53 protein-coding genes, 2 pseudogenes and 1 riboswitch (1 of these 56 running past the window's edge) are annotated in these 57,671 nt (G+C 39.9%); of the genes and pseudogenes, 16 read left to right on the forward strand and 39 right to left on the reverse strand.

Annotated features, from left to right (window positions below; all coding sequences use genetic code 11):
* The first annotated feature begins 209 nt into the window (after positions 1–209).
* Both H7U01_RS03435 and H7U01_RS03440 read left to right on the forward strand, forming a co-directional pair.
* A complete protein-coding gene (locus H7U01_RS03435) occupies positions 210–1,760 on the forward strand; it encodes a BCCT family transporter (protein WP_201041111.1) in 1,551 nt (516 codons plus the stop codon).
* A gap of 251 nt (positions 1,761–2,011) precedes the next feature.
* Positions 2,012–2,335, forward strand: coding sequence for a potassium channel family protein (locus H7U01_RS03440; RefSeq protein WP_003096828.1), 324 nt, complete (start codon positions 2,012–2,014; stop codon positions 2,333–2,335).
* Here H7U01_RS03440 and H7U01_RS03445 read toward each other — a convergent pair.
* The 3 genes and pseudogenes from H7U01_RS03445 to H7U01_RS03455 all read right to left on the reverse strand — a co-directional run bounded on the left by H7U01_RS03445 (position 2,306) and on the right by H7U01_RS03455 (position 5,439).
* Positions 2,306–2,587 (reverse strand): protein rep, encoded by a 282-nt coding sequence (locus H7U01_RS03445; protein WP_002891204.1) that lies wholly within the window; start codon positions 2,585–2,587, stop codon positions 2,306–2,308. The genes H7U01_RS03440 and H7U01_RS03445 overlap by 30 nt on opposite strands.
* Positions 2,588–2,899: 312 nt before the next feature.
* A complete protein-coding gene (gene uvrC / locus H7U01_RS03450) occupies positions 2,900–4,684 on the reverse strand; it encodes an excinuclease ABC subunit UvrC (protein WP_002891205.1) in 1,785 nt (594 codons plus the stop codon).
* A gap of 59 nt (positions 4,685–4,743) precedes the next feature.
* Positions 4,744–5,439, reverse strand: a pseudogene (locus H7U01_RS03455) (YjjG family noncanonical pyrimidine nucleotidase).
* Positions 5,440–5,714: 275 nt separating this feature from the next.
* On the opposite strand from H7U01_RS03455, the gene sdaAB reads away from it, so the two are divergent.
* Positions 5,715–6,386 (forward strand): L-serine ammonia-lyase, iron-sulfur-dependent subunit beta, encoded by a 672-nt coding sequence (sdaAB, locus tag H7U01_RS03460; RefSeq protein ID WP_195435312.1) that lies wholly within the window; start codon positions 5,715–5,717, stop codon positions 6,384–6,386.
* A 12-nt stretch (positions 6,387–6,398) separates the two neighbouring features.
* The gene (sdaAA, locus tag H7U01_RS03465) at positions 6,399–7,268 is read left to right on the forward strand and encodes an L-serine ammonia-lyase, iron-sulfur-dependent, subunit alpha (protein WP_064525118.1); all 870 of its coding nucleotides are present in this window, start codon (positions 6,399–6,401) and stop codon (positions 7,266–7,268) included.
* A gap of 83 nt (positions 7,269–7,351) precedes the next feature.
* Here the strand turns inward: sdaAA and H7U01_RS03470 are convergent, their stop codons facing one another.
* From H7U01_RS03470 to H7U01_RS03480, 3 genes are all read right to left on the reverse strand, one after another.
* A complete protein-coding gene (locus H7U01_RS03470; RefSeq protein ID WP_201041112.1) occupies positions 7,352–11,263 on the reverse strand; it encodes a GH32 C-terminal domain-containing protein in 3,912 nt (1,303 codons plus the stop codon).
* Positions 11,264–11,518: 255 nt separating this feature from the next.
* Positions 11,519–12,439, reverse strand: coding sequence for a multidrug resistance efflux transporter family protein (locus tag H7U01_RS03475; protein WP_070838938.1), 921 nt, complete (start codon positions 12,437–12,439; stop codon positions 11,519–11,521).
* A 125-nt stretch (positions 12,440–12,564) separates the two neighbouring features.
* On the reverse strand, positions 12,565–13,083 hold the full coding sequence (locus tag H7U01_RS03480; protein ID WP_141760007.1) for an RDD family protein: 519 nt from the start codon (positions 13,081–13,083) through the stop codon (positions 12,565–12,567).
* Between the two features lie 220 nt (positions 13,084–13,303).
* Between H7U01_RS03480 and H7U01_RS03485 the strand changes: the two are divergent.
* From H7U01_RS03485 to H7U01_RS03500, 4 genes and pseudogenes are all read left to right on the forward strand, one after another.
* Positions 13,304–14,215 (forward strand): annotated as a pseudogene (locus H7U01_RS03485) (XRE family transcriptional regulator).
* Positions 14,216–14,300: 85 nt separating this feature from the next.
* On the forward strand, positions 14,301–15,137 hold the full coding sequence (locus tag H7U01_RS03490; RefSeq protein ID WP_201041113.1) for an ABC transporter ATP-binding protein: 837 nt from the start codon (positions 14,301–14,303) through the stop codon (positions 15,135–15,137).
* Positions 15,130–15,849 (forward strand): ABC transporter permease, encoded by a 720-nt coding sequence (locus H7U01_RS03495; RefSeq protein WP_201041114.1) that lies wholly within the window; start codon positions 15,130–15,132, stop codon positions 15,847–15,849. Before H7U01_RS03490 ends, H7U01_RS03495 begins: the two co-directional genes overlap by 8 nt.
* A 157-nt stretch (positions 15,850–16,006) precedes the next feature.
* Positions 16,007–16,918 carry a helix-turn-helix domain-containing protein gene (locus H7U01_RS03500; RefSeq protein ID WP_201041115.1) on the forward strand — a complete coding sequence of 304 codons (912 nt, stop codon included), beginning with the start codon at positions 16,007–16,009 and terminating at the stop codon, positions 16,916–16,918.
* Positions 16,919–17,023: 105 nt separating this feature from the next.
* On the opposite strand, the gene H7U01_RS03505 is transcribed toward H7U01_RS03500, so the two are convergent.
* The 16 genes from H7U01_RS03505 to H7U01_RS03580 form a co-directional block, all read right to left on the reverse strand.
* A complete protein-coding gene (locus tag H7U01_RS03505; protein WP_311631364.1) occupies positions 17,024–17,956 on the reverse strand; it encodes a hypothetical protein in 933 nt (310 codons plus the stop codon).
* 332 nt (positions 17,957–18,288) lie between these two features.
* Positions 18,289–18,750, reverse strand: a complete 462-nt coding sequence (locus tag H7U01_RS03510) for a GNAT family N-acetyltransferase (RefSeq protein ID WP_201041161.1) — start codon at positions 18,748–18,750, stop codon at positions 18,289–18,291.
* Positions 18,751–18,788: 38 nt separating this feature from the next.
* Positions 18,789–19,574, reverse strand: a complete 786-nt coding sequence (locus H7U01_RS03515) for an ABC transporter permease (RefSeq protein ID WP_002891220.1) — start codon at positions 19,572–19,574, stop codon at positions 18,789–18,791.
* Position 19,575: 1 nt separating this feature from the next.
* On the reverse strand, positions 19,576–20,394 hold the full coding sequence (locus H7U01_RS03520) for an ABC transporter permease (RefSeq protein ID WP_201041116.1): 819 nt from the start codon (positions 20,392–20,394) through the stop codon (positions 19,576–19,578).
* 1 nt (position 20,395) lies between these two features.
* Positions 20,396–21,388, reverse strand: a complete 993-nt coding sequence (locus H7U01_RS03525; protein WP_201041117.1) for an ATP-binding cassette domain-containing protein — start codon at positions 21,386–21,388, stop codon at positions 20,396–20,398.
* 382 nt (positions 21,389–21,770) lie between these two features.
* Positions 21,771–22,373 (reverse strand): response regulator transcription factor, encoded by a 603-nt coding sequence (locus H7U01_RS03530; protein ID WP_201041118.1) that lies wholly within the window; start codon positions 22,371–22,373, stop codon positions 21,771–21,773.
* Positions 22,370–23,464 (reverse strand): sensor histidine kinase, encoded by a 1,095-nt coding sequence (locus H7U01_RS03535; protein WP_201041119.1) that lies wholly within the window; start codon positions 23,462–23,464, stop codon positions 22,370–22,372. The genes H7U01_RS03530 and H7U01_RS03535 overlap by 4 nt, the downstream gene beginning before the upstream one ends.
* Positions 23,457–24,194, reverse strand: a complete 738-nt coding sequence (locus tag H7U01_RS03540; protein ID WP_201041120.1) for an ABC transporter permease — start codon at positions 24,192–24,194, stop codon at positions 23,457–23,459. The genes H7U01_RS03535 and H7U01_RS03540 overlap by 8 nt, the downstream gene beginning before the upstream one ends.
* Positions 24,194–25,072, reverse strand: coding sequence for an ABC transporter ATP-binding protein (locus tag H7U01_RS03545; RefSeq protein WP_201041121.1), 879 nt, complete (start codon positions 25,070–25,072; stop codon positions 24,194–24,196). Before H7U01_RS03545 ends, H7U01_RS03540 begins: the two co-directional genes overlap by 1 nt.
* Positions 25,065–25,244, reverse strand: coding sequence for a hypothetical protein (locus H7U01_RS03550; RefSeq protein ID WP_037610444.1), 180 nt, complete (start codon positions 25,242–25,244; stop codon positions 25,065–25,067). The genes H7U01_RS03545 and H7U01_RS03550 overlap by 8 nt, the downstream gene beginning before the upstream one ends.
* A gap of 10 nt (positions 25,245–25,254) precedes the next feature.
* Positions 25,255–25,464 carry a hypothetical protein gene (locus tag H7U01_RS03555; RefSeq protein WP_004182317.1) on the reverse strand — a complete coding sequence of 70 codons (210 nt, stop codon included), beginning with the start codon at positions 25,462–25,464 and terminating at the stop codon, positions 25,255–25,257.
* A gap of 216 nt (positions 25,465–25,680) precedes the next feature.
* Positions 25,681–26,625, reverse strand: coding sequence for a 3-oxoacyl-[acyl-carrier-protein] synthase III C-terminal domain-containing protein (locus H7U01_RS03560; protein ID WP_041826685.1), 945 nt, complete (start codon positions 26,623–26,625; stop codon positions 25,681–25,683).
* A 14-nt stretch (positions 26,626–26,639) separates the two neighbouring features.
* Positions 26,640–27,902, reverse strand: a complete 1,263-nt coding sequence (locus tag H7U01_RS03565; protein ID WP_201041122.1) for a F390 synthetase-related protein — start codon at positions 27,900–27,902, stop codon at positions 26,640–26,642.
* Positions 27,880–28,695, reverse strand: a complete 816-nt coding sequence (locus H7U01_RS03570; protein WP_064525169.1) for an MBL fold metallo-hydrolase — start codon at positions 28,693–28,695, stop codon at positions 27,880–27,882. Before H7U01_RS03570 ends, H7U01_RS03565 begins: the two co-directional genes overlap by 23 nt.
* The gene (locus tag H7U01_RS03575) at positions 28,670–29,650 is read right to left on the reverse strand and encodes an NAD-dependent epimerase/dehydratase family protein (protein ID WP_201041123.1); all 981 of its coding nucleotides are present in this window, start codon (positions 29,648–29,650) and stop codon (positions 28,670–28,672) included. The genes H7U01_RS03570 and H7U01_RS03575 overlap by 26 nt, the downstream gene beginning before the upstream one ends.
* A complete protein-coding gene (locus tag H7U01_RS03580; RefSeq protein WP_201041124.1) occupies positions 29,647–30,921 on the reverse strand; it encodes a glycosyltransferase in 1,275 nt (424 codons plus the stop codon). Before H7U01_RS03580 ends, H7U01_RS03575 begins: the two co-directional genes overlap by 4 nt.
* A gap of 261 nt (positions 30,922–31,182) precedes the next feature.
* Between H7U01_RS03580 and H7U01_RS03585 the strand changes: the two genes are divergently transcribed.
* From H7U01_RS03585 to H7U01_RS03600, 4 genes are read left to right on the forward strand one after another with little or no spacing between them, the layout of a single operon-like run.
* The gene (locus H7U01_RS03585) at positions 31,183–31,959 is read left to right on the forward strand and encodes an SDR family NAD(P)-dependent oxidoreductase (RefSeq protein WP_201041125.1); all 777 of its coding nucleotides are present in this window, start codon (positions 31,183–31,185) and stop codon (positions 31,957–31,959) included.
* A complete protein-coding gene (locus tag H7U01_RS03590; protein WP_201041126.1) occupies positions 31,956–33,098 on the forward strand; it encodes a glycosyltransferase in 1,143 nt (380 codons plus the stop codon). The genes H7U01_RS03585 and H7U01_RS03590 overlap by 4 nt, the downstream gene beginning before the upstream one ends.
* Positions 33,091–33,759: a hypothetical protein gene (locus H7U01_RS03595; protein ID WP_201041127.1), complete on the forward strand. Its 669-nt coding sequence runs from the start codon at positions 33,091–33,093 to the stop codon at positions 33,757–33,759. The genes H7U01_RS03590 and H7U01_RS03595 overlap by 8 nt, the downstream gene beginning before the upstream one ends.
* Positions 33,707–34,990 (forward strand): glycosyltransferase, encoded by a 1,284-nt coding sequence (locus tag H7U01_RS03600; protein ID WP_201041128.1) that lies wholly within the window; start codon positions 33,707–33,709, stop codon positions 34,988–34,990. Before H7U01_RS03595 ends, H7U01_RS03600 begins: the two co-directional genes overlap by 53 nt.
* 90 nt (positions 34,991–35,080) lie before the next feature.
* Here H7U01_RS03600 and H7U01_RS03605 read toward each other — a convergent pair whose 3' ends face one another.
* The 14 genes from H7U01_RS03605 to H7U01_RS03670 form a co-directional block, all read right to left on the reverse strand.
* Positions 35,081–35,566, reverse strand: a complete 486-nt coding sequence (locus H7U01_RS03605; RefSeq protein ID WP_201041129.1) for a hypothetical protein — start codon at positions 35,564–35,566, stop codon at positions 35,081–35,083.
* A 4-nt stretch (positions 35,567–35,570) separates the two neighbouring features.
* Positions 35,571–36,929 (reverse strand): J domain-containing protein, encoded by a 1,359-nt coding sequence (locus H7U01_RS03610; protein ID WP_201041130.1) that lies wholly within the window; start codon positions 36,927–36,929, stop codon positions 35,571–35,573.
* Positions 36,930–36,939: 10 nt separating this feature from the next.
* Complete coding sequence (locus H7U01_RS03615) at positions 36,940–38,709, reverse strand: Hsp70 family protein (protein ID WP_201041131.1); 1,770 nt, start codon at positions 38,707–38,709, stop codon at positions 36,940–36,942.
* Between the two features lie 351 nt (positions 38,710–39,060).
* Positions 39,061–39,996, reverse strand: coding sequence for a bile acid:sodium symporter family protein (locus H7U01_RS03620; RefSeq protein WP_201041132.1), 936 nt, complete (start codon positions 39,994–39,996; stop codon positions 39,061–39,063).
* 143 nt (positions 39,997–40,139) lie between these two features.
* Complete coding sequence (locus tag H7U01_RS03625; protein WP_201041133.1) at positions 40,140–40,589, reverse strand: cytidine deaminase family protein; 450 nt, start codon at positions 40,587–40,589, stop codon at positions 40,140–40,142.
* 10 nt (positions 40,590–40,599) lie between these two features.
* A complete protein-coding gene (locus H7U01_RS03630; protein ID WP_201041134.1) occupies positions 40,600–41,337 on the reverse strand; it encodes an ABC transporter permease in 738 nt (245 codons plus the stop codon).
* Positions 41,334–42,215, reverse strand: a complete 882-nt coding sequence (locus H7U01_RS03635; protein ID WP_201041135.1) for an ABC transporter ATP-binding protein — start codon at positions 42,213–42,215, stop codon at positions 41,334–41,336. The genes H7U01_RS03630 and H7U01_RS03635 overlap by 4 nt, the downstream gene beginning before the upstream one ends.
* Positions 42,216–42,285: 70 nt before the next feature.
* Positions 42,286–42,963 (reverse strand): hypothetical protein, encoded by a 678-nt coding sequence (locus H7U01_RS03640; RefSeq protein WP_201041136.1) that lies wholly within the window; start codon positions 42,961–42,963, stop codon positions 42,286–42,288.
* 137 nt (positions 42,964–43,100) lie between these two features.
* Positions 43,101–43,766: a hypothetical protein gene (locus tag H7U01_RS03645; protein ID WP_037602160.1), complete on the reverse strand. Its 666-nt coding sequence runs from the start codon at positions 43,764–43,766 to the stop codon at positions 43,101–43,103.
* A 12-nt stretch (positions 43,767–43,778) separates the two neighbouring features.
* On the reverse strand, positions 43,779–44,273 hold the full coding sequence (locus H7U01_RS03650) for a YkgJ family cysteine cluster protein (RefSeq protein ID WP_004182309.1): 495 nt from the start codon (positions 44,271–44,273) through the stop codon (positions 43,779–43,781).
* Between the two features lie 84 nt (positions 44,274–44,357).
* On the reverse strand, positions 44,358–46,358 hold the full coding sequence (locus H7U01_RS03655) for an ABC transporter permease (protein WP_037602162.1): 2,001 nt from the start codon (positions 46,356–46,358) through the stop codon (positions 44,358–44,360).
* Position 46,359: 1 nt separating this feature from the next.
* Complete coding sequence (locus H7U01_RS03660; RefSeq protein WP_037602164.1) at positions 46,360–47,118, reverse strand: ABC transporter ATP-binding protein; 759 nt, start codon at positions 47,116–47,118, stop codon at positions 46,360–46,362.
* Between the two features lie 142 nt (positions 47,119–47,260).
* Positions 47,261–48,235 carry a sensor histidine kinase gene (locus H7U01_RS03665; RefSeq protein ID WP_201041137.1) on the reverse strand — a complete coding sequence of 325 codons (975 nt, stop codon included), beginning with the start codon at positions 48,233–48,235 and terminating at the stop codon, positions 47,261–47,263.
* On the reverse strand, positions 48,225–48,905 hold the full coding sequence (locus tag H7U01_RS03670) for a response regulator transcription factor (protein ID WP_004182305.1): 681 nt from the start codon (positions 48,903–48,905) through the stop codon (positions 48,225–48,227). The genes H7U01_RS03665 and H7U01_RS03670 overlap by 11 nt, the downstream gene beginning before the upstream one ends.
* Before the next feature lie 205 nt (positions 48,906–49,110).
* A riboswitch (purine riboswitch) is annotated at positions 49,111–49,206 on the forward strand.
* 148 nt (positions 49,207–49,354) lie between these two features.
* Between H7U01_RS03670 and H7U01_RS03675 the strand changes: the two genes are divergently transcribed.
* Both H7U01_RS03675 and H7U01_RS03680 read left to right on the forward strand, forming a co-directional pair.
* Positions 49,355–49,936, forward strand: coding sequence for a xanthine phosphoribosyltransferase (locus tag H7U01_RS03675; protein ID WP_084914395.1), 582 nt, complete (start codon positions 49,355–49,357; stop codon positions 49,934–49,936).
* Entirely contained in the window at positions 49,936–51,204 is a 1,269-nt protein-coding gene (locus H7U01_RS03680; protein WP_201041138.1) for a nucleobase:cation symporter-2 family protein, read from the forward strand. Before H7U01_RS03675 ends, H7U01_RS03680 begins: the two co-directional genes overlap by 1 nt.
* Before the next feature lie 120 nt (positions 51,205–51,324).
* Here H7U01_RS03680 and H7U01_RS03685 read toward each other — a convergent pair whose 3' ends face one another.
* Positions 51,325–52,893 carry an ABC transporter ATP-binding protein gene (locus tag H7U01_RS03685; protein WP_070438161.1) on the reverse strand — a complete coding sequence of 523 codons (1,569 nt, stop codon included), beginning with the start codon at positions 52,891–52,893 and terminating at the stop codon, positions 51,325–51,327.
* Positions 52,894–53,021: 128 nt separating this feature from the next.
* Between H7U01_RS03685 and H7U01_RS03690 the strand changes: the two genes are divergently transcribed.
* Together H7U01_RS03690 and H7U01_RS03695 are read left to right on the forward strand one after the other, a co-directional pair.
* Complete coding sequence (locus H7U01_RS03690) at positions 53,022–53,855, forward strand: helix-turn-helix domain-containing protein (RefSeq protein ID WP_073685800.1); 834 nt, start codon at positions 53,022–53,024, stop codon at positions 53,853–53,855.
* 63 nt (positions 53,856–53,918) lie between these two features.
* Positions 53,919–55,268, forward strand: coding sequence for an MATE family efflux transporter (locus tag H7U01_RS03695; protein ID WP_201041139.1), 1,350 nt, complete (start codon positions 53,919–53,921; stop codon positions 55,266–55,268).
* 885 nt (positions 55,269–56,153) lie between these two features.
* Here H7U01_RS03695 and msrB read toward each other — a convergent pair.
* Together msrB and brnQ are read right to left on the reverse strand one after the other, a co-directional pair.
* Complete coding sequence (gene msrB, locus H7U01_RS03700; protein WP_201041140.1) at positions 56,154–57,104, reverse strand: peptide-methionine (R)-S-oxide reductase MsrB; 951 nt, start codon at positions 57,102–57,104, stop codon at positions 56,154–56,156.
* Positions 57,105–57,232: 128 nt separating this feature from the next.
* Positions 57,233–57,671, reverse strand: partial view of a branched-chain amino acid transport system II carrier protein gene (brnQ, locus tag H7U01_RS03705; protein WP_201041141.1) — the 3' portion only. Its footprint extends 890 nt past the window's final position; the window shows 439 of its 1,329 coding nt (coding positions 891–1,329); its start codon lies off the right edge, out of view; its stop codon occupies positions 57,233–57,235.

The raw sequence follows: 57,671 nt of genomic DNA on the forward strand, positions 1-57,671 counted from the left end.
AGAATTCCTAGGAAATCATTGAATTATCAATCACCCTACCAAGTTTTTCTGAGTTACTTGAAAAGTCTAACTTAATTTGACAATTTAGGTTCTTAAACGTCTCTAGTTAATCAACTAAAAATTATAACTAGCTGGGTGTTATCTAATCTCCCCTCATTTTTAAGTTTTTATCATTTTTGATATAATGGTAGAGAATGAAAGGAGACTTTATGTCAACTAAAAATTTAACGCCGGTCTTAAAAACCTCTTTTGTGCTACTGGCTATCCTCGTCCTTCTTGGTATTGTTATGCCTGACGGCTACCAAGTTTGGTCAGAACAACTAAGGGAAGTTATTTCAGATAAACTTGGCTGGTTTTACTTATTACTGGTCACGTCAATCGTTCTACTTTGTGGCTTTTTCCTGGTTAGTCCCGTTGGGCAAATCAAACTGGGGGAACCCAATTCGGTGCCTGAACACTCTACTATCTCTTGGATTGCCATGATATTTTCTGCTGGAATGGGAATCGGCCTTGTCTTCTACGGTGCCGCAGAGCCCTTATCCCATTATGCCATTTCAACGGTACGAGCTACCCCAGGGTCGCAGGAAGCCTTAGCCGATGCTTTCCGTTACACTTTCTTTCACTGGGGCATCCATTCCTGGGCAATATATGCTTTAATCGCCCTGGCCCTCGCCTACTTTGGTTTCCGAAAAAAAGAGAAATATCTTTTATCGGTTACCTTAAAGCCCTTGTTTGGTAAAAAAACAAACGGTATCCTTGGTAAGATCGTAGATACGATTACAGTGGTCGCTACTGTTATCGGGGTGGCAACCACTCTTGGTTTTGGGGCAGCCCAAATCAATGGGGGACTCAACTACCTCTTTGGTATTCCAAACAATGCCCTTGTGCAAGTTATTATCATCATTATCACAACCATCCTCTTTACCATTTCAGCCCTTTCTGGTCTTGGAAAAGGGGTAAAAATCTTATCAAACACCAATCTTATTTTAGCGATTGGACTACTCGCCATCACCATAATCATCGGTCCCACAGTCCAGATTTTTAATACCTTGACCGATAGTATCGGACTGTATATTTCCAATTTCTTCCGTATGAGTTTCAGTGCTGGTTCCTTTGGTCAATACAATCGTGACTGGATCAATACTTGGACGATTTTCTATTGGGCTTGGTGGATTTCTTGGTCACCATTCGTGGGAGTTTTTATTGCCAGAATTTCTAAAGGACGTAGTATCAGACAATTTCTATCCATCGTCTTATTAGCACCGACTGTATTAAGCTTTTTATGGTTTTCTACCTTTGGAACACTTTCAACGCATGTTCAATCACTTGGAAATGTAGATTTAACACAGTTTCCAAGTGAGCAGACCTTGTTTGCAACCTTCAGTCAACTGCCATTTGGTTTTATTGCCTCCGTTGTTGCCATCATCTTGATCATTACCTTCTTTATCACGTCAGCAGACTCTGCGACCTATGTGCTAGCTATGCTCTCTGATGATGGGAATCTCAAACCAAAGAATAACCTTAAAATCTTCTGGGGCGTACTACTTGCGACTATTGCCATCGTCTTACTTCTTTCAGGGGGCTTAGTAGCCTTGCAAAATACGCTGATTATCGTAGCCTTTCCATTTTCACTCATCATGGTACTGATCATGGTTTCCCTAGTCATTGAATTGCTACACGAAAAAGACAAGATGGGACTGTCAATCACACCGACACGATACCCTAAAAAAGATCAACCCTTCAAATCTTATGAAGAATAAATAACCCAATTTGTAAAACGAAGCTAGACAGAAAAAGCCATCTATGTTAGGCTCAGATAAACACCACATTTGTCTGAAAGGAACTAAGATAAATGACCTATACTCATCTTACCACAAACGAGCTTGTAACGATAGAGGCTTACTATCAAGAAAACATAATAAAAATTTAATATAAAAAGTGTCTAAAATACATATTTAGACACTTTTTGTATGCTATAATTTTCATTAACACTATAACAAAGGAGAACCAAATGAAACGTTTAAATACTCTATTTCATATTATAAAAGTTACAGGTTTTAATCAATTTTTGATAAGTTTTGTAAGTTTTATTTTTATTTCAGGAGGAATACTTTTATTAGTTGAACCTCAAATAAGTAATTACTGGGATGGACTATGGTATGCTTTTGTCACATCAACAACAGTAGGTTACGGAGATATACTAGCTACTACTCTAATCGGACGTATTACTAGCGTCTTTTTAACTGTATATGGACTTATTTTTTTTGGATGCTTATCAGCCGTAATTGTCAATTACTACAGCAAATTAAATACATCTAATAATAAAACTGACTAACATATTTCTTAGTAACTGTAAAAAATAATTCTTTCTCTGCCAATTCCAAACGGCTACAATTTCCTGACCTCGCGATACTTCTTGACTATCCTCTCCAGTCTGAACAAGATTACCATCTTCGACATCATCTAAGTCTAATTCTTTCTTGATAGTCTTGAAGAGTTTTCCAAATCCAATCTGTCGTTTCCGATAAAGTCCCTCAAACAAATCACCCGTTATCCGTTCCTTCGTCTCTTCAGGCAAGACAATCACTTGTTTGTCATTCTCTTTCTCGACATCAAATGGATTTTACTAATATTTCTCAAAATTATGAGGCTGGGACAAAAGTCCTAGCCTCTTTATTGTTTTTGGATTGTCGAGCAAGACGCAGTGGTTGAGTGGGCTCTACTACGCTGATTTCATCAGCTTTTACTGCCCTACTCAACTGTGCGGAGGTGGGACGACGAAATCGAATTCTAACGAATTACCGATTTCTGTCCCACTCTCAAGAAATAGAATTCCTAGGAAATCATTGAATTATCAATCACCCTACCAAGTTTTTCTGAGTTACTTGAAAAGTCTAACTTAATTGTTATCATTTAATTTATCTAACAGAGCCTCTGCTACTTTTTCTGGAATGCCAAGTGCTTGGATGTCCTCAACAGTAGCTTTTTGGATAGCTGTCATAGACTTGAAGTGTTTGAGAAGTTTTTGTTTGCGCTTAGGTCCAAGGCCCTCCACGCCATCAAGTTTGGAGCTGAAACTATTTTTACTACGAACTTGACGGTGGAAGGTGATAGCAAAACGGTGAACTTCATCTTGGATACGGTGAAGAAGGAAAAATTCCTCGGATTGCCGTGGCAAATCAATGACCTGCAAGGGGTCCCCAAAGAGCAATTCGTTGGTTTGGTGCTTGTCATTTTTCTGAAGCCCCGCAACTGGGATAGAAAGATTCAATTCATTGCGTAGGACATCCTTGGCCACATTGACCTGTCCTTGACCACCATCCATGATAATAAGATCTGGTGGTGTTAGCCCATCGCGTTTGACACGACTATAACGTCGACGAATGACCTCACGCATGCTGGCATAATCGTCAGGCCCTTCAACCGTCTTAATCTTGTATTTGCGGTACTCTTTTTTATTGGGTTTTCCATTCTCAAAGACGACCATGGCGGATACAGGGCTCGTTCCCATGATGTTAGAGTTATCGAAGGACTCGATGCGAACCGGTGTCGGAATTCCCATGAGTTTGCCTAGATTTTCAATGGCTCCTTGGGTCTTGGCTATATCTTTTTCAAGAAGATCAAATTTTTGAGTCAGACTGACACGGGCATTTTTCGTCGCCAGATTAACCAACTGCTTCTTCTCGCCACGTTGAGGTTTAAAGACCTTGACCTCATCTCCAACTAGAGCTTCGACAGACTCTTGATCAATGTCTCCTGGAATGAAAATCTCCTTAGGCTTGAGATGACGACTATCCAGATAAAACTGACCCATATAGGTTAGAAAATCTTCCTCAGCATCATTATAATAAGGGAACATATTGACATCACGCTGAATGAGTTTTCCTTGGCGAACAAAGAAAACCTGAACACACATCCAACCCTTGTCCACGTAGTAACCGAAGATATCACGGTCCTGCATGTCCTGACGGATAACCCTTTGCTTGGTCCTCAGCGTCGATACTGCCTCAATCAAATCACGATACTCCGCAGCACGCTCAAACTCCATCTGGTCAGACATATCCTTCATCTTGGCCTTAAGCTGATTAACGATTTTATCATCATGACCGTTTAGGAAATTCTTGACATCCTCAACCAAACCTTGCCAATAGTCCTCAGTGGTGTGACAGATGGTATGGGCATTACATTGGCCAATATGGTAATAGAAACAGACCTTGTTGGCGGGATTTTTACATTTCTTAAAGGGGAAAATACGGTCCAACAGTTTCTTGATTTCATTGGCCGCACCAGAGTCTGGGTAAGGACCAAAATAGAGACCGCCATCCTTCTTAACCTGGCGGGTAATCAAGAGCCTTGGATAGAGCTCCTTAGTAATCTTGATAAATGGATAAGACTTGTCATCCTTGAGGCGGATGTTGAATTTGGGCATATTCTCTTGGATAAGATTAATCTCCAAAAGCAGGGCCTCAATATTGGACTCGGTTACGATAAATTCAAAATCTGCAATCTCAGATACCAAAAGCTCTGTCTTGGTATCATGACTTCCACGAAAATAGCTACGCACACGATTTTTTAGATTTTTAGCCTTACCGACATAGATAATATTGCCGAATTTGTCCTTGTGGAGATAGCACCCAGGATTGTTTGGGAGCAATTCCAACTTATGTTTAATCAGATCATTCATGCTTTCATTGTAGCAAAAAAAGAGCTGAAAAGCTCTTCGGAATCATGGCTATCATAGCTTTACTTGGACAAAATCTTCAGGATTTCCTCATAACTTTTGACTTGATAGGTTGGAACAGCTGGAGTCTCATTGACTAGGCTACTTGGATTGAACCAGACACTATCAATACCCGCATTATTACCACCCTAGATATCAGCTGTTAGACTATCACCAATCATGAGAGCTGAGCTTGGGTGAAAATCATGGACCTGATTGGCAATTTTATCAAAAAAGTCTGTAGACGGTTTGTGGGCACCCACCTCATCAGAGATGAAAACATCGTCGAAGAAAGGTAAAATACTCGAAGCCTGCAGACGACCACGTTGGATATAGCTAACACCGTTAGTCGCTGCATAAATCTTGTGGCCACGGTCTTTAACGTTTGATAAGAAAGCATGGGCCTGAGGCAACTCCTGCCCCTGCTGACTCAAAAAATGTTGGTAGCGCCCAGCTAAGTGACTACCATCTACTTCTTTTCCAAAGTGCTCAAAGAGACGTGAAAAGCGCGTGCGAAGCAATTCCGGTTTAGTGATAAAACCATGATTGAGGTCTTCCCACATGGAACGGTTCATGGGAATATAGTGGTCTTTATAAACCTTGAGTTCTTGGGAAGCCACACCAGCCTCTTCAAGAAGGTAGGTTAAGGCCAAATCTTCAGCACGGTCAAAATCAAGAAGAGTGTGATCAAGGTCGAAAAGTAAATGGGTGTAGGTCATGACGTATCCTTTCTGACAGTTAAATCATCAGGGTTTATTTTACCATAATCTAGCTATATCTAAACAAAGAAACACAAAAGGACGACCCTCAGGCCGTCCTCTCTGATTTATGAAAAATAAGTATTGCTTACTTAATAGGGTACTATTTATATCTATTAAAGCTTAAAGAAAGCTTAAAATAGGATATTTTTCAAAAAATACAATTTTACTTAAAACCCTAATATCACTAATTCATGGTATACTGAAAATACAAGATTAATCAAACGAGGCGTGTTATGAAAAATTTAAAATTTCAATCCGTTTTTGACATTATCGGTCCTGTCATGGTCGGACCTTCCTCTAGTCATACTGCAGGAGCTGTTCGTATTGGCAAGATTGTTTCTGCCATCTTTGGAGAAACACCGACTGAGGTAGAATTTCAACTTTTTAATTCCTTTGCCAAGACCTATCGAGGTCACGGGACTGATGTGGCTCTAGTGGCTGGTATTTTAGGTATGGAAACGGACGCCCCTGACATCCCACGCGCTCTGGATATCGCATACGAAAAAGGCATTAAGGTCTACTGGAAAATTAACAAGGATAGTAATGCGCCACATCCCAATACGACTCGTATTACCTTAAAAAATGATAAAAAAACCATTTCTGCCACAGGTGTTTCTATCGGTGGAGGCAATATCCAAGTAACTGAACTCAATGGTTTTGCGGTCAATCTCAAGATGAATACACCGACTCTCATCATTGTCCACCAAGACGTTCCAGGAATGATTGCCCTTGTCACAGATATTTTGTCGCGTTATGGCATCAATATCGCTCAAATGACTGTTACTCGGGAAAATGCCGGTGAAAAGGCCATTATGATTATCGAAATTGACTCGCACCAGTGTGATGAGGCCGTCACTGAAATCGCTAGAATTCCTCATCTACATAATGTCAACTTTTTCAGCTAAGAGGGGGATTGCATGTTTTACACTATTGAAGAATTAGTTCAACAAGCTGACCGAGATTACCAAGGTAATATCGCTGAACTCATGATTGCTACAGAAACAGAGCTAACTGGACGGGAACGTCCTGAAATCCTAGCTCTGATGGCTCGAAATCTTGAAGTGATGAAGGAGTCTGTTCAGGCTGGTTTGTCCCCTGAGAAATCACCAACTGGCTTAACTGGGGGAGACGCTGCCAAACTGGATGCCTATATCAAAAATGGAAAGACCTTGGCTGATTCTGCCGTCTTAGGTGCTGCTAGAAATGCCATGGCCGTCAATGAATCTAACGCCAAGATGGGCTTGGTTTGTGCCACACCAACTGCTGGATCAGCTGGTTGTCTACCTGCTGTTCTTACAACTGCTATCGAAAAACTGGGCTTAACCGAATCACAACAATTGGATTTTCTCTTTACTGCGGGTGCATTTGGCTTAGTCATCGCAAATAATGCCTCGATTTCTGGTGCCGAGGGAGGCTGCCAAGCCGAAGTCGGTTCCGCCTCTGCTATGGCTGCTGCCGCTATTACAATGGCTGCTGGTGGTACACCCTTCCAGGCCAGTCAGGCCATCTGCTTTGTACTTAAGAATATGTTGGGACTCATCTGCGACCCTGTAGCCGGATTGGTTGAGGTCCCATGTGTCAAACGTAATGCCATGGGAGCAAGTTTTGCCCTAGTAGCTGCGGACATGGCCTTGGCAGGCATCACATCAGCCATTCCAGTCGACCAGGTCGTTGACGCGATGTTTCAGGTAGGTTCAGCCATGCCAACTGCCTTCCGGGAAACTGCTGAAGGTGGCTTAGCAGCAACTCCAAAAGGAAAGGCACTAGCAAAAGAAATTTTTGGGTAATTTTTAGTAAAAAACAAAAAAACTTAGAAGCTTTCATACTTCTAAGTTTTTTCTTCTTACATAGCCTTTTCAACGTTTTGATTTTAGCTGAATAGCCATTTTGTCAAAAAGTGCCATGTTTCTTTGGCAATACTTGCAAGGAAGGTTGAGAGACTAAATGCGTTGAATTTTTTGAGGAAGTTCTCAACAAGTGGGGCGACAGTCTTAGGTATTTCCACTGGAGTGTTACTTTCTTCTTTCTTACCAGTATTATCCTGAGATGAATCTGGCACTGTGTTTGTACTGTCGTGACCATTATTTTGCCCAGTTGGTTCAGGCTCTGGAGCAACCTCAGGCTGATGCTCAGGTTCAACTGGTTTATTTTCCGGATTTGGCTCTGGACTTGGTTCTGGCTGAGGATCAGGTTTGATTGGTTCGTCAGTAGTGTCACTGCTTGTGTTTGTCATTTTTTCAGTTACAAAGAAGTTTTTGAATTCTACTGCTCCATCCCAAAGACCAACACCGACATGGGCATGATTGAAGTAATTATCCACGGCATCAAATTGATGATGGAGCACTTCCTTACCATCGACATAGACTGTCATGGTGTCTACGCCTTTCACAACCTTGACATGGTGGTACTGACCGTCATTGATAGCCTTATCCAAATAAGCTTCAGCGATGGTTTCACCACCAAAACGGAAGAGACGAACAGTATCATTGTCAGCAAATTGGACAGAGTAGGCACGACCAGGTTCTTCACGTTCCGCAGCTACAAAGAGGTTGACCAAACCATGTTGGTATTTGACATCGATATCATAGTCAAATTGCTTGAAGCCATTACTTTCATAGGCCATGAAGAAGTCATTGGCACTGACATTGCTATCGTAAAGGGTATCGTCATCAATATACCAATCACCAGTGACAGCTTTCAAACCTTTAAGGTTGGTCGCAAAATTGTTGAGCGTAATGTCAATATTAAAGGTCTTGGTCAATGAAGGGTTTTCAACTGAAGTTGCTGTGACAGTGAGATGACCCTTGTGAAGGGCTTTAAGAGAAAGTTTATTGTCATGTTCAGTATAGGACACCAAACTTGGATCACTTACTGTCCATGTCACATCTTGCTCTTCAGAAGCTGGTGCGAGGTAAACCTGCAAGTCCTTACTTTGACCAACTTCAAGTGCCAAATGACCTGCAACTGTGGTGTTCATAGCAACAGCCTTAGTAACTTCCTTCTTGTCAGTCCAAGTACTCTTAATCGGGTAGATAGCAATATTTGCTTTGGCTGGACCACCTTCAACCAAGACGCTCGCTCCAACGGCTCTTGGGCTTGGGAAAATCTGATTAGCACCAGCTACCGTATTCCCCTTAGCAAAGACTTCCACACTCGCACGGTCCACATAAAGATGCAAATCAATAGAACCATCTTCATTGCGAGTCACTTGTTGACTATTAACCTTAGCAAAGGCATCTGAAAGGATGGTACCAGATTGGCTGCGGTCAATAGACAAAGTTTCCTTAGTTAAATCGTAAACGACTTTGGTAGCTTGACCATCACCGACGCGAAGGTTAAATCCAACTGCTGTCGTGTCCTTACCTGGTACAAAGTGAGAAACCACTTCATAAGTGTCACCCGTGAAATCTTTAAGTAATTCGTTATCAGAAGCCACTGTGACATTTTCAAAATACTGGGCATTTTCTGTGTCACGAAGGCTTTCGTAGGCCTTAACAGGGGTTTGGGTTAAAAGGTAACGGTCGCCTGATTTAACCAAACCAAGGTCAAGGTTAAGGTTAAAGGTACCATTAAATTTTTGACCTACAGTATCTGCAACCAAATTGCAATAATCTTCCCAAGTGTTCATCCAATTGATTTCAGTCAATTGTGGGATGTTTGGATGGTCAGCTGTCCCAAAATCATGAACATAATAAGTCATGGCAGCATAGGAATCCTTACCAAAATTCATGATTTCGTCATGATCTTGGTATACATCATCAGCTACAAAGGCCCACTTGCCATCCACTTGTTTAAAATCACCAACCTTGTAAGAACGACCGCCACGTGAGAGGACCCACTTGAGTGCGCCATCATTGGCTACAATCGGATAAAGGTCAGGACATTCCGTATGCAAATCCTTGTAGGTTGTTTCCACTTGCCAGTTCTTCAAGTCTGGTGAAGAATAAATGCGAAGTGGACCACCTGCAAGGACCATAAACCATTGGTTATCCCAGCGGAAGACCTTAGGGTCACGGAAATCTTGGTTTTGAAGGGGATCCTGAGACCAGTCGGCAACTACCTTGTCATATTTTTGCCAAGTTCTCCCCTCGTCCTCACTGTAGGCAATTTCAATCCGTTGCCCATTACCATTTGAAGTGATAATAGCTACCAGACCACCTTCCGGAGATTTGAAGAGGCCTGAACTATTGGTACTATCAACCACGACAGAGCCTGAGAACATGTGACCTGTTGCATCTGGATAGAAGGCTATAGGCTCTTCATCCCAATGAAGCAAGTCTCGGCTGGTCGCATGGGCCCAGTGCATTGGCCCCCATTTGGTATCATCGTAAAATTGATAGAAGAGATGGTAACGTCCCTTGTAGAAGACCAAACCATTAGGGTCATTAGCCCAGCCATCCTTGACAGAATAATGATACTGATCACGATAAAGCTCGTTGTAATACACATCATCACTTTGTCTACGGTGGATATTAACACGATAAGTTAAGGTCACAGGACGACCAAGCGAATCGGTCACACTACTTTCAACAATAAAGTAATTGGCACCTACAGCCACTGGCAATTGTGAAATATCTGTGTAGACATTTCCCTTGGCATCTTCTACCTTGATAACAGCATTTGGATTATGCTTAGTGATGTCAAAGCCTACTGCCTCAGCATTGTGTCCCACATATTGGATATGGAGTGGTTCTTCAGAGAAGAATTGGGCTTGTTTTTCAACAGAACCTGTCTTTGAGGTCACCACAAGATTGTCAATCAAAGGAAGACTGGCATCATCAAGATTAACATAGCGGGTGTTTTTGAAAATGACATTGGCATTCCAATTAAGAAGTCCAAAGTAACCTTCTGGAAGGACTTGAGGTTGGCCCTTGTCACTTTTTTGAAGAACAGCGTCACCTGTACTTGCGACAAGCACATCATTGACATAGTAAGATAGCCACTGATTAGCCGCAACTACTCTAAGATTGTAGGTTTCATCGGCAGTTGGTGTTACATCTTTTTCATCTACAAGTTGAATATCATGATTATTGACCCAACGCCAAAACTTAACCTTATGGTTACCAGAGTCTACGTTGACCCCGTACATATTTTTATCGCTACTATCATTGTTACCACGGAAAATGAGGGCAGCGGCACCACCAGCTTCCTTGAAGGTCACATCCGTTGAATAGATAAAATTCTTGCCCTCGGATTGAGAATAAAGGAAAGAGTCTCCCTTGTCTTTGGCTTCTGAATGAATACCGTCAGCCTGCATTTCCCAGTGACCATTTTGGTCTGCGGTCATCCCTTCAAGATTGGTAACCGCTTCATTATTAGGCAAATCCGTTTTTTCCTCTGTCACATGAACAGGACTGGTGCTATTCGTTACAACTGGAGATTGCTCTTGACTGGTCTGATTCAAATCGGCTTCTTGCGTTTGCTTAGCCACTTTCTCAGCCTCACTAGCCTGTATTTGTACTTCTTTTGACTGGTCAGGGCTAGGCTGAGTGGGATTCTCTTGAGCTGTTTTAGCAGATTCGGAAACAAGGGACTGGCTAGGCTCTACCACTTGGGGGACTTCCTTGGTCGTGCTAGGAGCAAGCTCCGCTTGAGGAGCAACTTGATGGTCAGTTTGAGTTACCACTTCTTGAGGTACTTGGCTCACAGTTGCCTGTTCCACTTGGTCCGCATAGACAGGACCAGCCAGGGCCAAACCTGCAAAGCTTACCAAGGCACAGCCATAGACCCAAGTTTTCCCACTTTTACGCATAAACCAATTTTTACAAACAGTATCATTCATGACTCTTCTCCTTCTTTAGAGTAACATTAAATGTTAACTCATTTTTTCATGAAAATTCAAAGTCAATACATTCGCCTTTATTAATAAGCCTATCAAAGTTTCCGGAAATATCTCTAGGATTTACATTAAAACGGTAAACGCTTACTTTTAATATCATTATATCACTATAATCTGAAAATACCATCTTTTTCTGTAATATTTTTCATATAAATGAAAAACTTCCGAATTTGCCATTCGAAAGTCCGTTCCTTATGCTTAATCTGAGCCTGTTAGCAGGCTATTTCCAATAATACCAATGGTTACAATAGCAATCCCAAGGAATCCCAAAAGGCTAGGTAGACTATCTCCGAGGAAGAGGCAACCACCCAAGAGGGTAAAGAGAACTTCACCAGCCTGAGTAGCCTCAACTACTGCCAGTTGCTTATGGTTATGCTTAACAAGATTAGTGGCCTCGAAGAAAAGCAAGGTTGCGACAACCCCAGAAAAGACAGCCACAATTAAAGACTGTAAAATCTGTCCGCCTGATGGAAGACCAGCATCTGCACCAGCAAAAGCTGACAAAAGCAACCAAAAAGGTGTACTCATCAAGGTCATTCCAAACACGCGCTGCGTCGTTGAAAGCTGATCCTGCTTACAGTGGACCATCATCTTACGATTGCCCAAAGGATAGGCAAAAGCGGCCAGTAAAATCAAGAGACTAGCACGGACCACACCGCTACCAAGACCACTACCGAAGTAAGGAATCTGGATGAGAATGATCCCTAAAAGGATAACCAATGTCATAAGCAGTTGCTTACCAGGTACCCTCTGCCCAAAGAGTGGGGTCAAGAGCAGACCAGCCAGAATGGTAATCTGCCAAGTGGCTGCCACAAACCAGGACTCACCATAAATGGAGGCTAGAGACAGTGGCCCATAGAAAAGCCCAAAACCAACCGTACTCCAAATCAACCAAGTCAGGGGTGCTTTCTTAATGGCAGACAGAACACCTGCCAGCTCACCCTTACGCCAGACCAAAACAGTCAGCATGGGCAAGCTAAACAAATAGCGTAGACTAGCACTCCACATCCAGGACCCACCCGAAAGATTCATACTACGATTAAAGATAAAAGTAAAAGCAAAAAAGAGGGCACCCAGAATACCATACCAAAGCGCCCTCGCAAATTGAGATTGTTTCATATTTGTAAACTCCTGTAATTATTCTATTGTATATTATTTGCAGCAATAAAAAAAGGAGGTCATCAAAATGACTTCCTTGGTTTCGTTTCAATTTTTACTTATGGACCAAGTAAACAACCTGTATTTTAATCACCTTTTAGCTGTACTTGTGTATGTGCTAGCAGGTCTCCTAGATGTCTCCTATCTTTCCTAAAAAACGTCATTGCCAGTAACAAAACTGCGATTAGAGTCGCTGAAAACGAGAGGATAATGGATAACACATCAAAATCACTATAGAAGCCATGAATCGTGCCCATATGACCGAGTTGCCAAGGTAAAAATTTGATGACGTTTCTGATCAAGCTAGCCTGCACTGTTTTTTTCTGGTAGACCAGTTCAAGCCCTGCTTTTCCCTTCCCCAAGCTCCCATTTTTTGCATAATCCAAGAATGTGAAAAGGAGCGTGATTGGCAAAACAGAGGTGAAAAATACAAGCCACTGCGACTGAATTTCTGTAAACTCTGGGACGCCATTAAAAAAAATAATGTATATAAGCATAGAACCTAAAAACAGAAGACCTAAATAAGCTATAATAAAAAGATAATCGAATAGAAATTCAATCATTCTTTTTTTAAACGAAATAGGATTTGTTGCTAAGATCTTCATCGCCCTCTCCTCCTTTATCATCTCCCATTATAACATTTTTTAATATTCTAAATAATATTTGAGAGGAAAATTTGTAGGCTATTGAGCTCGCAAATTGAGATTGTTTCATAATTGTAAACTCCTGTAGGTTTTATTATACACTACTTCTATTATGGCTTTTGGACTTTATTTAGATTTTACGTTATAGTAGTATTAAAAATCTAAATCATAAGGGTAATGTATGTCTCAGGATATTAAAGTAGAAATTGGAAAAAGAATTCGTGAAGAACGTGAACGACAAGGGTTAACACGTGAGCAAGTTTGTTATGCTGAAGATGAAATAACTGTCAAACAGCTGATGAGGATTGAGCTCGGACGTTCATTGCCAACTATTGTAAAACTTCAATATATCAGTGATAAACTAAATGTTTCCCTGAATTATTTGTTGGGAGAAACTAATTTAGACATTCCTGAAGACTATTATTAGGCTAAATATAAACTCATGAAGTCTCCTGTCTATGGCGACCCCGAACGTATCAAGAAGAAGCTAAAAGATATTGAGGAACTCTACGACAACTATATTGAGATTCTACCAGAGGACGAGCTTTTTGCTATTGATATCATTGAAAGAACATTAAATTTCATAGCTGAAGGGGAGGGAGAAGACCTTGTTGAAATAGTATTTGAAGATTATTTAAATCAAGTATTGAAAAAAGAACAGTACACATTGAATGATCTTTTATTGATAAAATATTATTCTGTACAGTGCCAATCATCTTCATATGATGAATCTATGATTGAGAATTTTCGAAAAAATTTGATAAAACAAAGATTGCAAGGAGATGAATTAACCAATGTGGAACTATTGGGAGCATTATCAGCTATAGCTGGGATATATGTTATGCACCATGAATACGAACATATGAAGTCTCTCGTCGATAAGATGTATGAAATCATACATTCCATTATGCAACACTCATATCAGCCAGGTATAACAATGCTTGAAGCAAAATACTATCTCTTCTATGAGAACAATAAAGATAAAGCAACTGAACTTTACAAAATGGCTACCGTACTAGCCGAAGCCTTCGGTGACCAAGTCTTCATCAAAAATCTTAAAATGGAAATGAAAAAAGACTTAAATACGAAATAACAAATCTAAGTGACATAAATGTCCTTTTGATTCGTTATTTTTTTGTTTATACTCATTCATATAATCAAATAGGAGAAATCAAGATATGACAAACCTTATCGTAGCAAAACAGTTAAGCAAACAATTTCAAAAATATATAGCAATAGAAAATCTAAACTTCACAGTTGAAGAAGGTGAAATTCTAGGTTTCCTAGGGCCTTCAGGCTCTGGGAAAACGACAACAATTAATATCTTAACAGGTCAACTCACTCCTAGTCAGGGAGAAACTTATATTTTAGGCAAATCATCCCTTCAGTTAAAAGAAAAAGATTTGTCAAAGATTGGATTAATTACTGAAAATAGTGGCTTTTATGAAAAATTAACACTTCATGATAATCTTCTATTCTTCGCCAAACTCTACAATGTTTCACCAGATTATATTGACGATTTGATGAAACGTGTAGGTCTTTATGATCATCGTAAAACCTTGGCAGAAAAACTCTCTACAGGGATGAAACAACGGATGCTTCTAGTTAGGGCTATCATTAACAAGCCAAAAGTTCTCTTTCTTGATGAACCTACTTCTGGTCTAGATCCATCAACATCTCAAACCATTCACGCTCTTATTGAAGAACTAAAACAACAAGGAACAACCATTTTTCTGACGACACATGACATGCACGAGGCTACCATTTTATGCGATAAAATTGTACTTCTAAATAAAGGGAAGATTGTTGAGGAAGGAAAACCTGCTGAGCTTATTCAGAAATATAATACAAATAAAATGGTAAAAGTGACCTACTGTTCAGGTCAAGAGAAAGTGATTCCCTTCTCTGAATTAAATCATATTACTGCAACTCAAGATATTCAAACCATCCATTCATGTGAACCAACTTTAGAAGACATCTTCATCCAACTTACAGGAGGAAAACTTAATGTTTAACCAATTGAAATCTTTACTATGGCTTAGAAAAAGAGTTATCAAATCTAACAAAACCATTATCCTACAAATCCTCCTTCCTTTAGGATTTGCCTTTCTATATAAACATATCTATGAGATTCAAGGTACTCTAACAAACTCAATGAAAGTCAATCTATTAGGCCTGTGTTTAGCTTTATCTTTGAGTTTATCAGTTGGAAATCCAATCAGTACTATTGTTTCCGAAGAAAAGGAAAAAAATATTTTAAGAACTTTGTTTTTAAGTGGTGTTAATAGTACGAACTATATCCTTTCAGTTTTGTTTTACCCAGTGCTTATTAGCTTAGTGATGACAACTGCTATTCCGAGAATACTAGAACTAAATATTGAAAATAATTATAGTGCTTATCTTATCATCTCACTTGCTACATCTTTAGTAATGATGCTTATCAATCTTTTCATTGGCTTAATCAGCAAAACTCAAGTGTCTGCCCAAGTAATTAGTCTTCCAGTATCAATGATTAGTATGTTTATTCCAATGCTTTCAGGGATCAGTAAAGATTTCGATAATGTCGTGAAATATAGTTATATGGGACTTTTCACGAAATCTATAAGCCAGCTTGAAAGCTTTAAGTGGCAGGACCAAGTTGCTAGCTCACTATCCCTTCTAGTCTGGTTACTCCTCTTTACTGCACTGACCATTCTACAATCTAAGAGATTACGAAAAATATCTTAATTCAAAACCATAACCATCTAAACTGAGTGTTAGATGGTTGTTTTGTTTATTTCCCTTCTTTTACTCTAACTAGAAACACAGTCAGCTTCCTAGAGTCTTTTCATTCACATGATTTTAAGGTATATTATTATATAATTAAAACTCAAGGGGAATACAGATGTCTGAAGATATTAAAATCGAGATTGGAAAAAGAATTCGTGAAGAACGTGAACGAATAGGTTTAACACGTGAGCAGGTTTGTGACACAGAAGAAGAATTAACCGTCAAACAACTGATGAGAATTGAGCTCGGTCGCTCATTACCAACTATTGTCAAACTGCAGTATATCAGTGATAAATTGGGTGTTTCCCTCAACTATTTGTTAGGTGAAACAAAACTAGACATTCCTGAAGATTATTATCAGGCTAAATATAAACTCATGAAGTCTCCTGTCTATGGCGACCTCGAACGTATCAAGAAAAAGCTGCAGGACATTGAAGACCTCTACGATAACTATATTGAGATTCTACCAGAGGACGAACTTCTAACCATTGATATCATTGAAAGAACCCTGAATTTTATATCTGAAGAGAAGAAAGAAGATCTTGTTGAGATTGTATTTGAAGACTATTTGAATCAGGTATTGAAAAAAGAAGAGTATACCTTGAATGACCTTCTGCTAATAAAATACTATACCTTTCAATGTCAAGTTGGTGACTATGATAAAGAAATTGTTGAAAGTTTTCGATGTAAATTAATTAATCAAGAATTACAAGGGGAAGAGCTAGTTAATGTTGAGCTACTAGGAGCATTGTCAACTATTGCTGGAATCTATGTCATGCATCATGATTATAGAAATATGAAAACGATTGTCGATAAAATGCATACTGTTATTGATAAGACACTACAACATGCTTACAAACCCGCCGTACTTATTTTTGAAGCGAAATATTATCTTTTCTATGAGAACAATAAAGATAAAGCAACAGAGCTCTATCATACAGCCACCGTACTAGCCGAAGCCTTCGGTGACCAAGTCTTCATCAAAAATCTTAAAATGGAAATGGAAAAAGATTTAAACATAAAATAGAAAATATATCAGCAACTTTTTAAACATGATTCATTCCAAATGTAATAACTACCAAAGAAGCATCTGAAGTTAAACTCAGATGCCTCTTTTATTATTTCAATTTTTTCACTTAAACTTATCCTTATGTTTCTTCAGATACTTCTTACCATACCAGTCTTCTACTGACTTGCCTTCCCAGTCACGGTATTCTTCAGGATATTTCCATTTGTAGTAGGCTTGCAACATATAGGGGAACATGAAATAAATTTCAAAGGCAACAATCAATATATTGAACACTAGGAATAAGAATAAAACACCTAATCCTCCAACCAAACTATCTGCATTTCTTATTGAATCTGAAAATATCGTACGAAAAATTATCCAGAGTGCTACGACTATTCCACCATACTTGACAATGAATCTAAATACTCTATTAAACACTCTATCGGTCAGACTCTCTATTTCAGTACCACCATATAATAAATTTAGCAATGAGGTAGACTTATCACGTATCATATAAATGATTGTGAAAAGAATTAGTCCTTCAAAAACAAACATTCCAACATAGCCAACAAGACCATAAAGTAAATTCATCAAGAAAAGATTAAGCTCAATTAGGAGCCATATTATAAAAGAAACCATAAAATGAAACTGACCTCTATAGATCAAAAGAAACTGTTGGTTGAATCGCTTTCCTAATATAATCAGTAAAAGCCATATTGCCAGCCCCATCCAAAACACCCAGTAGGGAAGAAAATTAACCTCGGATAGGCCTACTGTTAAATCTTTAGGATTAGCATGATAAAATAAATAATTATTTAAAGCTACAATCAACCAATTGGGACCCATTATAAATAAGATTGTCAAAATCACTAACCAAACATACGACTTAAAGGTCCCTCTATATTTTTCTTTTTTTAGAGCATCCTGATAATTTTCCTGTGCAAATTTTCCTGAGACACTATCATCTAAAAGATTTAAACTCTCTTCAAAACTGGCCCTAAAGATTGATTTCTTCATTTTTACCTTATCAATAATTCCTTGTGTTTTTTTAGGCACTTCCAATTAATCTCTATTTCTATTGGTTAAATCATAAAGAGCGAGACAGACCTTTTGAGTTTTCTCAGCTAGTGTAGAGTCTGTGTTTAACTGAGCCTCTAGCTATTCTCTGGACAAATCAGGATCTATCAGCACGATTGAAAGAATGAGATAACTCTCAAAAAGTTCTTATATTTCTGCTTTAATTCCGTCTGACTGATTCCTTCTCTAGCATCCTTTATGACAGCATCAAAATCTCCTGACCTAAACTTTACGAGTGCCTTGCTCTACCAACTGAGCTAAATTGGCTAACACTTTTATAGTATGGCACTCTCATTCTTTGTCAGGAAGTTTTAAACGATTTTCTTTATCAAAATCTGGCAAGGATTTTGGGGATCCCATAGTTGAGGAAAAATCTCTAATTTTTTAAAACCAACACTTCGATAAAAGACATTTGTTCGGTCATAATCTTTATTTGAACCTTCTGCGACTGTTTTGACCTGTAGGTAGTCCACTTGTTTGACTGCTTCTCTTTCTATAGTCGTAATTAATTTCCTTCCAATTCCTTGACCTTGATAAGCTTTTTTTACGCCGAGACAATCAATCTCTGCACACTCTTCACTAGAATAGGACAAGCTTACAAATCCAGTCAAATCACTCTCCTGATAGGCTGCCCAAACTTGCAAATCTTTGGCTCCTTCGATGTAGGCTTGCGTGCTTTCAGGTATTCCAAACCATTCTGGCAAATCCTTTAAAACCTCATCAACAACTGCCATTTTTTGATCTTCATCCTTAACATCTTTAATAACAAGCATCATAAGTTCCTTTCTTAATTTTAGTCTTACTTTCCCCCTTACGAGCCAGCACTTTCGTAGGCATCCAAGCCCCTATCCCAGAGTTTGAGGGAAATGAAAAAGAAGACAAGGGAAATCAGAATCAAACCACCGATATTAAAGAGCCCATTCTTACCCTGCAAGAAATAACTGGCAGGATAGTAAGCCGTAAAGGCAAATGGCACGATAAAACTGATCAACCAACGAAGGAGCGAATTGTAAATGGAAATCGGGTACTTGGCAAAATCATTGAACATATAAAAAATATAAATCATGGCGCCTGACTGTTTAGTCCAAAAAGCGATACTGGCTGTCGCTATTTTCAAGGAAGTATAAATCAAGGTAGCAAATGGAATACAGACTAGGAAAATCAGGAATTTGGGAAGCGTCCAAGCAATGCTTGATACTGTTGTTCCTAATAGAATGCAACCGACCAAAAGTTCCCCCAAGGCATCAATCTGAAAGGTCTCAACCAGAATATGAAAGAGAGGGTTGATAGGACGAGTCAAATACTTGTCAAATTCCCCTTTTCGGACTAGTCGTTGACCTAAGGCCCAGAGATTGTCAAAAAAGAGATGGTCCAATCCCTTGGGAATCAAGGAAAATCCATAGATAAAGGCAATCTCTTGAAAAGTCCAACCTTCTAGCGAGGGGATGTGTTGAAAAATGACATTGAGAAACAAGAGGTTCAGACCTTGAGTCAGAAAGACTCCCAAGACACCTACTACAAAATCAACCTTGTATTCCATGATTTGCTTGATGTATTGTCTGATAAAAATCAGATGCATGCGTTGATATTTTTTCATACTAACCTCCTTGAATAGTGATAAATGACTGGACTCGTTTCCAAATCAACTGAGACAAGCCCACCATCACTATAAGCCAGAAGAACTGGAGCAAAAGCGCTTGAAGAATCTGACTGGCATCGTATTTCCCAACAATGATCATAACCGGAGTGTAAATCAAGGATGAAAAAGGCAAGAAGGAGAGAATAGCTGAAACCACCTTTGGAAAGAAAGCCAAGGGAATCAAACTTCCAGACATAAAGGCCACTATGGAAGTCTTGAGTAGATTGGAACCCCAAAGATTTTTAAAGACAAATGCTGAAAATCCAAAGCAGATGTTAAAGAAAAAGTTAATTAGATAGGCGAGCGTTAAGCTAAAGAGATAAAGGACAGTTAATCCCAACACTTCTACAATACCTTGCCCAGATAAGATTTTCATCAAAACAATGACACTTAAAAATGGCAGTCCAACAGAGATAAAAATCAACCACTTGGAGCCAAGTTCGGTGAAAAGGTAAGAGGCCGCAAAATGCACTGGTCTCAGCAAGCGCATGATAATGGAGCCATCCTTGACCTCATCCCCTATCATAAAGGAGCTATCAGACCTGGTCAAAAGATTGGTCACAAAACTCATGATGATGTAGAGAGTGATATCTGCCATACTGAAGCCCTGAATCAAAGGCTCCTGGGAGGAGTCAAAGACAGCCTTCCAGAGATAGAAAGCGACAAAAGCCCCCATGACATCACCAATCCGATAGAGAATAAAGTTGACTCGATAGCTAATCAACTCCTGAATCCCTGCATTGATAAAGGGTTTATAACGTCTCCACAATTTGACCATCTTAGAGCTCCTTTCGATAGAAGCGACGGATAATATCTTCAATATCTGTATCTACCATCTTCAAATCACGGACTTCAAAATCAGATAAGGTTTGCTTGATAATATCGGCCGACTGGTAGCAGGAACTATCGAATTCAATATTGAGAGTATTTCCTTGTCTATCAATGGACATATCAGATAAGCCTTCATAATGAGAGACAAGATGACCTTGACCTGGTACCAGTTCAAAGGAGAGAGTCTTCATCTTGCCAAAGGTCTCCTTGAGCTGACTCACCGTTCCATCAAAAATCTCTTGCCCCTTATCAATCATAAAAATCCGATCACAGAGTTGCTCAATATCACTCAAATCATGAGTAGTCAAGAGAATAGTTGTCTCTTCCTCCTGATTAATCTGGGTGATAGCACGTCGAATGTTATCCTTGACCGACACATCCAAACCAATAGTCGGCTCATCTAAAAAGAGAACTTTGGGATTGTGAAGCAAGGAAGCCGCAATATCCGCCCGCATTCGTTGACCTAGCGAAAGAGTCCGCACGGGATCCTTGATAAAGTCCTTCAAATCCAAGACTTCATTCAAAAAATCCATGCGCTTGTGGAAGAGCGAGTCTGGGACATCGTAAATCTCCTTCAAAACCGTGTAAGTCTCTTGCAGGGCCAAGTCCCACCATAGCTGAGTTCGTTGTCCAAAAACAACCCCAATATCCTTGACATAATCCTGGCGATTATCCTGTGGAATCTTGCCATTAATCCGACAAAAACCAGATGTCGGTTTCAAAATTCCTGTCAGCATTTTAATGGTGGTCGACTTTCCAGCACCATTTGCCCCGATAAAACCAAGAATTTGCCCCTTGGGCACCTCAAAGGTCAAATCCTTGACCGCTTCAAAGGTCTGCTTTTCAGGATGAATAAAGGAACGCAAAGCCCCCTTCAACCCCGGTTCCTTGACTGTCTTCACAAAATTTTTCTGAAGATGTTTCACTTCTATCATTGCCATATCTATCTCCTACAGTAAAAAATCAACAAACCGTGTCCTCTAAACACAAAAAGCCAATTTCTCATCTCCTAAAATCTGCCTTCTTTATCACAGCAGAAGGCCCCAGTATTACTCTATTATAAAGCAGTTAAAAAAGGAAACCAAGTGTTATTCTCGCAAAAGAGAAAATAGTTTTGATACTTGAAAAAATCAAAACCACCCGTCTAATTCACTAAACAAAATGACACAATTCAATAATTCATCAAAGCCTCTACATATTCCTGTAGAGGCTCATTTCAACTTCTCTCATTCTTGCTTGTGAATGTTTAGATAGATTATAAGCCACAAAAAAGCCACCATATGGTGACCTTTAATTAATAAAATTTCTTTTATAAACTTTTCCTCATCCCAACCAGTCTTTTTCTTTGGCAATGCGAACGGCTTCTGTTCGGTTGCCTGCATCAAGTTTGGTCAGGATGGCTGTCATGTAATTTCGGACAGTTCCATTTGAAAGAAAGAGGCTTTCAGCGATTTCTTGGTTGGTTGAACCTTGGGCAACCATGGCCAAGACTTCTTGTTCACGTTGACTGAGTGGATTATTGTCAAAGGCGACACCTTCGACAAGCTCTGGTGAGTACTCCTTTTGACCTGCTAGGACGGTATGGATGGTCGCCATGAGGTCACTGATGGAACGCTCTTTGAGAACGTAGGCATCCACCTGGGCTGCAAGGGCTCGTTTAAAATAGCCTTTTCGTTTGAAGGTGGTCACAATAACGACCTTCGTTTCTCTTTGGTTGGCACGGATCCACTCTAGGACATCAAGGCCTGTCTTAGCTGGCATTTCAATGTCTAAAATGGCTACGTCGGCCTCCTCTTTTTCCAAGAGAGTAATGGCTTCTTGACCATCACTGGCCGCATGGACCTCTTCGACATCGTCCTCCAACATGAGGAGTTGGCAGAGGGCATCCCTCAACATTGACTGGTCTTCGGCGACTAATAATTTCATGCTTTTCCTCCCTCTTTCAAATGCACACGAATGATTGTTGGATTCGACTGAGACAGGATTTCCAAGTCTCCATCGACCAAACTGAGACGCTCTCTGATACTGTGTAGTTCTTGTCCAGTGACTTCCTCAAAGCCACAACCATCATCCTCAAACTCAAGGACAATACCATGATCACGTCTTAGACGAATCTGACAGCTATCGGCCTGGCTATGTTTGATGACATTATTGGCCAGTTCACGAAGCACCATGGACAAGGTAGACTGACTAACTGGTGACAGGCTGTCTAAGTCAAGGCTACTATCCACGGTCAGGACGATATCAGATAGGTCAAAGAGTCGCTCAAGTTCCAGTAACTCCTCTGCCACCGTTCGGTACTTGAGCTTATTAACAATCTCACGCACCTCGTACATGGAGTCACGGCTAATCTGGTTCAATTCTTCCAGATTCTTTCTAGCAGCTTCATACTGCTCCTTGTCCATCTGTTTTAGAGCCAACTCGGTTTTAAGACTCATCATGGCAAAGGTATGTCCTAAGGTATCGTGCAAATCACGACCGATACGATTACGCTCATTTTCAGCTGACAGGATATTAATGGTCCGATTCTGCTCCGCAAGGGCCTCTTCCATCTTTCTCTCCTGACGTATACGGTTTTGAAAATAGTACATTCCCAAAGAAAAAAGAGTAATAGCCAGAGACATGAGGTGGGTGCTCAAATCGTCTGTCAGTTGGAAGGATGATGACGTCAAAATCAAGAGTGTCGCTAGAAAGGATAAGAATCGATAAGAAGATATGCTATCCTCAAAGTGCCAAACGAGAAGATTAACGTTGAAAAAGATAAACCACATCATGCCACCCTGGAAGGTCACTGACATAAAGATAATGTAAGCTAGAGTGTAAAACCACAGAAAGGGAATCCACTTGCTATAGGCTTTTTTCAAATACACTATAAGGAGATAAGCCAGAGTAAAGGCCAGCGTCAGACCTAAAGTCCAAACTGGGAAATCCCCACCAAACACTCCTAAGATCGGGAAGACTAGGAAAATCAGACTAACAAAATAAGCAAAATCATTTTTCTGGTATGTTCTAAACATGGTCACTTTCTCTGTACGATTTGATAAAAAGGGCTAAGCCTGTAGCTATTGTAGCATAGACCAAGATAAAAATGAGTGATTTCCATGAAAATTCCCCTTTTTTCGCAAAATTGACTACCAACTGATTAATATGATAAATGGGTGTCCACTCCGAAATGTGCTGAACCCATTTTGGAAACAAGGTTACTGGCATCCAAGAACCACCAATAATAGCTAGACCAAGAAAGACGATATTTCCGGCGATAGCCATGATTTGTTGAGACTTAATTTGGGCTAGGAGTAAGCCAAAGGATAGGAAGACTAGACTTGACAAGAGTAAAAGAGCACCTGAACCGAGCCAATGTGATAATGGCATCTTAACATCACGCACAAAAGCTCCCACACAGAAAGTTACGATGATAGCAACCATAAAGTTCATAAGAACTCGGAAGATTTTTGATAGGTAGTAGGCCTGAATACTGATTTTTGAATGTTCGATGTAGGTTAACCAGTGCTCCGTTTGGTCCTCTCTAAGCATATGAGGGAAGGTAAAGAAACCAAAGCTGGACATAGAGAATCCTGTCATCGTCAACATATAGGACAATATAAAGGCTTTTTGTGACTCTGGGTCAGGACTCATTTCCATACCTGAATACAAGAGGAAAAATCCGACGGGCATTCCGATAGACATGATAAAGACAGGCCAACTGCGCCATGTTTTTATCCATTCGATTTTAAGTAGTGCTTGCATTACTTGTCCTCCCTTGTGCTATCAAATAGGCTATCTAACAGTGTCTTATTTTGAATTTCAATGTCAGAAATGCGACAGCCTTGAGCTTGTAAACTACTCCATACACTTTCAATATCTTTAGTCATAAAGGTTACAACATCACGTTTTTCAGTTACTTCATAAATGGCTGCCAGTTTATCAAGACTTGGCGCAAAGCGACTTGGTAAAGTGACTTGTTTTTCCTTTTCCTCGCTACGCATGGCATATGGTGTAGTATCCCTGATGAGTTTCCCTTGATTGAGGACCAAGATACGGTCAGCTGTGTGTTCCACTTCTTCAATATAGTGGGACGAATAGAGGATGGTTACACCAGACTTTTTCAGGTCATTGATGATTTCCCAAAAGCGTTGGCGTGTCGTCGTATCCATCCCTGCTGTCGGCTCATCTAAAAAGAGAATGTCAGGCTTGCCAATGAGACAGAGGACAAAGGCAAGAAGACGTTTTTGTCCCCCTGAAAGTTTGTCCGCAAACTGCTGATACTGGTCGTCTTTGAATTGTAAGAGTGCTTGAATCTCTTCCTTAGATAATCCATTTTCAGAAATATCTTGGAAAAAAACAATCAGTTCCTTGACTTTCAATTGCGAGGGAATGGTATTTTCTTGGAGGAGAACCGCAATTTGATCTTGCGCTTTACCCTTTTTGCCCTTGATAAATACTTGACCGCTACTGGCTTTCTTATCGCCAAGAATACAGGACATTAAGGTCGTTTTACCAGCACCATTTGGCCCAATTAAAGCAAGACAGTCTCCTTTTCCCACCTCAAAGCTAATATGGTCTAAAATCGTTTTTCCTTTGATTTTTTTGACAAGATTTGTGACTTGAAGGATTGCTTCACTCATGTTTGTGACTTCCTTTCTTTTGGTAGAAGGCTAGAAAAACATAACAGGCTGCAACTGAGACGCCCATAACACTGTAGAGAATATCACTGCTACCATGAAATAGGACATAGGCAAAGAGGATAGTCCAAATTGCCGCTAGGAGCATGATGCTCAGTATTTTTAGTAGTTTCATGCTGGATCTCCTAGTTTTTCAATTCATTAATGACAAGATCGATAAAACTTTTAGCCATAGTAATGAGAATATAGGCTGAGATAGACAAGCCAATAATCATGCCCAAATTTGAGAAGATAGCTTCAAAGTTCCCTTTTTCAAAGATGTCAGTAAACATGCTAAGTCCAGCAAAGACAGTTCCGATAACAGCGTAGATAAGGTAAGATGTTTTGATTTTCATGAGATGACCTCTTTCGTTTTTTATTATTTCTAAGTTATGACTAAAGTATATCTTTTTGGTCATTCTCTTTTTAGCACCAGATGTCATGACATGACATGACATTTGTCATGTGACGTAAAAGAAAAAAGAGCTGACTTATCAGTCAACTCAACCTGAATTTATGGGCAAAAAGAAGTTCTTCCGTCATTTTGACACTATCCGTTTCTAGCCAAGAAATTATAATTTCAAGGCCAGCATGTTAACTGTCATACCTGCTGCTGTTCCCAGAAGGTAGACGACATCTCCTTCTTTAACTAATCCATGATCTAATGAATAAGCCAAACCAAATGGAACAGATACAGAAACCATATTTCCGTAGTCAGTAACTATATTAAGGTATTGGTCTTCGGCAATACCCAATTTATCCATAACCAAAGATAAGGCACGGCTAGCTTGATGGGGAATGATATAGTCCACATCGGTTAGGGCTAAGTGAGTTTTCTCTTGGAATTCTTGGAACATATCAGGAAGTTTATGTGCTGATAAGAGGAGAATCTTCTTGCCCTTCATATCAAACATAAAGTCCGTTTTTGTCTTTTCTGAATATTTTTTAGGATGGTAAGAAGTCAAACCTCCACGGATTTCAGTATCATGGGCACCTTCTGACCAGGTATGTTGAAGACTTGCAATAACCCCTTTGTCTTGAGAACTTGCTTGGAAGATAAAGGCTGCTGCTCCGTCACTAAAGAGTTCAAAACTTTCTTTTTGTTTCGGATTAAGCCCCAAACTTCCAACTTCACTGGATACAATCAAGACACGATGGTATTCACCAGCTTCAATCAAGTAGGACATTGTTGATAAAGCTGAGATAAAACTTGTACAAGTCGTATTGATATCCATGGCTGGGATGGCAAGTCCTTTTGCCACGCGCTCATGAATCAAGGCTGCTGTACAAGGAATAGGCTGCACACCAACTGCACTAGCTGAGACAAGACAATCAATGTCTTCAATTTTCAAATTGGCATTTTCAAGAGCTCGTTGGATAGCCACTTCGGCCAAATCTAACTGTGTTTCTTCATCTTCTACAACACGATAACGTGTTTGGTTTTTGAATTGTACGGTTTGTTTTGGAAGACAAACGCCATAACCTGCGATTTCAACATGTCTTTTTACTTCTGTCATTGTCATTCATCCTTTCATAAACGCTGAATACGTTTGAGTTTTCGACTGGTATCCCAATGATAATCGGAAAAATGGATTTCCGGAACCTTAAACTGCTTTTGTTGCGCCAAGAGTTGAAACTGAGTTGTGATTGCTGCTTCTACTTGCACGTCTCGTTGGCTGAGACAGACTTCAACAATCTTCTCTGAATGTTGCTTGACTTGATAGTCTCCAACATTTTCCACAAAGAGAATACAACGCCTGATAAAATCAGGATAGATTGTCACCTGTCCTCCATCCTGACCTTCAAAGTAGAAGATGTCATCAGAGCGACCTTCGACCTTGTCAATCCTTGTATAATGAGAACCACATGAACAAGGTTCAGGATTCTCAACCAAGATATCATTAAGTTTGTAGCGGTAAACAGGTTGACTGCTTCGCTTGAAATCCGTTATTACTGGATAAAATCGACGCTCATCCAGATACTCTTTCTCTACAAAAATGATATCTTCATTGAGGTGAAGATGTCCTGCAGAACAAGTGCAGGCTAGAAAACCTTCCGTCGCTTGATAAACCTGGTCAATAATGGGGAGCTTAAAAGCGCTCGAAATGCGAATTCTATCACTATCCTCTAAAATTTCTGCTACAGAGACAATTTTTTGCGGTGAGATAGACAAGTCTCCTGCCTTAAGACGCTTGCTCAACTCTATTAACATGGAAGCTGGTGCCACAACAATAGTCGGTTGATAATGATTAAGACGTTCAATATGTTCATCTGTATTTTTGAAAATATCGAAGTATTCTAATCGTATCAATGCTGTATTGATAGTCTGGTAGAGTTCATTATCTGCTCTCAGGAAAAAGGCAATTCGGTGGCCAAAAAGATGACCCTTGGGCAACATCTTAGCTAAAATAGCTGCCGCCCACATGCTTCGCTCTTTCTCAGTCGTGATGAAGAGGCCACGATGTCCCGATGTTCCTGAAGATAAACCAACAGCTACTTCACCTTTAAGTTCGGTGAAGTCACGAGTCTTTTCACTCTCAATAGCTAAGGCTAAAGCCTCATCGCGATCGATGCCTTGAGTGTTTAACTCATTAAAATGCGCCATCATAAAGGTCTTATCCATATGGTCAAAGTCAGTAGGGACACCATTTTTGAAATAAGGAGACTCTCGCTTTAGAAAATCCATATAGTTAGATAATTGCTTTTTCTGATAAGCTTCTAAAGCTGCTCTCGTTTTGAAGTTGTGAAGCCATCTGGTTTGGATAAAGGTTTTAAGAAAGGTTATTTTTTTCATACAAGATACGCTCTATCCTTTCTACAGGGTCATGGCTAACTAGTACTTCCGTCCCATCTTTTAGGATGTCCTCTAGTAACTCAGTTCCCTTAATATAATCCGACATATTATCCTGAACCAAGGACGGAATGAGGTGCATTTGTTTCGTATAAGGTAGCAAATCGACACCCCAGCACAAGTCCGCTGCGATAAAAAGATTATAATCTGGAAAGTAGAGACAAGCCTGACCCTTGGCATGGCCATCAACAGAGGCTACCAAGATACTTCCATCTCCAAATAAATCACAGGTCGGACGATAAGGAAAAGTTGAGTTTTGTTGATTAGCCTTGATTACTCTTAACTGTTTCTCAAAAGACACTGGCAAAAATTCCTTAAAAATCAAATCCTTCAACTTAGGCTTCTGATAAACCTCATAAACCTCCTGAGTCAGAAGGAAGCTCGCATTAGGAAAGAAGCCAGCTCCTCCCAAATGATCAGGATGCAGATGGGAAAGCATAACATAGGTAATGTCCTCAGGCCTAATCCCCCTCGCCTTCAACAAGCTTGAAATCTGATCCTTTTCTGTCATCTGCACCGGCGTTCCCAAACGATACAAGCCATAGCGAAGCTTGGTCTTAATATCGTAGTGATAACCTGTATCATAAAGCAGATAGCCTTTATCTCTGTGTTTGATTAGAAAGACACCGGCTGGAAAGGTCATTTTTTTATTCTTAACTTTCTTGAACAAAAGACCAGTATAGCTTGTACAATATCCCGCAGGAAAATAATCAATGCTTTCGATAATCTTGGACATATTGTTCAATCCCTTCTGAAATCGTTATTTTAGGCCGATAGCCCAAGTCACGCTCCGCCTTGCTAATATCCAAAGTCTGACTATAGCGTAGCAAATAATAGGTATAGCGTGTTAGGGCTGGCTCTCCTTTGAGCTTTAGATTCTTATAAATAAACTCCAAACTACTTGAAATAGCAGACACAAGTGGAGCTGGGATTTTGCGATAACGGATGGGATAGCCCAAACCTCTCAAGGTTTCCTCAATCAAGTCTCTAAATACTCTGGGTTCTCCATTGGTAATATTATAAACTTCTCCAGCTGCTTGAGGAGTTTCCAAAGCCAGACGAATAGCCAAAGCAACATTTTCCACACAGGTCATATCCATCAGTTGGCGACCATCACCAATCAAAGGAATACCGATCTTCTGACTAAGATTAAGAACACGTGGCAAAATGCTGGTGTCTCCAATCCCAAAAAGTCCTCGAGGTCGCAATATGACACTAGACACATCAGGATAATCTTTAAATAGTTTTTCTGATGCCAATTTACTTCGAATGTAATTGTTAAGCCTATTTTCCTGAGGGGCATCGCTTTCTTTGATATCCAGCTGGTCTCTAGGCGCTGCATAGATACTTGGAGACGACACATATACCAAGCGCTCGATTTTAGCCTCACGGCAAGTTTCAAGGATGTATTTAGTTCCTAAGACATTCGTTTGGTAAAAGTCTTCCCAAGGACCCCAAACCGTTGACAAAGCACCGGCATGAACGACCATATCCATTTCCTGACAAGCCTTAGTCAAATCCTCTTGGTTTGTCAAATCTCCTTGAATAAAGGTCACAGAGGCATTTACCAGAGACTGGCCAATTGCACGATTACGACCAAAAGCTCGGACTTGATAACCGTGCTCAACCAGTTCTTCCACAACATATTTGCCTAAAAAACCTGTAGCCCCCGTTACTAAAACTTTCTTCATTGTTTTTTCTCCTTGTCTGCCAGCAGGCGAGCTATTTCACCCTCCACTACTTCTGTAGGATGATATGACTTGGCAGCATGACTTAAAGCCTCTAACTCAGACCAATCTTTCTTAGCCAACAATGCCTCAAAAGCTTGCCCAATTGCCTTGTCATCCTCTCTTTTGGCAGTCAAAGCCACACCTGCCTCAAGTCCACGAATAGCATAGTCATACTGGTCATAATCGTGAGGAAGTATTAAGGATGGCTTTTTATTTATAATACATTGGAAAAAAATACCTGAACCACCGTGGTGAATGACATAATCCATCTGAGGAATGTATTCATTGTAGGGAAGATAAGAAACCACTGAAACATTATCCATTAATTTTTGGCATTGGAATTCTTGCCCTCCAAGACCTAAAGTTACAAAAAACTGGCACTCTGGATGAGACTTAGCTAACAGCTTCGTTTGGTAAATTAAATTGTCCTTTGCCCAATCCAATTGGGTCCCACAAGTCACAAAGACAATTTTACGATTTGCAAATGGCGACAAATCAAGAGGATAATCCTCACATCGCTCAACTGAACCTCCAGTAGGACCCACCCAGTGGTAATGTTCTGGGAACCCTTTCTTTATCTCCAACTCTTTCATTCCTATTCCTAAAATAGAATACGGTGAATAGATACTCTCTTGTCCCTTATGGTTGTACATTTTAAAACCATAACGCTTTAAACGATTTCGTAATAAAAAAGTGGCGGAATACTTCAAGAAACGAGTCAGTTTTCTGCCTAGCCATTGTTGAATCAATTGATTGCGATTCTTCGGACTTCCCATTCCTCCGAAGAAACAAGGAGGACCATCCGTCGTTTCAATAGCAAATTGTGTGGCCATTGTCGTTATCCACGGAATCCCCATTTGCTCTGCAACAAGTCCACCCGACAAACTGACATAATCGGCAATGACTAAATCAGGTCGGCTTACTTTCCATTCCGATAGTAATTGATTGGAAACAATATTAATAATATCAAGACTAGCTGATAGTTGACGATAAGCAGAAAAAAGGCCCAATTGCTCCTTATTATTAGCCACCATTTCAAAGTCCATTTCATGACCTTCAAGAATAGTAACAACCTTAAAGCCTGCTGCCTCAGCTACTGCACGTTTCTGCTGTCCTGTGAATAAACGAATATCATAGCAAGGATTTTTTAATAAAGGCATTAGCAGATTCATGGTTGGATAAAGGTGCCCACTTAATGGAACGATGACCACGTCAATTTTTAGTTTTCCCATAACATTAGCATAGCAAATTTTTTTTGAAAGAACTACTCAAAACCAAATACTATCTAAACTCATTTTCTCTGAATAGATACACTTCTTCAGTAAGATTTTTCATCCATTAATCAATCAAAGCTTGCCACAAATACTTTAACATAAAACTTTTCAATTTTTTTTAGCAAGAATCCCCTAACTTACCTCCATCATGACAAACATTCTTTCCAAAGGAATTGAGAGGTAGTTTTCTGTTTCAGTAAAATCTGATAAACTAGAGTTATGCAAACAACAGACTCATTTAGTAAGGCAATTATTTTGGGAGCTACAGGAGGAATTGGACGTCACCTAGCAACTGAACTGGCAAAACATCTTGATTTTCTGGTTCTAGTAGGCCGAAATCCAGACAAATTAGTCCAACTGCAAAATGAATTAGCTGGAAGCAAGGCACAACTTTCAATTAAGGTTTTAAATCTGTGTGATAAGGAAGCACTGGAGAATTTTGGAAAGGCATTAGATGCTGACCTTCTGGTCAATTGTGCAGGGTTAGCTTATTTTTCCCAAGGTAACCATCTAGCCACAGCAAATGAGCAAGATCTCTGGCAAATCAATTACCATGCTCCGGTCCAATTAATCAAGCAGTTAGTGCAGAAAAATCGGAAAATCCAGCTAGTCCAACTTTCTTCACTGGCAGCTCTTTTTCCTCATCCCTATTTAGCGGCATACAGTGCCAGTAAGGCTGCTCTGCAAACTTACGTTCTAGCCCTCCATGAGGAACTAAAAAATGCAGATTCTCAGGTCCGAATTGCACTTTACCTTCTTGGACCAGTCCAAACGCCCATTTTCTCTCAAAAACTAGTTGATGCTCTAGGAGGTAGTCGTTTTCAGATGAAGCCCGAGAAAGTCGCTCAGCAGTTGATTCGATTCATAGAAAGGGGTACTTCCTATGCTGTTATCGGCCTTCGCTATCGCTTGCTAGTTTTGCTAGGTCGTCTGCTTCCCCAAAGATGGATTATTTGTCTCCTTGCAAGGTATTTACGAAAGGGACTTAATAGATGAAATTTATATTTATATTTTTAGGCGTTGCTTATCTTCTCTTATTTCTCATCCGTTGGTTGCTGTCCTTCATCTATTATAAAAAAGACCAGTCTCATATTGCGGACTTCCCAGAAGAGCTTTTTACAGTGGTCCAACCCATCCTCTCTGGGGATCCTCGTTTAGCGAATGATTTGCAGGCTAATCTCCAGCAAACAGAATCAGTGGAGTTCTACTGGTTGATCGACCAGTCTGACACAGAAGCCCAGCGAGTAGCAGATCAGATTTGCCAAGATGCTTCCTTTGCCCAACGCATTCGAATCTTTCTCATTGAAGACGTCCCTCAGGGGATTAATCCCAAGAGTTACAAGATTGAGCAGGTTGTAGAGGAGCTGACCCGGCCTTATCTGATTATTTTGGACGATGATAGTGTGATTGATTTTTCTAAAATGGGTGAGCTGACTGCCTATCTGGGTCAAGAGGTCATTCTGACAGGTATTCCCTATAACCAAGAAAGAAGTAATTTCTGGTCCAAGTTGGTTGCAGCATTCGTTAATGGCAATTCTTTTATTACCTATTTTACCATGGCAGAAGTTGAGGCAAATCACTCCATCAACGGGATGTTTTATATCCTACCGGTAGAACTTGCAAAAGATCAGGGGCTCTTCACAGCGATTAAGGACTATCTATGTGATGATTTAGCTGTGGCCGATTTTTTAAGGAGTAAAGGAGTATCCATTATCCAAACGCGGGTTACCTGTAATGTTCGAACCACTATCAAAAACGCTAAGCAATACCTGCTCCAGATGAAGCGATGGCTTCTCTTTAGCTCTATCTATCTCAAAGAACACCTGGACTGGAAGCTGTTTAGCCTCATAGGTTTACCGAGTTTTCTACCTCTTCCAGGTTTGATCTTAAGTCTTATTTTAGGTTGGCCTTATCTTCTTCTAGCCTTAAGCTTACTGGCATTCAAGGCAGTTTGGATGCTCCTCTATCGACAAAGCATTCTAACCAATCGCTTACACTTGGATGAAGTCACCTACGAAGTGCTGAATGATCTCCTGCTTCCTTGGCTGTTTGTCTATGTTCTAATGACACCTCCTGTGATTAATTGGCGGGGGCGGAAGATTCGAGTGACGGATGGAAAGATTCGTTATGAGTAATATGAAGTCCTATCTAGACCGTTTGTCTGCTTTGTCTCCTGATCAGACCATGCTAGACTCTGATCGCTTGGTTCTCTTTCTTAGTGGGAGCAGTGATATTACTTGTGCCGGGCTGACAGCTGGGCAACTAGACCTCCTCCATGCGATTTGTCCATCTGGCTATTCAGTAGTAGCCAGTAATTTCCCCTTCAATCAAGATTTCGAACATATAAAGTCTCCACAAGTATCCCTCTTGTCGGCTACTGCGTCCAATATCATCTACTATTGGCATACGATATTGAACACTCGTTTCCAAAAACTTTTACAACTACACATGTCTCCCTTGCTGGAAACTCAGGAAGTGATTGTTGTCTGTAAGAGTTCAGGGGTCAATATGCTTACCCAATGGTTGAATCATTTGGATAACGAGATATCCCTTCCAAGATTTCGCATAATTGCACTTGGACCTGTCTCCCAAAAACTCTTAGACAACAAAAAGCTAGAGGTATTGGTGATTAAAGGAAAAAAAGATCCATATTCTAAATTCTTGGATTCCCACCAAGCGGATATCCTAGTGGATTCGGATCATTATAGCTATGAATACAAAGAAGATGTGAAAGGAATCATTCATGACTGGATTAGACAAAGTGATAAAAATCGATGTAATAAGCGTTCCCTTTAGTGGTCATTTATTTCCGACCTTGACCCTGGTGAAGCCCTTGCTGGAGGATCCTCGTTTTCAGATTCGTGTCATTACAGGTTATCAAAAGAAGAAATTAGTTGAAAAAATTGGCTTTGACTGTGTTGCCTTATTTCCAGATCGTCCGACAGTGATGGAAGATATCGCCAATACCTCAAAGCAAGCAAAACCACATATTATGTACCAACAATTAATCGCAAATAGCAAACTAATTCCAGAAGTTATAGACGAAATCAAGCGAATTTGGGAGTCCGATGGAAAACCAGATTTGATTATTGCAGATTTCATTGCAGCTCCTGCTGGTATTTTAGCAGACCGTTTGGGAATTCCCTGGATTACGACCCTCCCAAGTCCAGTAGCTATTGAGAGTCGCACAACTACTCCTGCTTATTTAGGAGGTTGGAAACCCCATCAGGGAATCCTCTACAAATGTAGAGATGCACTGGGTAGACAGATTATTCGCATGGCAAAAAGAATTGGCTTTGCACTTGTTAAAAGAAATCTTAAAAATTTACAAGATTTCAAACTTTATAGAGAGGATGGTACAGAAACCATCTATTCTCCTTATTCAATTCTGGCTCTGGGAATAAAAGAGTTGGAGTTTAGAGATGATTTTCCATCCCATCTTAAGTGGGTTGGTTATCGCTGCCTTTCTTTTGACAAACTACCCAAGGAACAAGAACAGTATTTCACGACCTCTCAAAAACGCGTGTTAGTGACTTGCGGCACCCATTTAAAATGGGAAAAAGAAAGAATGGTGAAATTGGCCCAAATACTAAGTCAAGAACATCCTGACTATCATTTTTATGTCACACTAGGTAACCCAAGTGGTTTGCAAAATCCGCCACATCATCTAAATAACAATCTTTTACTTTTTGATTATCTGCCCTACACAGACATTCTAGATAAAATGGACTTTGTGATACATCACGCTGGTTCCGGTATTCTAATGGGATGTATCGAACAAGGCATTCCTAGCCTTATTCTTCCTCAAGATTTTGATCAGTTTGACAACGCCTTACGAGCTGAGTTAGCCCAGGTAGGACTTGTCTCTCGAAAAAAGACTGATTCTGAAGTCTTAGATTTATTCCAAGCATTAATTTCTCAAAAAGATTGGCCTAAATTACACTCTCTAACTCAGATAAGCAAAGCCTATCAACCTACAGAAATACTTTATCAAGAGATTGAAAGACTCTTAAACATAGATAAATAATCTTATTAACAAAAACTTAGGTCCTCTCCTAAGTTTTTTTGTAAATTTTAGTCAGTATAAAAAGCCAACCCAAGGTCAGCTTCTTACTGTCTAATATCGCCCAGCGAGTTCATAGTAAGTACGGACAACACGTCCTTTATAATGCACTCTGACTTTCCGTAGCCAAAGGCTATCACCTTTTTCAAGAATATTAAAGTTAGATTGGCTGACGAAAAAGTTACGCTTGGTTTCACCAACCTTAACCACTAGAAAATGATTAGCCCTTGTTCTTGGTGCTTTGGCAATTCTCTTTCCAATGATGACGCCAACAACCTTAGACCAATCCTCGTTATAATAGCCTATCTTGGTTAAGACAAAGAGGAGAAACCTATCCGTTACTATCCAAATACCAGAAGAAAGAGCAAGTACGAAAAAGATAAATATTCCTGTCACCAAGCCCAGACTACCACTCTCACGTCCACTGTCAAACCAGAGATGCAAACCTTTCTCATTTCCAAAATACAGCAGGGCTAGAAAAATACCTGTAAGGAGGAGAGAGAAGACTCTTTCAATATTTCTCAAAATAAAATCTTTCATGTCTCTACTCCTTTTCTACCGTAGTGTAGCTACCATTTTCACTCTTGATAGCAATATCTGATGACATGGCTACTGATAAAGTAATGGGACCACGAACTTGGCCATCAGTATCTCTGAGTTCCCAATTGCTACCGTCATTGCTTGTGGCTAACCCCTTGTCTTCTTGACCATTTTCATAAACTGGCAAAACATAAACCTCTGTCACACCCGGTAGTTCTTGGCGCTGTCCTGTCGAGCTGTCCTCAATCACAAAGGTTGAACTGACTTGGTCATAGACCACTTTCTTGGTGTCAGAAATGGGCTTGTCTGATTTTTTAGCCAAATCAGATATGGCTGAAGCTGCCTTATCTACCGTTCCCTGTGAGACCAGTTCATTTCCTGTAAGCCCTGTGATGACCTCTATTTTCTTAGGTTGCGATTTCTGCATCTCTCTGGTGAAAAAGCCATTGGCTAGGAAAAAAATACCACATACCATTACTAGAAAGGATAAGATAATCACCCCTCCACCTGTCCGTGTGGGCTCTGTCACTTCTGTCATTGGACGAAGAGGAGGTCCTTGCCAAGCGGTCTTTTTGTGTCTCATATCCAAGAGGTCACAAAGGTAGGCCTCCAACAGTGCGAAGTCAAGCTCCTTGGCTAACGTTTCAAGCCCTTCCAAGGTCTCATATCTCAGGCCGCCTCTTTCGAGTATAGCTCCTATAGTCTTAGTCAAACGGTAGGCAAAATCCTGATCACCCAACCAGCCCAAAGCAGCACACTCACTCATATAATTTTTGAGTTTAGAAATTGTCAGAGTATTATATAGGAAATATAGCTCAACAGTCTGAAGAAAACTATCCTGATTTTCAATAGATAAATCTTCATTTAGGACAGAATCCTCGCGAGTCCTTGAATGAGGCTCACTGTGATTGAACGTTTCATGAGTATCTGATAAAACTAGCTCATCCAACTGCTCCTGTTTTTCTTCCTCAGATTTCACCTGCTGAACCTCGTATTCAGTCACTTGCTCATCGTTGACTTTTCCAGTCGCATAATCTGTAAGCTCAAGTTCATCAATACTTTCCTGTTTTTGACTAGACTTGCTACTATCTGCAGCTTGTTTAAAGGAAGCTTCTAGCTGAGAGGCAGACACCATCCCAACCAAACTGCCATCGGCCTGTTTGTAGCCTATGACGGCACTATTCTCCTCATTTCCAGAATGCGATTTTTGCCAGGCAAGGGCCTCTTGATAAGCCTTTTGCAGGCGTTGGAAATTTTCAGGGTCATCCTCAGGGTGATAGACCTTACTCTGTTTGGCATAGGCTCTCTTGATGTCCTTAAGATTATTGGTTGGTTGAATGCCTAAAATCGACCAAAAATTCATATGTCACCTCCTATCTCCAGAAATTAGGGTCATCAGACCTATCAAAGGGCTCACCATTCTCCTCATGGTCGTCTTTTTCTTGACGGAAAATATCCAAATCATCTAGTGACATGATATTTTCAATGCTATCAAGATAAGCTTGGTAGCGTTTCACGATTTCTTTTCGCTTCTTGATATTGTTAATAGCCAACTGATAGCCTTTTTCAAAATCTTCCATCTGCCACAAAAAATGTAGTTGCATCTTATAAGGCATTTCCATAATTAAACGATAGGCCCGCTCAGTCTGCGTTTTAAAGTCGGCCTCAAAGGACAATTGATCAGAGACAAGCTTGATATTCTCCAGATGCTCACTCTTGTCAACCTCTTCGATTTTACTTTGACTACCGATACGATACGTTTTTGTCTCGCCTGTTGACCCCAGTTTAACCTCTATATAGAGCATGGAATTAATATCGTAAGTAAAGGTGGTCTCAAAAAACTCTGTCTTAGTCGCAGTCCCAGGAACATCGATAATAAACTCATCCAAAAAGAGATTTGCCTCAGGATCGAGCGATTCTCCCTGATAAATCATAAAACGACATTGTTTCTGTCCCCGACTGGCATAATAATATTTGCTGGCTGAGGTCGGAAGGACAGACAACTTATTAATAACCTTTGAAAAGATGTTTTTATCAAAGTCAGAGTCATAGGCACTGATTCCCAATGAGAAAGGACAAATATCAGTAATTACCAAATCTTTGACCTTTTCCTGACGCTCTTTGACGGCTAAATAAGTCCCCAAACCACGCGCAACCAACTCATCCATATCCTTCAAACGCTTAATAGGAAGATTGAGAAGATTCATGATATAGGATTGAACCAAAGGCATCATGCTAGACCCACCGACCAAGATAAAGGCATCTAGCTCATGAGCCCTGTAGCCGCTATCACTCACCGCTCTACCAATGACTTTCTTAACACGGTCAAGAACAGGTTGAATAATGGACTTAAGCTCAGCTTGAGTGTATTGTTTCATGTAATATTGGTCATCGTAGGTCAAGGATACTGCAGCCAGTTTTTCCTTTTGTAGCTTGAGTTTGCAACGTTCTGCAGACAAGAGGAGACTAGACTTTTGCTTGGTATCTAGCTTCTCCAAATCAATCCCTTGAGACTGACAAAAATCTTCAGCGATAGCCTTATCAAAGTCGCTGCCACCCAAGAAATTATCACCTGCAATAGAAACAATTGAAATCACATTATCAAAACAATCAACTACAGAAACATCAAGCGTTCCTCCTCCAAAGTCGAAGACGATGAAAGACTCGTCCTTGCCAATCTTGTGACAAGCAATGGCTGCCGCAGAAGGCTCGTTAATCAATCGTTCCACTTTAATACCCAATCGTTGTCCGATAGCCTTGGTCGCTGAACGTTGTTTCTCGTTAAAATAAGCCGGCACACTAATGAGCACCTCATCTACTTTTTCACCTAAGTAACTCTCCGCATCAGCTACTAATTGTTTAACCACCAAAGTTGACAAATCAGTTGCCGAGTAAGCTTCCCCATCAAGGTAAAAGATTTCATTGGTTCCCATTGAACGTTTAAAGAGTTGAGCCGTATTCTCAGGATCAGTCACTAAGCGTTCCTTCGCAATTTTTCCAACCGTCAAGACATCGTCCGACACATGGACCACGCTAGGCGTCAAATATTCACCAAAATCATTTGGAATCAGCTCAACCTCACCTTCACGATAGGTAACCGCTAGACTATTAGTCGTCCCCAAATCAATACCAATTGTTGCCATAACATTCTCCTAAACTGCTTTTGTCCTTCCATTATAACATAGTCAAAAATGTCCTTTTCAAGAAAGTAAGTAAACTATTTCAAATGCGCCATGAACTAAGAAAGTCAGCAAAGAATGACAGATGATTCTCTTTGAGAACGAAGTGAGTATAACTGAGACTTTCCGCTGTGATAAAAAAAACTGAAGAACTTAAACTTCAGGGGTTCGGAAGTTTCTAGACCTTAGACTCGAAACTTAGGCATGGAACTTCTTTATAGTTCACTGACGTCCGTCATCACCTAAGGAAAGTCTCGAAAAAGATTCTTTATTAAAAAATAAAAGCCAACTCAAGGTCAGCTTTTCATTATATTACTAATTATTTTTTGAATGGTTCTTCCACCATGATGAGAGGATAGAACCTGAGATATTGTGCCAAATACTAAAGATAGTTGATGGGATAGCAGCTTGTGGCACGAAATATTTCATGGCAAGGGTTGCTCCAAGACTTGAGTCTTGCATCCCCACTTCGAAGGTAATGGCTTTTTGTTGGGGTTCTTCCAAACCAAGGATTTTTGAAAATCCAAAACCAAGGGCATAACCACAAAGATTGTGGAGCATAACGACTGGAATGACAAGGGCTGTCGCTGCTGTGAAAATATTGGCATGGTTGGCAGAAACAACTGCTCCAACAATCAAGAGGATAGCAGCTTGAGAAATCAAAGGCATAATCTTGATAATGGCATCAATTTTCTTACCAAAGATTGAGTGAACGAGTACCCCCAAGATAATAGGGACAACCACGATACGCAAGGTACTAAGGAAGAGACTTTGGGCAGGGACACTCACGTACTGACCAGCCAAGAATGACAAGAGGGTTGGAATCATGAGTGGTGCCAAGAGAGTTGAGAGGGTTTCAATAGAGACATCCAAGGCAACATCCCCACCTGAAAGGAAGGCCATGACACTCGATGAAGTCCCACTTGGACAAGAGCCAACAAGGATAACCCCTGCTGCTGTCGCACCTTTCAGAGGGAAAATCATACAAAGCAACCAAGCCAAACCAGGCATGATGACATAGTGAGCTACAGTCCCGAGAACAACTGGAATTGGACGCTTAGCAATACGTTTAAAATCTTCAGTTGTCAAGGTAAGCCCCATACCAAAGAGAATCAAACCAAGCAGATAAGCCGTATTGGGAATGACCCAACTACTAGTTGCAGGAAGGGCGTAGTTAAAGGCCGCCCAGAGGATAACAGCTACAGTAAACCATTTGCTGAGCCATTTACTAAAAGATACAAGTGACTCCATAATGAAACCTTCTTTCTATTTTCACGATATAGTATAGCACTTTCATTTTGAATTTCAAGGTAAATTTCGAATTTTCTGAAATTAATTTCAAAAAAATAAATCCTCACACTTAACATGCGAGGATTTTGTGATTTCTATTAACTTTAAGCCTTGTCTTGCGACTTTTCTTCAAATTGTTGAGCCCGTTCTTCTCCCCACCACAGTGGTAACAATTCTCCCAAAGTGAAGGTCTGACGTGTTTCGTAGTCAACCATAAACTCTAAATTACTATTGTCGGGATGCAGTTCCATTAAAAATTCTCGACAAGCTCCACAAGGCATGCCAGATGGTCCACCATGAGGTGGCTGGTCACGAAAGGCGATAATACGCTTGACCTTAGTCTGACCAGTTTCTTGATACATATTGAAAAGGGCAGCCCTTTCAGCACATAGGTGGAAAACACCACAAGTTCCTTCCATACAAAAGCCTGTGAAAATTTGCCCATCTTCAGACTCAACAGCAGCCACAACGTGTCTAGCATAGACAAAGTCTGAGACTTCCTGTGGCTGATACAAGCCTTGAGCCTTTTCATACATTTTCTGCCAAATATCCATTATTTCTCCTTTAACCTCGATCACTTTCTCTATGAGACTTGATAAAGAGGGCAAGCCCTGTTGCTACTGCAGTATAAGCCAAAATAAACAAAAGCGATTTCCATGAAAATTTCCCATTGATAGCAAAATTAACGACCAATTCATTGACATGATAGACAGGTGTCCACTCAGAGATACTCTGAACCCACTTAGGGAACATGGAAATAGGAACCCATGAACCACTCACTATAGGCAAGACAAGGTAAATAATATTAGCTACAAGAGACATGATTTGTTGAGATTTAATCTGAGCGATAAGTAAACCAAAAGCTAGAAAGAGTAGACTGGACAAGAGTAAAAGAGCACCTGATCCTAGCCATCTAAAGAATGGCATCTCTACATTTCGGAAAAAGGCACCTACACAAAAGGTCACAATGATAGCAACCATAAAGTTTAGAAGCACACGAAAAATTTTAGAAAGATAATAAGCTGCGATACTAACCTTTGAGTGCTCGATATAGGTCAACCAGTGTTCAATTCGATCCTCTTGTAACATATAGGGAAAGGTGAACAAACCAAAACTAGACATAGAAAAGCCAGTCATGGTTAACATATAAGACAGCAAAAACTCTTTTTGGGCTTCTGGAGTAGGCGCTGAGAAAATACTTGAAAAAAGGAGGAAAAATCCGACGGGTATCCCGATTCCCATGATAAAGACTGGCCAGCTACGCCATGTTTTTATCCATTCTATTTTTAGTAATGCTTTCATGCCTTGTCCTCCCTTGTTGAATCAAATAGGCTATCCAAGAGTGTTTTATTTTGGATTTCAATATCAGAAATTCCACAGCCTGATTTTTCGAGTCTTTGCCATACCTTTTCGATATCTTTGGTCATGAAGCTGATAACATCTCTCTTCTCAGTAATCTCATATATATCTTCCAAGCCATGAACAATGTTAACAAAGCTACTTGAAAGAGTGACCTGCTTCTCTTTCTCCTCGTGTCGCATAGCGTATGGCGTAGTATCTCTGATAAGTTTTCCTTGATGGAGGACTAAGATACGGTCAGCCGTATGTTCCACTTCTTCAATATAGTGAGAGGAATAGAGAATGGTCACACCTGATTTTTTCAAATCATTAACAATCTCCCAGAAACGCTGACGAGTGGAGGTATCCATACCCGCTGTCGGTTCGTCCAAAAAGAGGATTTTAGGTTTATCAATCAAACAAAGGACAAAAGCCAGAAGACGTCTTTGCCCACCTGAGAGTTTGTCCGCAAACTGCTGGTACTGGTCTTCCTTAAATTGCAGGAGTTCCTGAACCTCTTGATTGGTCAAGGGATTATCAGAAATAGATTGGAAGAAGGCAATCAGCTCTTCCACTTTCAAACTATTTGGAATGGTATTTTCCTGAAGGAGAACGGCAATTTTATTTTTGGCCTTACCTGCCTTACCATCAATGAAGACCTGACCACTGCTGGGCTTTTTATCTCCAAGAATACAAGACATCAAGACAGTCTTACCCGCCCCATTAGGTCCAATCAAGGCGACACAATCTCCCTGATTTATCTCAAAACTAATATCCTCTAAAATGGTCTTTCCCTTGATGCGTTTTCCAAGGGATGTGACTTGAATAACCGTTTCACTCATACCTGTGATTTCCTTTCTTTTGTATAGGAACCATGCTAATTGACAATAGAGCTGATATCATTGGACTCCCTTAATACTCCACTTCCAACTCCGTACAGAAGAGACTTCCGCTCAGATGAAGCCTTGTTTCAACTTGCTCTAAATCAGATTCAAAACGATCCACCTTTACAGATGATAGGGGATGTGAGATTCCAGTGGTGTCCATGACACAAGCATGAGGAAGTCGAATATGAACTTCACCAAACTTAGCATCAAGATGAACTGCTACTTGACTTGATGCAAAGCTGGCTTGACTCAAATCCAGCCACAGCTCACCAAAAGCCAGATTCATATCAACCGTTTCGACTTCTTGAGAATAGATGCGATACCTATCCTCAGCCATATATGTCTTAACAGAAATATGTGGTCCTTCTTGGTCGTTCTTATTGACCTTATAGTCTTTAGTGAGACCCTTCTTTTGCCTATTGCCATAGAGAAACTCTAAGGCCAAACCTATTAGAAAGATACCGCTAAAGAGATTCCACTGTGCAAAATCGAGGTCTAACAAGTCATGAACATAGGGTGATAAGAAGGCCAAACCAAGAAAAATAAGGAGAGGTCGCCTATTCAAGATACCAAAACAAAAGAAGGCCACGAAGAAGACCAGATTATAGTTGACCATGATCCAAAAATCTGGAATAAAGGCACTAGCGATAAAACAAGCTGCTAGTAAAAGCAACAAGAAGGACCGAAGATTAAATCGTTCCATAAGAAAACTCCTTTCTAAAGAAATGATTGCAATTTTCCAATTATTTTCACTATCAGTATAGCACTATTTGTAAACGTATTCAATGTTATATTAAAAGGATTTGCAAGAAAAAAGAGCTTTCGCCCTTTCATCATTTTTCAATGTTTGACAGTTACCTGTCCAAAGGATACTGAGCCTGTTAGAGAAACTGTAGTGCTAGACAAGTCTCGCTCTCCCAGACTATCGTAGCCTTTCACTCCTGCTAGGCTTGTATGAAGCCCATGTGTATCCACTTGCCAATCCTTAGGCACTCGAATGACAACATGAGAAAAATTGGCCTGAACCACAATCTGAGGTCGGTCCGTCATAAACTGAGCCTGACGCAAATCTAAAGTCAAACGTCCAAAATCGGCATTGGCATAGACAGTTTCGAGGTTTTGTGAAGTCACCACCTGAACAGACTCTGAAAATAAGGTCTTAGCAAAAATCTCTCGCTCATGTTCTTTAGAAACCTTGTAAGAGAAGTTCTTTTTATAACTTGGCTTGCTCAAACGGTCCACCGCAATTCCCAAGATAAGAATCCCTACAAACAGGGTCCATTCTGAATAGTCCAATCTAAAGAGGTCATGAATATAGGTTGATAGAAAAGCCATTCCCAAGAAAAAGAGAAATTTCCCCTTAGATTGCCAACTCAAAAGCACAAAAAGCAAGGCCAAAATCAACTTATAATTAAAGGCCAAATACAAATCTGGAATAAAGGCTGTCGCGATAAAATAGGCAGCAATGATAAGTAGGGTGATAACACCTGCATTAAAGCGTCTCATAACAGTTCCTTTCTAAATCCTATCCTTGAGTTTTTCCACAAAAAGGTAGGCTGCTGGACAGAAAAGCGTATTTTTAATAGTCAGATGATTGATCTGATAGATTTTCTTACGGTCTGTGTGAGGAAAGGCTGCACAGGCCTTGGGGCGGACATCATAGATGTCACAGAGATTATCAGGCCCCAAAAATGGACAAGGCATGGACTTGAAGACCTTATCGCCATCCTCATCTACTTGCAAGTACATCTCCTCGAAAGCAGGTAACTTCATGCGAAAATGCTTGGCAATACGAGTAATGTCCTGCTCTGTGAAGTCTGGGCCTAGTGTCTTACAACAATTGGCACACTGGACACAATCAATCTCCTGAAAAACTTCATTGTGTACCTGCTGAACAATCTTATCTAAATTTTTAGGGGCTTTCTTCTTGAGTTGTGCTAGAAATTTACGGTGCTCCCCCTGCTTTTGACGTGCCAATTCCTCGTAACGTTTGACATCAATAGTCTGTGACATGTGTTTTCTCCGATGATTTATAATTCTTTCATCTATTATAGCATAAAAGAAATAGAGCCTAGCTTGAACTAGACTCTATGTTAGTTACATCGATACGATTCTACGATAAGAACGCGACGTTAGGGCGAAAACCAAGACATAGGCTAGGAAGAAGACGCCACAAACAATAATAGTGACCACTAACATAAGATTTGGATTGAGAACCCCAATAACACGCACAATCAAACTGATCATATGGTAAGCAAAGGCTAAGTGTGTAAAGGCAAAAATCAGAGGGAGGAAAAAGACAGTAAGAACTTGTTTACGAATGGTTTTCTTGACTTGTTGATCGTCCAACCCAATCTTTTGAAGAATAACAAAGCGCTCACGATCCTCATAACCTTCAGAAATCTGTTTATAGTAAATCACGAGAACTGTGCCAAGCATAAAGATAATGGATAAGAAAATACCGATAAATAAGGTTCCGCCAACAAAGCCATTTAGCATCCCTTCTACATCATATCGGCTATTAGCAGTGAGGTTAGGCCCAGGGACACCAGTAGTTTGTCCAGCTAACTGTTGCGTTTCTTTATCCGTGAGTTTGTCTAGCAAATCTGAATTTTTCTTGGCTTCATGTGTAGGGTCTTTGACGTTAACACCAACATAAGTAGATTGAGTGGTTGCTGTTCCTTTGATACTTTCTTTAAAATTATCCATATCAGGAACGACAAGGTAGCTATAATCAGAAACTATGGTTGTAAAGATATTAGGTACTTTACCTTTAATAAAGTCATTAAGGCTTTCCTGAATCTGGTAGTTTTGACCATTGATAGAGACACTCTTTTGATCTTTCAATATTTTATTTTTAGTAAATAAGCCAACTTGATTTGAAGTCAGATTGAGGTCTTTACCTGTTAATTGCTTATAAGTTGCTTGTGAGAAGACAAGAAAAACTGACTTTGGTAGAACTTTTCTTTCATTCTCAGAAAAGATGGTTAGCTTGTTTTTTTCTTGTTCTTTGATACCAAAGTAGAGGTAAGTTACTTCCGTTTTTCTATTTACCTGATTTCCCGACTGTGATAAGAAATCATCCATAACCTTTTGTGTACTTGTTACATCTACATTCGTTCCGGTAACTGAGTACTCATGTGGAGCAGCACTGGCCAAATAGTCTTTTTTTCCAGCATAGATACTTGCAGCACCTACAAGAGTCACCAGAACCATACTTGAGAGGATAGCAATGGTAGCAAGCCCAACTGCGTTTTTCTTCATTCGAAAGACAAGGTTGGAAATGGAAATCATATTATTAGGCTTGTAATAGTAGCTTTTCTTCTTTTTCAAGAGTTGTAGAACTACTGTTGTCCCAGCGTTAAAGAGAAGATAAGTCCCTAAAATGACCAGTAAAACAGCTAGGAAAAAACTGATAATAGCCGTTACTGGATTCTGAACAGAAAGAGCAAGATAGTAACCATATCCCATAGTCCCAAGTCCTAAAAGGGTTTGAATAACTAGGAAGCGTCCTTTTTTCTCACCCTTAAGGCCATCTTTAGTTAATTGTAAAGGATTAAGCCGTAGTAATCGGAAACCATTTACCAAAACCAACAAACTAAAAATACAAGCAAAGATGACAAGAACAATAGGAATTGTCATTACTTGAAAGGTCGAAACCAAACCAGTACTTTCACCGATAAGCCTTTGAAGAAAAGCATAAATGAGTTTATCGAATAGCGCCCCTACACCTATACCTAGAAGCAAAGTCACAAAACCCATAATCATCGTTTCTTTTAAAATCATGCTAAAGAGGTGACGTTTCTCTAAGCCTAGCACACTATAGAGACCAAGCTCCTTTGAACGATTTTTCATGACAAAGCTGTTGGCATAAAGAACAATAATCCCAGAGGATAGGGCGACAATCCCAAGTCCCAACCCCAAAACCATCTTGATAGCATCTGCCCCAGGTAAGTCATCCAGATGCGAATTAAGCGTTAAAGATGTAAAAATATAGGTAATGGCAATAACCAGAATAGTTGCCAATGTATACGGATAGTAAAGCTTACGATTTTTTATGAGATTGGACAAAGCCAGTCTATTGGTTAGACGAAACATATTAGTTCACCTCACTTGCCATTGTAGTTAGTGTATCGGAAATTTCTTGGAACATTTGATGTTCAGACTTATCCCCTTTGAAGATTTGATTATAAAGAATACCATCCTTAATAAACAAAACACGCTGCGCACGACTGGCGGCCGCTGTTGAGTGAGTTACCATAAGAATGGTCTGACCGCTGGCATTAATAGTTTCAAAGACATCCAAGAGTGCCGCTGAAGATTTTGAATCCAAGGCGCCTGTTGGCTCATCTGCTAAGAGGATTTCTGGTTTAGTGATGATCGCACGCGCAACTGCAACCCTTTGCTTTTGACCACCTGAAATTTCATAAGGGTACTTCTCTAGCAAGGAATGAATTCCCAGTTGACGACTGATAGCTTCAACTTGTGTCATCATTTGCTTAACTGAGCGTCGAGAAAGGACCAAAGGTAGCAGGATATTATCTTTAACTGATAGGGTATCTAAAAGATTGAAATCCTGGAAAACAAACCCTAATCTTTCACGACGGAAACTGGAAGCATCCTTATTTTTAATAGTTGCTGTGTCCATACCATTAAGGTAGACACGCCCTGACGTTGGTTTATCAAGCATGGCAAGAATGTTGAGCAGGGTTGATTTTCCTGAACCAGACTCACCCATAATAGCAACATACTCACCCTTCTCAACCGTAAAATGGATATCTTTAAGGGCTTCAACCTGATTTCCTTTGAAACGTGTTTTATAAATTTTTTTAACATGTTGAACATCTAGTAATGTCATAATAAGCTCCTTTATTAGTAGAATTAGGAGAGATTTTAGGAATCTCTTACTTAACTTCGATACCATTTTATAGAAAAAGCAGGGGCAAAACCATAACCCTTGCTTTCATTTGTCGTCTAATTTCTTACACTTTTGTAAGTTATCAATCAATGGCTAACTTCTTCTTTTGAAAATGAATGGAAACTGTGGTTCCTTGACCTACTTGGGAGCTAATACTTATCTCATGTCCAAGCTGATCAGCAATCTTCTTAGAAAGATAGAGACCTAACCCAGACGACTGCTGAGTCAAGCGGCCATTGTAACCTGAAAAACCACGCTCAAAGACACGTAAAATATCACTATCCTTGATACCAATCCCAGAATCTTTAAGATGAAGCCCATTATCTTTGAAGTAAATTTCAATGCCACCACTTTTTGTGTACTTCAAACTATTTGACAAGACCTGCTCTATGATAACCAAGAGCCATTTTTCATCTGAAACGACCTTAACATCCAAGTCATGTAGATTAATAGTCAATCCTTTTTGAATAAAGAAAAGACTATGCTTTTTAACAACTTCTTTAACTAAGGGGTCTAATGCAACCTGCCTCAACTGCAAATCATCATGAAAGTTTTCCAAACGTAAATACTGCAAAACCAAATTGGTGTAAGAATCAATCTTGAATACCTCTTGCTCCAAGAGAGCCCTCGTTTTACTATCCGTAATATCCCGAAGCAATAATTGACTAGCTGCTATTGGCGTCTTGATTTGATGTACCCAAAGCGTATAGTAGTCCATCAAATCTGTATAGCGCTTGCGCTCCTCCTCAGTCTGAGACATCTGGCTCTCCCTAGCACTTTCCAAAGTTTGGGTTAGGTAAAATTCTAAAGGACTTGATGGTGTGATTTCCTCATAGAGAAAGGCTAAGTTATAAGAGCGATAGGACCTAACCAAGTCCCAAATAACCATGATGATAGTCACAAATGTCATTATGGTCAAGGCGTAATAAAGAATATCTGCCGCCTCTTCAAATAAAAAGGCAAATAAGACCAATATGATTGCATTAAAGACAAATAAAAGATAGAAAGTCAGACGAGACCTAATATGGTATTTGATAAATTGACACTTACCCATCATGACGCAACCCGTAGCCAACACCTTTCTTGGTTTCAATAAAATCCTTCAAACCCACTGCCTCTAACTTCTTACGTAAACGAGCTACATTAACTGACAAGGTATTGTCATCAATAAAGAAGTCACTATTCCAAAGCTCCTTCATCAGGTCTTCCCGACTAACGATATTACCAGCATGATCGAAAAGAACTTGTAAAATCTGAAACTCATTCTTTGTCAAAGAAACGACCTCTCCCTGATAAACCAAATCCATGGCCTTAAGGTTCAGAATCACACCCATATATTCCAAGAGACTCTGATCCTTACCAAACTCATAAGAACGACGCAAAAGCCCTTGAATTTTTGCTAGGAGAACATTTTGGTCAAAAGGTTTAGTCACAAAGTCGTCCCCACCCATATTGATTGCCATAACAATATCCATGGCCTGATCTCTGGAAGACAAGAACATAATAGGCACCTTGGAGACCTTACGAATTTCCTGACACCAATGATAACCGTTGAATAGAGGTAAACCAATATCCATAAGAACCAAGTGGGGCTCTACTTTTACAAAAATAGATAATACTTCCATGAAATCTTCAACAAGAACAACTTCGTAACCCCACTGTTCTAGCATTTTTTTGACTTGTTGACGGATAACCTCGTCGTCCTCCACTAATAAAATCTTATGCATAACTCTACCTCTTTCATTTCCCACTATTATAACAAAAATGCTATAAGAAACGACAATTCTCAGCAAATCTTACAATAATGTTAGATTGAATTTTCCAACTTTTAAAATAGTGCGTTTTCATAGGAAAAATCCTTTGAGTCTTCAAAGAAAATATAGTATTATAATAGAGTTGATGTTGGTTTATCATCAACCAACGACAGCTTCATCGAACAATGAGAACATTACTTATTTATGTCACGAATCGGCGTGACGTTTCTACAAGGTGCCGTAACACCTAACAATGAGTAAGTCAGAAAGTCATCAAAAGATTTTACCGTCTTTTTATGATTTTAAAGGCTTGCTTTGCAAGCCTTTTTCTGTTATTCGATGGTTTTGATCTTTGTCAGAGTCATAGTAGAATCTGGGAAAAATCAAAATACACTTTAGTTATATTTTTTATAGGAGGTAATATGAAATTACTGGAAGACCGCATTCTCAAAGATGGGAATGTCCTTGGGGAGAACATCCTCAAAGTTGACTCTTTCCTCACTCACCAAGTGGACTTTGACCTCATGCGTGAGATTGGAAAGGTCTTTGCTGAAAGGTTCAAGGATGCAGGCATCACCAAGGTGGTGACTATCGAGGCATCTGGTATTGCTCCAGCCCTCTATGCTGCTGAGGCCTTGGATGTCCCTATGATTTTTGCGAAGAAGGCTAAAAATATCACCATGAATGAAGGGATCCTCACCGCTGAGGTTTACTCCTTCACTAAGCAGGTGACTAGTACTGTCTCTATCGCAAGCAAGTTCCTCACTCCTGAAGATAAGGTCCTCATCGTTGATGATTTCCTAGCTAACGGCCAAGCTGCCAAAGGCTTGATTCAAATCATTGAAGAAGCTGGTGCACACGTCGAAGCGGTTGGTATCGTTATTGAGAAATCTTTCCAAGATGGTCGTGCCCTTCTGGAAGAAGCTGGCTATCCAGTCGTTTCACTTGCTCGTTTGGATCGTTTTGAAAATGGTCAGGTCGTATTTAAGGAGGCAGACATCTAATGCAAAACAAAGAGAAACACTCGCAGGCAGCGGTCCTAGGACTGCAACACCTACTTGCCATGTACTCGGGATCAATCCTGGTGCCAATCATGATTGCTGGAGCCTTGGGGTATTCAGCTCATGAATTAACCTACTTGATTTCAACAGACATTTTCATGTGTGGTGTAGCAACCTTCCTCCAACTTCAACTTAATAAATACTTCGGTATCGGTCTTCCAGTTGTTCTTGGGGTTGCCTTCCAGTCAGTAGCACCACTTATTATGATTGGTGAGAAACACGGTAGCGGTGCTATGTTTGGTGCCCTTATCGTTTCAGGGATTTATGTTATCCTCGTTTCTGGCGTCTTTTCAAAAGTGGCCAATCTCTTCCCTTCTATCGTTACAGGATCAGTCATTACAACTATTGGTTTGACCCTCATCCCTGTCGCTATCGGAAATATGGGAAACAATGTTGATAAACCAACTGGTCAAAGCCTCTTCCTTGCCGCTATCACGGTTCTCATCATCCTCTTGGTTAATATTTTCACCAAAGGATTTATCAAATCCATCTCAATCTTGATCGGTTTGGTTGTCGGTACTGCTATCGCAGCAAGCATGGGCTTGGTTGACTTCTCACCAGTGGCTGCGGCACCTATTGTCCACGTGCCAACACCATTCTACTTCGGAATGCCTAAGTTTGAGTTGTCATCAATCATCATGATGTGTATTATCGCTACCGTGTCTATGGTTGAATCAACTGGAGTTTACTTGGCCCTCTCTGATATTACCAAAGAACCACTCGATAGCACTCGCCTTCGTAACGGTTACCGCGCTGAAGGTTTGGCTGTTCTCCTTGGTGGACTCTTCAACACCTTCCCATACACTGGTTTTTCACAAAACGTTGGTCTTGTGAAATTGTCAGGTATCAAGACTCGCTTGCCAATCTACTATGCAGCTGGTTTCCTTGTTCTTCTTGGACTCCTTCCTAAGTTTGGTGCCTTGGCTCAAATCATCCCAAGCCCAGTCCTTGGTGGTGCTATGCTTGTTATGTTCGGTTTTGTTTCTATCCAAGGGATGCAAATCTTGGCACGTGTTGATTTCGCCAACAACGAACACAACTTCTTGATTGCTGCGGTATCAATCGCTGCAGGGGTTGGTCTTAACGGCAGCAACCTCTTCAACAGCCTACCAAATGCTTTCCAAATGTTCTTCTCAAACGGTATCGTCGTTGCAAGCTTGCTTGCCATCGTCCTCAATGCCATTTTGAACCATAAGAAAAAAGAAAAATAACATAAGAACACCTGAGTCACTTGACTTAGGTGTTTTCTTTGAAATTAAAATATTCAAGTTGTAAAGCAAAAGAAAAGACTAAGCAACTACTCTGTCTTGCTTTACTGAATGTAGCTCTTGCTATTTAATTCTTACGATTGACTTATTTTCAATTCTATAGACAGCATCATAATCTTCCAGTTTGTAATGATGGGCAATTTCTATAATACTATTAGGTAACTGTTTCAAGACATTACTTATTTCTTTTGAACTTGCTGCATCTAAAGAAGCCATCATCTCATCCGCAAGTAAAACCTGCTTTTCCCTCAAAATAGCACGTGCAATCTCAAGTTTTATGATTTGACCACCTGAAAAGTTATCTCCAGTTAATTCATAGTCCAATTGATGACAACAAGCCTCCCATAGTCCAACTTTTTTTAGTGTTGAAATGAGCAATGAGTCAGAATAATCTTGATAAAGAGTTAGATTATGTCGCACACTTGTATGAAAGACATAGGGATTTTGATGAATAATTGCAATATTATCTAAATTTGGAGTCAGCTCCCTTCCATCAATGCTTTTAAAAATGATTTTCCCACTATATGCCTTATCTTGCCCTGATATTAACCTAAAAAGTGTTGTTTTTCCAATACCACTATCACCAACTATAAGATTATGCTGAGACAATGAAAAAGTAACCGTAACATCTCGAAAAATCTCTTGATTATCATAAGATTTAGTGACGTTTTTTAACTGAATTTCTTCTAAAGTATGTATGTGAAGCCCTTTTGAAGGAATTTCTGACTCACTTCCAAATGTCAATAATTTATCTTTTATCACTTGACTTGATTGAATACTTGCAATAGCCTCCAGAATCTGTTGTAAGGGGTTAATAAGATATGTTGAAGCAGACATCATAGCAATAAGTGTAGTAATTGAATTTTGTTTCATGACAAGACCAATCACAAATGGTCCAATCAAGCCGACAGCTTTCAGAGGTCCTGTCCAAAACATAACTAAATTCTGAAGTGTATAATACTTAAATTGTGTCGTCTCCATCTCACTAAGGGTTATGAGAGTTTGCTTTACATTCTCTTTTTCTGCTTGGTTGCAAATAATCGTTTCAATCCCTTTACCAAAGTCTGTAATAGCTCTTAAATTTTTCTCTTTTGAGCTACTTAGTAATTCTCCTGACTCTTTTAACTTTCTCTTAAATATAAACTGAGGCAAAATCATCAGAAAGGCACCTACAGTAAAAAGACTACCCACAATAAGATTTTGTTTGAGCAGATAAATTACAGATACTAGGACAGAGGCACCCCACACTGGCGAGATAAGAAAAGATTGGAGGAACTCCTGGTCTACAATTCCAAGATCTTGTGTCAAGAGTGAGCAAAGCTCAGAATCGGAGATGTTTTTAGGAAAGACAGCATGATTCTTTAAAATATTTTCTGATAGGCTCACATTAAACGCTCTAATAATAGAACGAAGCAGAATATTCTCTATATACATAAAAGCGTACACAACCACCCAAAGAGAGATACTCGAAAATGTAAAAACTATTAAATCCCGACTATCACTACTATCTATATGACCTGCCATCTGGATAATTACAGGAATAACAATTCCTTGACAGGAATAAAGAAGTGCAAAAATGATATAAAGTATAATGTCCTTTTTAGGAAGTAGCTTAAAAAAATTAACCACCATTATGAAATAGCAACTGATTTATTTTTTCAATAATCATTGCTTTTACCTCCTTCCATTTGATACTATTATTTTAGTTTACTAATAGTATCAACTATTGAAATTTCGGAAATCCGATAAGGTAATTTTATATGGAACAAGGTCAAAAATTTAAACAGATTCGAAAACAGAGAAAATACACTATTCAGAGACTCGCTCAAGTAGCTGGATCTGTAGCGAGTCTTTCAGACTTTGAAAATAACAAAACATCACTCTCAAATGATACTCTTTTCAAACTTTTAAAACATCTAAAAGTCGAATATAATGAATTTTTCGAACAAGAATATCTTGTGGACGAAACCTACATAAAACTTGCTAATCAATTCAATCAAGCCTCAAATCATCTAGACTTTGAAGCACTGGAGCAAGTCGCAGAAAAGTTTCGCATTTTAGGAGAAACCAATTATAGTGATTATCTGATTAGTCTTTGTATTGACTGTCAGGTTTCAAAACTTCAAAACCGGTCAGTTAACCAAGATATTGCTACAGAACTTCAAAACTACTTCTTTTCTATTGATATTTGGACACTTCTCGATATTAATTTACTGAATATGGTAAAGGATATCTTCACAGAAGATGCGCTAAAAATCTACATTAAGGAATTCCTATCAATACTCAATAAAAATCCTAGAAATAATTTAGATCGAATCACTTTAGAAGTTATCAGTCGTTGTATTTTCCAAATCATTCTTTACGGAAATCAAGAAGATAGTGACTACTATATAAACGAACTAAAAACTATTCAATTACCAGACTATTTCATGTTACAAAAACTCTATCTTAAAGAACTAAAAGCCGCATACCTTTATAAATTTATCGATAAGAATATGGGAAAGACTATACATAAAGAAATTCTCCACTACTTGGCTTTTATGGGAGATGACGATAATTTGAGAGAATGGGACCGAACTTTCCGTCAATTATAGACTTTATTGGATAACAGTTGTACAATGATTATATAATTTGAAAAATTTAGAAAGGAAAACAGAATGCACGAAACACATTCTCTCCGTGAGCGATTTCTTGTTTTCTTCAAGATTTTTGTGCCCATACTGATCTATCAGTTTGCCAACTTTTCAGCAGCTTTTGTGGACACTACCATGACTGGTCAATACGATGCCCTACACTTGGCGGGGGTAGCCATGGCAACGAGTTTATGGAGTCCTTTTTTCACCTTCTTAACAGGTATCGTATCTGCCCTAGTTCCTATTATCGGACACCATCTAGGGGCAGGTCGCAAGGACCGAGTGGCACCTGATTTCTATCAATTTCTTTATATGGCTTTGGGTCTATCACTGATCCTCTTTGCCCTCGTTTTTCTAGGGGCACCCTTGGTTTTGAATCATTTAGGTTTGGAGCCTTTGGTCAGAAAGGTTGCCCTTGGTTATTTACGCTTTTTGAGTCTTGGGATTATTCCCCTTCTACTCTTTAGCGTGGTTCGCTCCTTCCTTGATGCCCTTGGCCTCACGCGCCTTTCCATGTATCTCATGCTTTTGCTCCTACCTCTCAATGGTTTCTTCAATTTCCTCCTCATCTATGGCATTGCTGGTCTACCAGAGTTAGGTGGAGCCGGGGCAGGTCTGGGAACTTCAATGGCTTATTGGGCCCTTCTCCTTATTTCCATCTCGGTTATCAGAAAGCATAAAAAGATTAAGCCCTACCACATTGAAAAGGTTCAACCCCTTGATAAAGCAGCTCTGCTTGACGCCCTTAAACTAGGTCTCCCTATTGGTGGGACCGTCTTTGCGGAAGTCGCAATCTTTTCTGGTGTTGGTTTGCTTATGTCTAAGTATCCGTCACTAGTGATTGCTAGTCACCAGGCGGCCATGAATTTCTCAAATCTCATGTACGCCTTCCCTCTCAGCATTTCCAGTGCCATGGCTATCATTATTTCCTACGAATTTGGGGCCAGACGCATGGATGCCGTCAAGAGCTACAGCAAGCTGGGACGGTTGACAGCCCTAGGATTTTCTATCTTTACCTTGATTTTCCTCTACTTCTTGCGTTATGATTTGGCTGAACTTTATGGGCATGAGCCTGACTTTTTGAGAATGACGGCCATTTTCATGACCTATAGCCTCTTCTTCCAAGTGGCAGATGTCTTTGCGGCTCCGCTTCAAGGAATCCTGCGTGGCTATAAAGATTCCAAAGTACCTTTTTATCTCGGTATCCTAACCTACTGGGGCATCACCCTCCCAGTTGGCTTCCTGCTTGAAAAAGTCACTGGACTTGGTCCCTATAGTTACTGGATTGGCCTGATTACCAGTCTTATCGTCAGTGGTCTCTGTTACCAATGGCGCTTAAATAGAATCGTCAAACGATACGAATCACAACAGTAACACACCTGAAGCAGTCTTTTCCGACTGCTTTTTCTATGTCCAAATCTCGATAATACAGAAAAAAAACTCCTGCATATTGAAAACAGATAAACTGTTATCAATACACAGAAAGCTTCTTTTGATGAGTGATTAATTAAATTCAGATTTTCCTGACCTATTACCAAACTGGATTCATTAATGAAAACATAGATGTTTAATATTGAAAAAAGTATCACAGAGACCAGCTGGATCAACTAGGGCAACATAAATCATGACTAAACCACATAGAGCTAGGAAATGATAAAGATAAACTACTTTCTCCCCTGTTTTAGGAAGTAAAAGAAAAGACCAGAACCACAAGACACAAATGGCTATTAATATGATTAGTTTATTTATCCATTCCATAATAATCTCCGTCAAAAAGATTTAGCACAATAAAATAGTCCTTAGGACTATCTGAATGTTATCACAAAATCTAACAAGTGCTGTCATTACTTCTTAAGGAAATATCTTAGTATTCTCTTGCTAGTCTTGTTTTGGTAAGTTAAGACATATAAAATCATATTGGGAGGTTGGGAAGACTCATTATTACACAAAGTACAATAATGTTTACAGACGCCAAAACCAGCAAAAGCTAAGGAGAAGGACACATTTACACTTGTCAGATTTCTCACTATTATAGTGTACTATTTTTTTATTTGAAACGTAAAACAATTTTGCCTAAATTGTTAAAAAATGTAATGAAAGGTCACTTTTTTGTCCTGAACGGTTAGGTCACATGTTATGTTAGATTTAAAGGGCTTTCAATAATTTCTTTTACATGCAAAAGAGGCTGGTAGCAAGCAGTACCAACCTCTTATTTTATGATAAGCTTCTGCTAGAAAATCTCTTAATACTAGTGAATAATCAGTCTACTTGGTCAAGTAAGTAGGCGTAACCTTCTTTTTCCATATCGGCTTTAGGAACAAATCGTGTCGCTACGCCATTGATACAATAGCGTAGACCACCCTTGTCACTTGGACCATCTGGAAAGACATGGCCAAGATGAGAATCACCCACACGACTACGGACCTCAATGCGTTCCATATTGTGAGAATGGTCTTCTTTGTAATTGGCTACCTCAGGACTAATGGGGCGAGAGAAACTCGGCCAGCCACAGGCTGAATCAAACTTATCCTTGGATGAAAAGAGGGGCTCACCAGTCACTACGTCAACGTAAATTCCAGGCTCAAACTGATTCCAAAGCGGACTCGTAAAGGCACGTTCCGTTCCATTTTCCTGGGTCACAGCATAGGCTTCTGGACTCAAGCTTTCCTTAAGCTCCTCCTGATTTGGCTTGTGATAAGCACTTGAATCAATAACAGGATTAACTGCTTGATTAACATTTATATGGCAATAGCCATTAGGATTCTTCTTGAGATAATCTTGATGGTAATCCTCTGCAGGAATAAAGTGCTTCAGAGGCAACAATTCAACCGCCAAAGGCTGGCCGTATTGCTCAGTCATTTCTTGGAAAACTTGCTCGATGATTGGCAAGTCATTTACATCAGTATAGTAAACACCCGTACGGTACTGGGTTCCCACATCATTCCCCTGTTTGTTTTTGCTTAGAGGATTGATGATACGGAAAAAATGTAGCAGAATCTCACGCAATGACACCTTGCTAGCATCATAGGTCACCTGAACAGTCTCAGCGTGACCCGTCTGACCGATGAGCTCATAACGAGTCGTCTCACTACGACCATTGGCATAACCCGAAATGGCATCTAACACACCAGGCACACGAGAGAAGTACTCTTCCACACCCCAGAAACAGCCACCAGCAAGATAGATGATATGATTATTTGGATTTGACATTTTTAAACACTCCCTTCACTAGATACTTGTATCTCCACGCCTTAAGTGTAACGCTTTTAAGAAGATTTCGCTCTTAAGGTGACTTGGAGACACAAAAAATCCCACCACATCTGTGATAGGATTCATTTTTATTCCATTTCGAAGCTTTCGCTCTTAATCTTATCTGGTAAGACGAGAGACAGGAGGATGAGCAAGATAGCTGGAATCAACCATGGCAGTGATGCTCCTGATAATGGAAGGAAGTTAATGATGGCATTAAGTCCTGCGAGTTTGAAGTGGCTGCCAATTACACTAAGCAAAGCGATAAGCGTCACTACAGCAACTGTAATTTGCATACCAGGTTTAGACAAGGCCACAAACTTATTAGCAATCACAATCATAACAATTGTGATTGTAATTGGGTAGAGAACCAAAAGTACTGGTACTGAGAAAGCAATGATATTATTAAGTCCCAAATTGGCAATCGCAAATCCAATAAATGTGAAGACAATAGCATAGGTTTTGTATGATACTTGTGGGAAGGCCTTATTAAAGAACTCACCAGTCGCCACAATCAATCCTGCTGTT

The organism is Streptococcus sp. 21.1 (genome assembly GCF_016648635.1).
Taxonomy (GTDB): Bacteria; Bacillota; Bacilli; order Lactobacillales; family Streptococcaceae; genus Streptococcus.

Coding starts and splice junctions, on each gene's coding strand:
- H7U01_RS03535 (WP_201041119.1), bottom strand. CDS start 23,464: ATGTTTAGAACATACCAGAAAAATGATTTTGCTTATTTTGTTAGTCTG.
- uvrC (WP_002891205.1), bottom strand. CDS start 4,684: ATGAATGATCTGATTAAACATAAGTTGGAATTGCTCCCAAACAATCCT.
- H7U01_RS03530 (WP_201041118.1), bottom strand. CDS start 22,373: ATGAAATTATTAGTCGCCGAAGACCAGTCAATGTTGAGGGATGCCCTC.
- H7U01_RS03590 (WP_201041126.1), top strand. CDS start 31,956: ATGAAATTTATATTTATATTTTTAGGCGTTGCTTATCTTCTCTTATTT.
- H7U01_RS03640 (WP_201041136.1), bottom strand. CDS start 42,963: ATGGAACGATTTAATCTTCGGTCCTTCTTGTTGCTTTTACTAGCAGCT.
- H7U01_RS03685 (WP_070438161.1), bottom strand. CDS start 52,893: ATGGTGGTTAATTTTTTTAAGCTACTTCCTAAAAAGGACATTATACTT.
- H7U01_RS03620 (WP_201041132.1), bottom strand. CDS start 39,996: ATGGAGTCACTTGTATCTTTTAGTAAATGGCTCAGCAAATGGTTTACT.
- H7U01_RS03635 (WP_201041135.1), bottom strand. CDS start 42,215: ATGAGTGAAACGGTTATTCAAGTCACATCCCTTGGAAAACGCATCAAG.
- H7U01_RS03605 (WP_201041129.1), bottom strand. CDS start 35,566: ATGAAAGATTTTATTTTGAGAAATATTGAAAGAGTCTTCTCTCTCCTC.
- msrB (WP_201041140.1), bottom strand. CDS start 57,104: ATGTCAAATCCAAATAATCATATCATCTATCTTGCTGGTGGCTGTTTC.
- H7U01_RS03595 (WP_201041127.1), top strand. CDS start 33,091: ATGAGTAATATGAAGTCCTATCTAGACCGTTTGTCTGCTTTGTCTCCT.
- H7U01_RS03510 (WP_201041161.1), bottom strand. CDS start 18,750: ATGCTTGTTATTAAAGATGTTAAGGATGAAGATCAAAAAATGGCAGTT.
- H7U01_RS03570 (WP_064525169.1), bottom strand. CDS start 28,695: ATGTCCAAGATTATCGAAAGCATTGATTATTTTCCTGCGGGATATTGT.
- H7U01_RS03440 (WP_003096828.1), top strand. CDS start 2,012: ATGAAACGTTTAAATACTCTATTTCATATTATAAAAGTTACAGGTTTT.
- H7U01_RS03670 (WP_004182305.1), bottom strand. CDS start 48,905: ATGCATAAGATTTTATTAGTGGAGGACGACGAGGTTATCCGTCAACAA.
- H7U01_RS03630 (WP_201041134.1), bottom strand. CDS start 41,337: ATGAAAGCATTACTAAAAATAGAATGGATAAAAACATGGCGTAGCTGG.
- H7U01_RS03490 (WP_201041113.1), top strand. CDS start 14,301: ATGACAAACCTTATCGTAGCAAAACAGTTAAGCAAACAATTTCAAAAA.
- H7U01_RS03615 (WP_201041131.1), bottom strand. CDS start 38,709: ATGGCAACAATTGGTATTGATTTGGGGACGACTAATAGTCTAGCGGTT.
- H7U01_RS03665 (WP_201041137.1), bottom strand. CDS start 48,235: ATGATGGGTAAGTGTCAATTTATCAAATACCATATTAGGTCTCGTCTG.
- H7U01_RS03655 (WP_037602162.1), bottom strand. CDS start 46,358: ATGTTTCGTCTAACCAATAGACTGGCTTTGTCCAATCTCATAAAAAAT.
- H7U01_RS03695 (WP_201041139.1), top strand. CDS start 53,919: ATGCACGAAACACATTCTCTCCGTGAGCGATTTCTTGTTTTCTTCAAG.
- H7U01_RS03680 (WP_201041138.1), top strand. CDS start 49,936: ATGCAAAACAAAGAGAAACACTCGCAGGCAGCGGTCCTAGGACTGCAA.
- H7U01_RS03480 (WP_141760007.1), bottom strand. CDS start 13,083: ATGAAGATCTTAGCAACAAATCCTATTTCGTTTAAAAAAAGAATGATT.
- H7U01_RS03660 (WP_037602164.1), bottom strand. CDS start 47,118: ATGACATTACTAGATGTTCAACATGTTAAAAAAATTTATAAAACACGT.
- H7U01_RS03645 (WP_037602160.1), bottom strand. CDS start 43,766: ATGAGACGCTTTAATGCAGGTGTTATCACCCTACTTATCATTGCTGCC.
- H7U01_RS03540 (WP_201041120.1), bottom strand. CDS start 24,194: ATGCAAGCACTACTTAAAATCGAATGGATAAAAACATGGCGCAGTTGG.
- H7U01_RS03610 (WP_201041130.1), bottom strand. CDS start 36,929: ATGAATTTTTGGTCGATTTTAGGCATTCAACCAACCAATAATCTTAAG.
- H7U01_RS03650 (WP_004182309.1), bottom strand. CDS start 44,273: ATGTCACAGACTATTGATGTCAAACGTTACGAGGAATTGGCACGTCAA.
- H7U01_RS03435 (WP_201041111.1), top strand. CDS start 210: ATGTCAACTAAAAATTTAACGCCGGTCTTAAAAACCTCTTTTGTGCTA.
- H7U01_RS03520 (WP_201041116.1), bottom strand. CDS start 20,394: ATGGTCAAATTGTGGAGACGTTATAAACCCTTTATCAATGCAGGGATT.
- H7U01_RS03675 (WP_084914395.1), top strand. CDS start 49,355: ATGAAATTACTGGAAGACCGCATTCTCAAAGATGGGAATGTCCTTGGG.
- H7U01_RS03690 (WP_073685800.1), top strand. CDS start 53,022: ATGGAACAAGGTCAAAAATTTAAACAGATTCGAAAACAGAGAAAATAC.
- H7U01_RS03495 (WP_201041114.1), top strand. CDS start 15,130: ATGTTTAACCAATTGAAATCTTTACTATGGCTTAGAAAAAGAGTTATC.
- sdaAB (WP_195435312.1), top strand. CDS start 5,715: ATGAAAAATTTAAAATTTCAATCCGTTTTTGACATTATCGGTCCTGTC.
- H7U01_RS03565 (WP_201041122.1), bottom strand. CDS start 27,902: ATGAAAAAAATAACCTTTCTTAAAACCTTTATCCAAACCAGATGGCTT.
- H7U01_RS03470 (WP_201041112.1), bottom strand. CDS start 11,263: ATGAATGATACTGTTTGTAAAAATTGGTTTATGCGTAAAAGTGGGAAA.
- H7U01_RS03515 (WP_002891220.1), bottom strand. CDS start 19,574: ATGAAAAAATATCAACGCATGCATCTGATTTTTATCAGACAATACATC.
- sdaAA (WP_064525118.1), top strand. CDS start 6,399: ATGTTTTACACTATTGAAGAATTAGTTCAACAAGCTGACCGAGATTAC.
- H7U01_RS03525 (WP_201041117.1), bottom strand. CDS start 21,388: ATGGCAATGATAGAAGTGAAACATCTTCAGAAAAATTTTGTGAAGACA.
- H7U01_RS03625 (WP_201041133.1), bottom strand. CDS start 40,589: ATGGATATTTGGCAGAAAATGTATGAAAAGGCTCAAGGCTTGTATCAG.
- H7U01_RS03550 (WP_037610444.1), bottom strand. CDS start 25,244: ATGAAACTACTAAAAATACTGAGCATCATGCTCCTAGCGGCAATTTGG.
- H7U01_RS03500 (WP_201041115.1), top strand. CDS start 16,007: ATGTCTGAAGATATTAAAATCGAGATTGGAAAAAGAATTCGTGAAGAA.
- H7U01_RS03545 (WP_201041121.1), bottom strand. CDS start 25,072: ATGAGTGAAGCAATCCTTCAAGTCACAAATCTTGTCAAAAAAATCAAA.
- H7U01_RS03580 (WP_201041124.1), bottom strand. CDS start 30,921: ATGGGAAAACTAAAAATTGACGTGGTCATCGTTCCATTAAGTGGGCAC.
- H7U01_RS03585 (WP_201041125.1), top strand. CDS start 31,183: ATGCAAACAACAGACTCATTTAGTAAGGCAATTATTTTGGGAGCTACA.
- H7U01_RS03575 (WP_201041123.1), bottom strand. CDS start 29,650: ATGAAGAAAGTTTTAGTAACGGGGGCTACAGGTTTTTTAGGCAAATAT.
- H7U01_RS03555 (WP_004182317.1), bottom strand. CDS start 25,464: ATGAAAATCAAAACATCTTACCTTATCTACGCTGTTATCGGAACTGTC.
- H7U01_RS03560 (WP_041826685.1), bottom strand. CDS start 26,625: ATGACAGAAGTAAAAAGACATGTTGAAATCGCAGGTTATGGCGTTTGT.
- H7U01_RS03475 (WP_070838938.1), bottom strand. CDS start 12,439: ATGAAACAATCTCAATTTGCGAGGGCGCTTTGGTATGGTATTCTGGGT.
- H7U01_RS03600 (WP_201041128.1), top strand. CDS start 33,707: ATGACTGGATTAGACAAAGTGATAAAAATCGATGTAATAAGCGTTCCC.